The 57671-nt window shown below is 71.7% G+C and carries 52 protein-coding genes and 1 pseudogene (2 of these 53 only partly in view); 26 read left to right on the forward strand and 27 right to left on the reverse strand.

Annotated features, from left to right (window positions below):
• Together ABIE38_RS16165 and ABIE38_RS16170 are read left to right on the forward strand one after the other, a co-directional pair.
• Nucleotides 1–518 carry the 3' portion of a class E sortase gene (locus ABIE38_RS16165; protein ID WP_354058013.1) on the forward strand. Its footprint begins 283 nt before the window's first position, so the window shows 518 of its 801 coding nt (coding positions 284–801); the start codon falls outside the window, past its left edge; its stop codon occupies nt 516–518.
• A complete protein-coding gene (locus ABIE38_RS16170; protein WP_354058014.1) occupies nt 518–700 on the forward strand; it encodes a hypothetical protein in 183 nt (60 codons plus the stop codon). The genes ABIE38_RS16165 and ABIE38_RS16170 overlap by 1 nt, the downstream gene beginning before the upstream one ends.
• 1 nt (nt 701) lies before the next feature.
• Here ABIE38_RS16170 and ABIE38_RS16175 read toward each other — a convergent pair whose 3' ends face one another.
• Nucleotides 702–1250: a DUF2020 domain-containing protein gene (locus ABIE38_RS16175; protein WP_354058016.1), complete on the reverse strand. Its 549-nt coding sequence runs from the start codon at nt 1248–1250 to the stop codon at nt 702–704.
• A gap of 93 nt (nt 1251–1343) precedes the next feature.
• Here ABIE38_RS16175 and ABIE38_RS16180 point away from each other — a divergent pair, with 93 nt between their 5' ends.
• The 4 genes from ABIE38_RS16180 to ABIE38_RS16195 all read left to right on the forward strand — a co-directional run bounded on the left by ABIE38_RS16180 (nt 1344) and on the right by ABIE38_RS16195 (nt 5519).
• A complete protein-coding gene (locus ABIE38_RS16180; RefSeq protein ID WP_354058018.1) occupies nt 1344–1967 on the forward strand; it encodes a TetR family transcriptional regulator in 624 nt (207 codons plus the stop codon).
• Between the two features lie 69 nt (nt 1968–2036).
• Complete coding sequence (locus tag ABIE38_RS16185) at nt 2037–2984, forward strand: hypothetical protein (protein ID WP_354058020.1); 948 nt, start codon at nt 2037–2039, stop codon at nt 2982–2984.
• A gap of 561 nt (nt 2985–3545) precedes the next feature.
• Nucleotides 3546–4433 carry a L,D-transpeptidase gene (locus ABIE38_RS16190; RefSeq protein WP_354058022.1) on the forward strand — a complete coding sequence of 296 codons (888 nt, stop codon included), beginning with the start codon at nt 3546–3548 and terminating at the stop codon, nt 4431–4433.
• A 162-nt stretch (nt 4434–4595) separates the two neighbouring features.
• Nucleotides 4596–5519, forward strand: coding sequence for a L,D-transpeptidase (locus ABIE38_RS16195; RefSeq protein ID WP_354058023.1), 924 nt, complete (start codon nt 4596–4598; stop codon nt 5517–5519).
• A gap of 27 nt (nt 5520–5546) precedes the next feature.
• Here the strand turns inward: ABIE38_RS16195 and ABIE38_RS16200 are convergent, their stop codons facing one another.
• From ABIE38_RS16200 to ctaD, 4 genes are all read right to left on the reverse strand, one after another.
• On the reverse strand, nt 5547–6497 hold the full coding sequence (locus tag ABIE38_RS16200) for an esterase/lipase family protein (RefSeq protein WP_354058025.1): 951 nt from the start codon (nt 6495–6497) through the stop codon (nt 5547–5549).
• On the reverse strand, nt 6494–7465 hold the full coding sequence (locus ABIE38_RS16205; protein WP_354058027.1) for an esterase/lipase family protein: 972 nt from the start codon (nt 7463–7465) through the stop codon (nt 6494–6496). The genes ABIE38_RS16200 and ABIE38_RS16205 overlap by 4 nt, the downstream gene beginning before the upstream one ends.
• Entirely contained in the window at nt 7462–8568 is a 1107-nt protein-coding gene (locus ABIE38_RS16210; protein WP_354058029.1) for an NAD(P)H-dependent amine dehydrogenase family protein, read from the reverse strand. Before ABIE38_RS16210 ends, ABIE38_RS16205 begins: the two co-directional genes overlap by 4 nt.
• A gap of 88 nt (nt 8569–8656) precedes the next feature.
• Entirely contained in the window at nt 8657–10402 is a 1746-nt protein-coding gene (gene ctaD / locus ABIE38_RS16215; RefSeq protein WP_354058179.1) for an aa3-type cytochrome oxidase subunit I, read from the reverse strand.
• A gap of 142 nt (nt 10403–10544) precedes the next feature.
• Between ctaD and ABIE38_RS16220 the strand changes: the two genes are divergently transcribed.
• Entirely contained in the window at nt 10545–11222 is a 678-nt protein-coding gene (locus ABIE38_RS16220; RefSeq protein WP_354058031.1) for a Crp/Fnr family transcriptional regulator, read from the forward strand.
• Here ABIE38_RS16220 and ABIE38_RS16225 read toward each other — a convergent pair.
• Genes ABIE38_RS16225 through ABIE38_RS16235 form a run of 3 tightly spaced genes read right to left on the reverse strand, consistent with a single transcriptional unit; the run spans nt 11209 to nt 14412 of the window.
• Nucleotides 11209–13230: a M13 family metallopeptidase gene (locus ABIE38_RS16225; RefSeq protein ID WP_354058033.1), complete on the reverse strand. Its 2022-nt coding sequence runs from the start codon at nt 13228–13230 to the stop codon at nt 11209–11211. The two genes, ABIE38_RS16220 and ABIE38_RS16225, sit on opposite strands and share 14 nt — an antisense overlap.
• A gap of 36 nt (nt 13231–13266) precedes the next feature.
• Nucleotides 13267–13851: a hypothetical protein gene (locus tag ABIE38_RS16230; protein WP_354058035.1), complete on the reverse strand. Its 585-nt coding sequence runs from the start codon at nt 13849–13851 to the stop codon at nt 13267–13269.
• Between the two features lie 48 nt (nt 13852–13899).
• On the reverse strand, nt 13900–14412 hold the full coding sequence (locus ABIE38_RS16235; protein ID WP_354058037.1) for a DUF4395 domain-containing protein: 513 nt from the start codon (nt 14410–14412) through the stop codon (nt 13900–13902).
• Between the two features lie 123 nt (nt 14413–14535).
• Here ABIE38_RS16235 and ABIE38_RS16240 point away from each other — a divergent pair, with 123 nt between their 5' ends.
• Nucleotides 14536–14961, forward strand: coding sequence for a hypothetical protein (locus ABIE38_RS16240; protein ID WP_354058039.1), 426 nt, complete (start codon nt 14536–14538; stop codon nt 14959–14961).
• Between the two features lie 26 nt (nt 14962–14987).
• Nucleotides 14988–15677 (forward strand): pentapeptide repeat-containing protein, encoded by a 690-nt coding sequence (locus ABIE38_RS16245; protein WP_354058041.1) that lies wholly within the window; start codon nt 14988–14990, stop codon nt 15675–15677.
• Nucleotides 15678–15695: 18 nt separating this feature from the next.
• Here ABIE38_RS16245 and ABIE38_RS16250 read toward each other — a convergent pair whose 3' ends face one another.
• Nucleotides 15696–15968: a hypothetical protein gene (locus ABIE38_RS16250; protein ID WP_354058042.1), complete on the reverse strand. Its 273-nt coding sequence runs from the start codon at nt 15966–15968 to the stop codon at nt 15696–15698.
• A 205-nt stretch (nt 15969–16173) separates the two neighbouring features.
• Between ABIE38_RS16250 and ABIE38_RS16255 the strand changes: the two genes are divergently transcribed.
• Complete coding sequence (locus ABIE38_RS16255) at nt 16174–17208, forward strand: glycoside hydrolase family 25 protein (RefSeq protein WP_354058044.1); 1035 nt, start codon at nt 16174–16176, stop codon at nt 17206–17208.
• A 13-nt stretch (nt 17209–17221) separates the two neighbouring features.
• Here the strand turns inward: ABIE38_RS16255 and ABIE38_RS16260 are convergent, their stop codons facing one another.
• The 5 genes from ABIE38_RS16260 to trmB all read right to left on the reverse strand — a co-directional run bounded on the left by ABIE38_RS16260 (nt 17222) and on the right by trmB (nt 23009).
• Nucleotides 17222–17584 carry a DUF3054 domain-containing protein gene (locus ABIE38_RS16260; RefSeq protein ID WP_502914798.1) on the reverse strand — a complete coding sequence of 121 codons (363 nt, stop codon included), beginning with the start codon at nt 17582–17584 and terminating at the stop codon, nt 17222–17224.
• A 5-nt stretch (nt 17585–17589) separates the two neighbouring features.
• A complete protein-coding gene (locus ABIE38_RS16265; protein ID WP_354058048.1) occupies nt 17590–18894 on the reverse strand; it encodes a lysylphosphatidylglycerol synthase transmembrane domain-containing protein in 1305 nt (434 codons plus the stop codon).
• Between the two features lie 64 nt (nt 18895–18958).
• Nucleotides 18959–21484, reverse strand: coding sequence for an MMPL family transporter (locus tag ABIE38_RS16270; protein ID WP_354058050.1), 2526 nt, complete (start codon nt 21482–21484; stop codon nt 18959–18961).
• 12 nt (nt 21485–21496) lie between these two features.
• Nucleotides 21497–22171: an NYN domain-containing protein gene (locus ABIE38_RS16275; RefSeq protein ID WP_354058052.1), complete on the reverse strand. Its 675-nt coding sequence runs from the start codon at nt 22169–22171 to the stop codon at nt 21497–21499.
• A gap of 37 nt (nt 22172–22208) precedes the next feature.
• A complete protein-coding gene (gene trmB / locus ABIE38_RS16280) occupies nt 22209–23009 on the reverse strand; it encodes a tRNA (guanosine(46)-N7)-methyltransferase TrmB (RefSeq protein ID WP_354058053.1) in 801 nt (266 codons plus the stop codon).
• 146 nt (nt 23010–23155) lie between these two features.
• On the opposite strand from trmB, the gene ABIE38_RS16285 reads away from it, so the two are divergent.
• The 7 genes from ABIE38_RS16285 to ABIE38_RS16315 all read left to right on the forward strand — a co-directional run bounded on the left by ABIE38_RS16285 (nt 23156) and on the right by ABIE38_RS16315 (nt 30759).
• Nucleotides 23156–23806, forward strand: a complete 651-nt coding sequence (locus ABIE38_RS16285) for a hypothetical protein (protein ID WP_354058054.1) — start codon at nt 23156–23158, stop codon at nt 23804–23806.
• On the forward strand, nt 23803–25146 hold the full coding sequence (locus ABIE38_RS16290) for a hypothetical protein (protein ID WP_354058056.1): 1344 nt from the start codon (nt 23803–23805) through the stop codon (nt 25144–25146). Before ABIE38_RS16285 ends, ABIE38_RS16290 begins: the two co-directional genes overlap by 4 nt.
• Entirely contained in the window at nt 25143–25556 is a 414-nt protein-coding gene (locus tag ABIE38_RS16295) for a DUF6802 family protein (RefSeq protein ID WP_354058058.1), read from the forward strand. The genes ABIE38_RS16290 and ABIE38_RS16295 overlap by 4 nt, the downstream gene beginning before the upstream one ends.
• Before the next feature lie 113 nt (nt 25557–25669).
• Nucleotides 25670–27496 (forward strand): phosphoenolpyruvate carboxykinase (GTP), encoded by a 1827-nt coding sequence (locus ABIE38_RS16300; RefSeq protein WP_354058060.1) that lies wholly within the window; start codon nt 25670–25672, stop codon nt 27494–27496.
• Nucleotides 27497–27667: 171 nt separating this feature from the next.
• Nucleotides 27668–28384, forward strand: coding sequence for a hypothetical protein (locus ABIE38_RS16305; RefSeq protein ID WP_354058062.1), 717 nt, complete (start codon nt 27668–27670; stop codon nt 28382–28384).
• Nucleotides 28381–30036, forward strand: coding sequence for a sensor histidine kinase (locus ABIE38_RS16310; RefSeq protein ID WP_354058064.1), 1656 nt, complete (start codon nt 28381–28383; stop codon nt 30034–30036). The genes ABIE38_RS16305 and ABIE38_RS16310 overlap by 4 nt, the downstream gene beginning before the upstream one ends.
• 60 nt (nt 30037–30096) lie before the next feature.
• Entirely contained in the window at nt 30097–30759 is a 663-nt protein-coding gene (locus ABIE38_RS16315) for a response regulator transcription factor (RefSeq protein WP_179523602.1), read from the forward strand.
• A 119-nt stretch (nt 30760–30878) separates the two neighbouring features.
• Here ABIE38_RS16315 and ABIE38_RS16320 read toward each other — a convergent pair whose 3' ends face one another.
• Both ABIE38_RS16320 and ABIE38_RS16325 read right to left on the reverse strand, forming a co-directional pair.
• Nucleotides 30879–32393, reverse strand: coding sequence for an aldehyde dehydrogenase (locus ABIE38_RS16320; RefSeq protein ID WP_354058066.1), 1515 nt, complete (start codon nt 32391–32393; stop codon nt 30879–30881).
• A 48-nt stretch (nt 32394–32441) separates the two neighbouring features.
• Nucleotides 32442–33248 (reverse strand): class I SAM-dependent methyltransferase, encoded by an 807-nt coding sequence (locus ABIE38_RS16325; protein WP_354058068.1) that lies wholly within the window; start codon nt 33246–33248, stop codon nt 32442–32444.
• A 56-nt stretch (nt 33249–33304) separates the two neighbouring features.
• On the opposite strand from ABIE38_RS16325, the gene ABIE38_RS16330 reads away from it, so the two are divergent.
• Nucleotides 33305–34585, forward strand: coding sequence for a glycosyltransferase family 4 protein (locus tag ABIE38_RS16330; RefSeq protein ID WP_354058070.1), 1281 nt, complete (start codon nt 33305–33307; stop codon nt 34583–34585).
• Here the strand turns inward: ABIE38_RS16330 and ABIE38_RS16335 are convergent.
• Nucleotides 34530–36368, reverse strand: coding sequence for an MmpA family trehalose lipid delivery protein (locus ABIE38_RS16335; RefSeq protein WP_354058071.1), 1839 nt, complete (start codon nt 36366–36368; stop codon nt 34530–34532). The genes ABIE38_RS16330 and ABIE38_RS16335 overlap by 56 nt on opposite strands.
• Before the next feature lie 63 nt (nt 36369–36431).
• Between ABIE38_RS16335 and ABIE38_RS16340 the strand changes: the two genes are divergently transcribed.
• A complete protein-coding gene (locus tag ABIE38_RS16340; protein WP_354058073.1) occupies nt 36432–37658 on the forward strand; it encodes an oligosaccharide flippase family protein in 1227 nt (408 codons plus the stop codon).
• Nucleotides 37659–37815: 157 nt separating this feature from the next.
• Here the strand turns inward: ABIE38_RS16340 and pgfA are convergent, their stop codons facing one another.
• Nucleotides 37816–39189: a cell envelope lipid trafficking protein PgfA gene (gene pgfA, locus ABIE38_RS16345; protein ID WP_354058075.1), complete on the reverse strand. Its 1374-nt coding sequence runs from the start codon at nt 39187–39189 to the stop codon at nt 37816–37818.
• A gap of 103 nt (nt 39190–39292) precedes the next feature.
• Between pgfA and ABIE38_RS16350 the strand changes: the two genes are divergently transcribed.
• Entirely contained in the window at nt 39293–40534 is a 1242-nt protein-coding gene (locus ABIE38_RS16350; RefSeq protein ID WP_354058077.1) for an acyltransferase family protein, read from the forward strand.
• A 1019-nt stretch (nt 40535–41553) separates the two neighbouring features.
• Here the strand turns inward: ABIE38_RS16350 and ABIE38_RS16355 are convergent.
• Both ABIE38_RS16355 and ABIE38_RS16360 read right to left on the reverse strand, forming a co-directional pair.
• Nucleotides 41554–45015 (reverse strand): annotated as a pseudogene (locus ABIE38_RS16355) (alpha-(1->3)-arabinofuranosyltransferase domain-containing protein); the annotation flags it as partial.
• Nucleotides 45016–45037: 22 nt separating this feature from the next.
• Nucleotides 45038–45226 (reverse strand): DUF2613 domain-containing protein, encoded by a 189-nt coding sequence (locus tag ABIE38_RS16360; RefSeq protein WP_346034821.1) that lies wholly within the window; start codon nt 45224–45226, stop codon nt 45038–45040.
• A gap of 154 nt (nt 45227–45380) precedes the next feature.
• On the opposite strand from ABIE38_RS16360, the gene ABIE38_RS16365 reads away from it, so the two are divergent.
• From ABIE38_RS16365 to ABIE38_RS16375, 3 genes are read left to right on the forward strand one after another with little or no spacing between them, the layout of a single operon-like run.
• A complete protein-coding gene (locus ABIE38_RS16365; protein ID WP_259848067.1) occupies nt 45381–46007 on the forward strand; it encodes a TetR/AcrR family transcriptional regulator in 627 nt (208 codons plus the stop codon).
• Complete coding sequence (locus ABIE38_RS16370; RefSeq protein ID WP_354058079.1) at nt 46004–47884, forward strand: long-chain-acyl-CoA synthetase; 1881 nt, start codon at nt 46004–46006, stop codon at nt 47882–47884. Before ABIE38_RS16365 ends, ABIE38_RS16370 begins: the two co-directional genes overlap by 4 nt.
• Before the next feature lie 36 nt (nt 47885–47920).
• Nucleotides 47921–48973 carry an alpha/beta hydrolase family protein gene (locus ABIE38_RS16375; RefSeq protein WP_354058081.1) on the forward strand — a complete coding sequence of 351 codons (1053 nt, stop codon included), beginning with the start codon at nt 47921–47923 and terminating at the stop codon, nt 48971–48973.
• Between the two features lie 14 nt (nt 48974–48987).
• On the opposite strand, the gene ABIE38_RS16380 is transcribed toward ABIE38_RS16375, so the two are convergent.
• Nucleotides 48988–49485, reverse strand: coding sequence for a nuclear transport factor 2 family protein (locus ABIE38_RS16380; RefSeq protein ID WP_354058082.1), 498 nt, complete (start codon nt 49483–49485; stop codon nt 48988–48990).
• Entirely contained in the window at nt 49482–50699 is a 1218-nt protein-coding gene (gene argJ / locus ABIE38_RS16385) for a bifunctional glutamate N-acetyltransferase/amino-acid acetyltransferase ArgJ (RefSeq protein ID WP_354058084.1), read from the reverse strand. Before argJ ends, ABIE38_RS16380 begins: the two co-directional genes overlap by 4 nt.
• A 297-nt stretch (nt 50700–50996) precedes the next feature.
• Here argJ and ABIE38_RS16390 point away from each other — a divergent pair, with 297 nt between their 5' ends.
• Together ABIE38_RS16390 and ABIE38_RS16395 are read left to right on the forward strand one after the other, a co-directional pair.
• Entirely contained in the window at nt 50997–51137 is a 141-nt protein-coding gene (locus ABIE38_RS16390) for a hypothetical protein (protein WP_182637356.1), read from the forward strand.
• Between the two features lie 200 nt (nt 51138–51337).
• Entirely contained in the window at nt 51338–51802 is a 465-nt protein-coding gene (locus tag ABIE38_RS16395) for an SRPBCC family protein (RefSeq protein WP_354058086.1), read from the forward strand.
• 90 nt (nt 51803–51892) lie between these two features.
• Here ABIE38_RS16395 and ABIE38_RS16400 read toward each other — a convergent pair whose 3' ends face one another.
• Complete coding sequence (locus tag ABIE38_RS16400) at nt 51893–53008, reverse strand: NAD(P)H-dependent flavin oxidoreductase (protein WP_354058088.1); 1116 nt, start codon at nt 53006–53008, stop codon at nt 51893–51895.
• Nucleotides 53005–54294 carry an APC family permease gene (locus ABIE38_RS16405; RefSeq protein ID WP_354058090.1) on the reverse strand — a complete coding sequence of 430 codons (1290 nt, stop codon included), beginning with the start codon at nt 54292–54294 and terminating at the stop codon, nt 53005–53007. Before ABIE38_RS16405 ends, ABIE38_RS16400 begins: the two co-directional genes overlap by 4 nt.
• An 89-nt stretch (nt 54295–54383) precedes the next feature.
• On the opposite strand from ABIE38_RS16405, the gene ABIE38_RS16410 reads away from it, so the two are divergent.
• Entirely contained in the window at nt 54384–55679 is a 1296-nt protein-coding gene (locus ABIE38_RS16410) for a glycoside hydrolase family 3 N-terminal domain-containing protein (protein WP_354058091.1), read from the forward strand.
• 19 nt (nt 55680–55698) lie between these two features.
• Here the strand turns inward: ABIE38_RS16410 and ABIE38_RS16415 are convergent, their stop codons facing one another.
• The 3 genes from ABIE38_RS16415 to ABIE38_RS16425 form a co-directional block, all read right to left on the reverse strand.
• Nucleotides 55699–56328, reverse strand: coding sequence for a DNA-3-methyladenine glycosylase I (locus ABIE38_RS16415; protein ID WP_354058093.1), 630 nt, complete (start codon nt 56326–56328; stop codon nt 55699–55701).
• Nucleotides 56329–56420: 92 nt separating this feature from the next.
• Complete coding sequence (locus tag ABIE38_RS16420) at nt 56421–57116, reverse strand: hypothetical protein (protein ID WP_354058095.1); 696 nt, start codon at nt 57114–57116, stop codon at nt 56421–56423.
• 11 nt (nt 57117–57127) lie between these two features.
• Nucleotides 57128–57671: the 3' portion of a trimeric intracellular cation channel family protein gene (locus ABIE38_RS16425; protein ID WP_354058097.1), read on the reverse strand. 218 nt of this gene lie beyond the right edge of the window; the window shows 544 of its 762 coding nt (coding positions 219–762); its start codon lies beyond the right edge, outside the window — the gene reads right to left on this strand; its stop codon occupies nt 57128–57130.

Below are 57671 nucleotides of genomic sequence, written 5' to 3' on the forward strand. Positions count from 1 at the left end.
TGTCCGGGACCAGCGACGCGGCCCTGGAGACCGGGCCCGGGCACTACACGGAGACCCAGGGGCCGGGTGAACCCGGCAACTTCGCCGTCGCCGGACACCGTGTGGGCCGGGGCTCGCCGTTCAACGACCTGGACACCCTGCGCTCCTGCGACGCCCTGGTGTACGCCACCGCGGATCGGTGGCTGGTCTACCGCGTGTTGCCCGTGGACGCCCCCGACCCCGCCTCGGCCCGCGCACAGGCCTCCGAATGCCTTCCGGAGGACCTCGCCGACCGCGCGACGTCCGGCATGTACGAGGGATTGTCCGGGGTCTCGGTGGTCCGCCCGGAGGACGTGTGGGTGATCGACCCGGTACCCGGAGGTACCGAGCCCGCCTCCCCCGACCTGCTGCCCCTGGCCACGCTCACCACGTGCCACCCGCAGTATTCGGCGGCGGAACGGCTCGTGGTGCACGCGGTACTCGAACGCAGCGAACCGCGGGTACCCGGCGAGCTCCCCGCGGAGCTGGGGGGTCGGTGATGTACGCCTGGCTCTACCGGAGGCTCCCCGGAACCACCCCTGTGCGGATCATGCTGGTCGTCGTCCTGGTCGCGGCTGTGTTCCTGCTGCTCATGGAGGTGGTGTTCCCCGCGGTCGAGGCGCTCATGCCGTACTCCCACGTGGCGGTCGACCCGGCCGCGGCTCGACCACCTGCGCCCTGACTCAGTCGGCCACCCGGGGAGCGACGAGCTCGGCCACCCGCTGGACCTTGACCGACTGTTCCTGCGTGGACTGCACCGCCAGGACCTGTGTCCCGCGGGCCAGGACCACCAGGGCGCCCCCCGGGCCGCCGGTGCGGCCACCGGTCCACCCGCCCTCGACATCCGACCGCTCGGACTCGCCGACGGGCGCCGAGTCGTCCACCAACTCGGCAGCCCGCTCCTCGGACGAGACCGAGTACACGGTGGTCGTGAGCTGGACGGCCCCGTCGGCGCTGTAGAAGAAGCAGGCGGCGGGGTCGACGCGGTCATCGATCCGCACATCGGTGGCCAACTCGCCGTTCAGCCTCGACGCCTCGTCGACCGAGAGGTACGGGCACTCCGCACGGGTCACCGGTTCGACCTGCGGGATCTCCGGCTCGCTGGTCTCCGGCGGCGCGGTCCGGATCGTCCCCATCTCAGGCGCCGGTTCGGTCTCCCCACCGCACCCGGCCATCACACCGAGCAGTACGACGGACAGGGGTGCGAGAAGGGTCGTGGCGGCGATACGCATGATGCCCAGGATAGGACCCGACCCGCTGGGTAAGGTCATCACCACTGAACTGAGAGACCGATACTCATCGACGACCGACGGGGAGGCGCCCACATGACCGGCCCACCCACGCAGGCGCAGGGCGCCGACCGCACCGAGGGGCGCCGTCGCGAGCTGCGCGAGACCATCTCCTCCGTCGCGTTGGACCTGGCCCTCGAGCGGGGGCTCGACGCGGTGACGGTGGACCAGATCGCCAAGGCCGCCAACGTGTCCCGTCGGACGTTCTTCAACTACTTCCCGTCCAAGGCCGCCGCGTGCATCCCGGACGCCTTTCCCCCGGACCGCGACGCGGTGCACCTGTTCCTCACCGACCGGTCCGTGTCGACGCTGACCGCGCTCACCCGCCTGCTGTGGCTGCAGGTCGCGATGGCCCGGCAGGAGACCCCTCTGTTCAACCGGTTCCACGACATGTGGCGGCGGGAGCCGGGGATCCGCACCGAGGTGTACGCGATCCTGTCCCGGACCGAGGAGGAACTGGCCGCCCTGGTGGCCCGCCGGGAGGGCAGGGATCCCGGGTCCGTGGAGGCCGCGACGGTGGCGGCGGCGTCCATCGCGATCGTGCGGGTGGCGGTCGAGCAGTGGCGCACCGACGAGTCGCCGACCCTCCTGGAGGACCGGATCCGCGAGTCGTTCGACGCGGTCATCCGAGCGACCGAGATCCTCCCCGGCGACGCCTGAACCGTCCGGGCCGCTGTCCGCGGAGCGGTCGGGATCAGGGATCGAACGCCGACGTCGTAGGATCGGCCCATGCGATCGCAGCGACCCCGTCCCGGAACGGGGGGACGAATCGCCCGGGGGTTCGTGGCGTCGGCGGCGGTGGTGGCCGTGTCGGGGTGCTCCGCGCTCGGCTTCTCCGACGCCGGCGAGACGGGTCCGCCTCGGATCTCACCGGAACCCCGGCCCGACATCGCCGCGGCGATGGTGGAGGGTCGCCCCGATCCCGACGTGCGGTTGAACGCGTGTGAGCTCCTCGACCTGACGCCCGCCGAACTGATCGAGCTCACCGATGCCGATATGCCCGAGATCGAGCCCATAGGCTCCGGCGACCTGGGGCTGATGTGCACCTACGGCGGCCCGGGGTCACCGGAGTTGTACGAGATGCAGCAGGCGGAGGCGGACGCAGAGGCAGAAGCCGAAACCGAGGCCGAGAACGGGGCCGACGACGAGTCGGAGACGGGCACGGCGACCGGGACGGCGGACCCCGGGGACGGGACGGGCGAGGAGCCGGAGACCGTGGCGGGGGCCGACACCACCACGGAGGTCAAGCCCATGCCCACGACCTCGCCGACGACCACCCGGACCACCACCGGTGAGCGCGACGAGATACCCGACACCTTCGCGGCCGGGGTGGTCAAGCCGCGTGGGGGCCCCCAGGCCGCACTCCGCGGCCAGCCCGCGATGTTGGGGGTGCGGTACGCGTGTTCGGAGATCCGCGGAGGTGACGCGGCGACAATCGAGGATGCACCCCCGGCCGCGCCCGAGGCCCCCGCTCCGGTCGAGCCCGAACTCGACACCGCGTACATCGACTGCGTGGCCGCCCCGACCGGCGGGGGCGTCGAGGTCCACACGATCCTCATCGCGGACAACGACCTGTGGCACATCACGCTGATCAGCCCGGAGACGCCGCGTTCCCCCGATGCCGAGGCACGGGCGCTGGAGGGTCTGCGCAGGGTCGCCGAGCACATCCTCGACTGAACCCGGGCCCGCCCGGCACAGAAATGGGAAACGGCGCCGGAGCCCCTCAGCATCCGACGCCGTTCCCTCTTGCGGACTGCGCATCGCGCCTTCCGGAATCCACGCTCGCCTCGGAAGGCGGCGGGCCGGCACCCCCCCAGGTGCCCCGGTATACATACCGGCCCCTCCTCGTGAAGTGACAGCCCCTCGTCCGCACTTCACCTCGCCACCGCACCCCCCGGCCGGTGACTGGAAAGACTCTATGTTGCACCCGCGACGCAGGCAAGGCCATGATCTGCGGTTCTTCTGTTGACTTTAGGTCAATAAGTGGAGCCGGGGGATCTACCAGCGGTTCTGCGAGCGCCGATACCAATGAACATTGGAACGGTGGCCCGTCGGCCCGGGGACGGTGCGTATCGGACCCACGAAGCCCGGTCGGCGCAACGGGTACCCGGCCGCCGGGGTCCGAGGTATTGTTGCCGCTGTTGCCTGTGTGACGCATGTGATTCTTGTGAGTCGCGTCCCGAATCAACCCGCCCGCACCATCACCGCCGCCCGCCTGCCCGCGGCCGAAGGAGAACGATGTCCCGCCGATCCCGCTTCCTCGCGACCCTCCTGGTCACGACCGGCCTCGTCGTCGGCCTGGCCCCCGCCGCGTCAGCGCAGTCCGTCGCCTTTCCCGGCCTGGAGTCGGCACCACTCCCCCAGCTGCCCGGGCTGGCCTCGCAGCCCGTCCTCACGATCCCCGTGCCGGCTCCGCCGCGCCCCGCCGTGGAGCCGGTGTCGTCGGTGTACCCCACCCGCGACGAGACAGTGGGCGTGGCGCAACCCGTCATGATCCGCTTCGACCGCCCCGTCGCCGACCGCGCCCGGGCGGAGGCCTCCGTGGGGATCCGCACGGCACCGGCCGTCCAGGGCAGGTTCTACTGGGTCGGCGACACGGAGCTCCGCTGGCGGCCACACGAGTTCTGGCCCGCGGGCACCTCGGTCACCGTGTGGGCCGGCGGGCGGGAGAACACCTTCCGCACCGGCGACGCCGTCGTCTCGACCTACGACGACGCCACCCACCTGGTCACCGTCACGCGCAACGGTCAGGTCGTCCGGACGATGAGGGCCTCCGCGGGACGGGACTCCTACCCCACCCACAACGGTGTCTACTACAACGGCTGGCGCGCCCGGGAGGTCCGGATGGATTCCTCCACCTGGGGGCTGTCCAGGACGGCGGGCGGCTACGACACGACCGTCGAGAACGGGGTGCGGTTGAGCTATGACGGCATCTTCATCCACTCCGCCCCGTGGTCGATCGCCGACCAGGGTGTCCGCAACGTCTCCCACGGCTGCATCAACCTCAGCCCGGAGGACGCGGCCTGGTACTACGACAACACCCGCAACGGCGACCCGTTCATCGTGGTGGGCGGCCCGGGACGGCAGTTCGGCGAGTTCGACGGTCAGGGCGACTGGAACTACTGATCCGGCTACCGGGCCGACCACCGAGCCGACCACCGGGCCGGCCACCGGGCCTTCCCCCGCGGGTCGGGGTGAAACACAATCGATATGGCGCACGACACCCTAAGAGAGTCCTCCGCCTAGGCTGAGAGGTACCCCTCGTCTCCGTCGTCCCCAGGAGTAGCAATGACCCGTTCGCCCCGGATCCCGGTCCTCGCCTCGATCCTCGCCGCGGCTGCCCTCGTCCTGGGGCTCGCCCCGGCGGCGAACGCGCAGTCCGTGATGCCCCCGAGCCCGCCCGGTATCCCCCAGTTGGAGAACGCGCCCCTGCCCACCCCGCTCATCCCGGGTGTCGGGGCGATGCCGGTCCTCACCTACCCGGTGATCGGTCCCGACCGGCCCGCGCCCGAGTACGGCGACGTCAACGTCTTCCCCACGCAGAACGAGATCGTCGGCGTGGCCCAGCCGGTCATGTTCTTCTTCGACCGACCCATCGCGGACCGGGCCCGCGCAGAGGCCACGCTCGGCATCCGCACCGAGCCCCCGGTGGCCGGGAAGTTCTACTGGGTCAACAACTCCGAGGTGCGGTGGCGTCCGCACTCCTTCTGGCCGGTCAACACCTCGGTCACCGTCTGGGCCGGCGGCAAGCGGCAGCAGGCCTTCCGCACGGGTGACGCGCTGATCGCGGAATACGACGACCGCACCAAGCACATCACCGTGACGCGAAACGGCCAGCACGTGCGCACCATGCGGGCGTCGGCGGGCATGCGCGGCTGGGAGACCTACAACGGCGTGTACTACACGGGCCAGCGTGGCCGGAGCGTCCGGATGAACTCGGAGGCGTTCGGGCTGCGCATCGAGAACGGCGGGTACGACTCGATCGTCAACGACGCGGTCCGGATGAGCTACGACGGCATCTACATCCACTCCGCGCCGTGGTCGATCGCCGACCAGGGTGTCCGCAACGTCTCGCACGGCTGCATCAACATCAGCCCCGAGGACGCCCGCTGGTACTACGAGAACTCACGCAACGGCGACCCGATCATCGTCAAGAACGGACCCGGTCGGCAGTTCGGCGCCTTCGACGGCCAGGGCGACTGGAACTACTGACGCGGGACGCCCGGCCCGCAACGCTCGCTAGCGCAGTGGCACGGGCGCGAGCACCCCGACGACGCCGTCGGCGGGAACGCAACGCGGTGGAGCGGACGCGACACCGCCCGCGGCGGCGTGCGTGCCGCCCAGAGCGTCGGTGACGAGGTCCACGGCCCGCGGCGAGGCCAGGACGGTCAGGTGCCCCGAGCGGTCGACCTCGCAGCCGTCCTGGAGCAGGACGACCCGCAGGTCGACGAAGTCCGGCACCACGGGCGCGGTGACGGGGCCGGTGAGCTCGTCGTAGTCCGAGACCACGGCGACGTACCAGACCCCACGCGCGAACGGCACGCCCTCGTCGCCGAGCCACGCGAGGGTGGCCTCGGCGTCACGCTGCGCGGTCTCGGCAGACAGCACCCCGAACGCCTCGGTGACGAACTCCGGCGGTCCCTCTCCCGATCTCGCCGGGTCCACGCCCAGCGTGACGACGGTGCGTACCGCGTCCCTCCGCGTGGTGGCGGTGACATAGGACGCGATGATCGCGCCCTGCGAGTGCCCCACGAGGTCGACCTCCGGGGCTCCGGTGAGTGCGCGGACCCGGTCGATCTCGGCGGCGAGCTGGGGAGCCGACGCGCCCGTGAGCGAGTCGAACCCCCCGGTGGAGCCGAGCCCGGGCGGGGCCCCGACCGTCGGCGCCCACACGCAGTAACCCTCGGCGGCCAGGGCGGCCCCGAAGGTGGCCCACGAGTTGCCGCCGTTGAGCCCGGTGCCGTGGACGAGGATCACCGGAACGGGATGTCGGGCGCTCGGACGGCAGTCGTCACGATTGACCCCGGGCGGGTCCGCGAGCCCGTGGGTGAGCTGGTGGGCCGCTCCGTCCCACCAGCGCCACGGGACCTGGGCCGTGGTGGGAGACGCCGAGACAGATCCGGGCGCGACTACGAGGAGCGCGGCCGCGACGAGTCCCGCGATCCCCGGAGCCGCTCGTCGTGCGGTCATGAGCCCGGTAGGGCCGGGATCGGACCCAGGTACGGGGCCACCGCCTCGCAGCGCGGAGCACGAGGATTGGCCGGATCGAGCGCGTTCAGCACGAAGTCTGCGGTGCGCGGGTCGGAGGCGATCGCGAGGTGCTCGGCCTGGTTCTGCTCACAGCCGTCCTGGATCACGACATTCGTGGTGAGCGGCCCCGGCACGAGACCCGAGGTGTACGGCGTGACCAACTGGTCGTAGCGGGTCACCGCGTTGAGGTACCGCACCCCGGGGGCGTAGGGCGACCCTCCGCTCCACAACAGCTGGAGCACCTCGGAGCCCGGGGACATCTGGGACAGGGCGGGGATCTGACCCAGTTGGTCCGAGACTCCTGGAAGGTCGTCCAGAGACCGGCGCATGCCACCACCGGAACCCTCCCACAGCGGGGCGATCGAGGCGACGGTGTTCACCTTGCCCGGGCGTCCGACTTTCGCCACCAGACCCGAGACGATGGTGCCCTGCGAGTGGCCGACCAGGTCGACCTGCTGGGCCCCGGTGGCCGCGAGCACGCGGTCGACGAACTCCCCGACCTGCGGCACCGAGACCTCGGCGATGTCGGACAACCCGCCCAGCTCGTTGACCGGCCACGGGACGTCCGGCAACGCGCCGTAGGTCAGCGTGAACACGCAATACCCCTCGTTGTGCAGCAGCGGGCCGAAGGTCGCCCAGTTGGTCACGGCGCCGCCTGAGGTGCCGTGCACCAGGACCACCGGACGGGGCTTGGCGGGCGAGGGACGACAGTTCCAGTCGTTCGCGCCCGGCAACGTGGCCCCCGGCTGCGTGATCGCCATTGCGGCGCCGGTGAGAAAGCTGTAGGGCACGGGGAGCGGGGCCCGGGCGGTCGGGTCCGTGGCGTGGGCGGCGCCCGCGCCCGTCAGTACGAGGGCTGCCGCAGCCAGCGAGGCCGCTGCGGCGCGGGCGGCACCGATTATGTTCATTGGCTTATTAAGCCACGTCCGGTGATCATCGGCAGGTCCTTTGCGTAGACCAGCCCGGGCTCCGCCGCGACCACGGCCTCCACCGAGTTGACCAACCTCATCGCGGTGACGAGCATCCCCGACTGGTTGTGGTCACCGTGCTCGGCGTGGTGGGTGAACTCCACGCGCATGGCCGGCTCGCCGAGGATCTCAACGCGGTAGCAGCCGTCACCGTGGTCGGGCCGCGGCCAGTCCGGGGCCTGGTCGGTGGCCGTGCGGGTGACGTGCTCCAGCACGATGCGGTCCTCGCCGTCGACCTGTCCCACCACCTCGAACCGCATCGCCGCCTGGGTCCCGGCCGGGACCTCGCACGCCAACAGCGACAGGTCCCGATCCGCGGGCAGCCGCTCGTGGCGCTCGATCAGCGGCTCGTCGAGCGTCACCTCCAGCGCGGCGGCGAGCTGACGGACCACCGAGCCCCAGCCGGCGGCGAGCATCCCCGGCCGCAGCAGCGGCGGGAGCGTGTCCATCGACCGACCGAAGCCGAACAGCCGCCGCATGGTCTCCCCCTGGTGGTACACCGAGTAGTCGGCGATCTCCCCCACCCGGATCAGGTCGATGCGCCGGGACAGGCTGGTCATGACCAGCGGCAGGACGTCGTTGGCGAAACCCGGGTCGATTCCGTTGACGTGCAACGTGGCGCCACCCTCGCGCGCGGCGTCCACGAGCGGGTCGATCATCTCCTCCGGGAGGGTCCCGTGCGGGTACTGCAGCAGTACCGGGCCGGAGGCCACGACGTCGATACCTGCGCGCAGGAAGCCGCGGAAGTCCTCGATCGCCGGCATGAAGCGGGCCTCGGTCTCGGCGGTGTACACGATCGCGTCCGGTTCGAGCGCGAGCAGCGCCGCCCGGTCGTCGGTCGCGATCACCCCCAGATCCCGGTCCAGACCGGCGAGCCGGCCCGCGTCGATGCCGACCTTCGCGGGATCGGAGACGAAAACGCCCACCAGCTCCAACTCGGGCCGGGAGTCGACGGCCTCGACCGCCATCCTGCCCAGATATCCCGTCGACCACTCCACGACCTTGATCGACACTTCTCCGCCCGACACATCCCGGATCGTCATGTCCGGACAGTAGCCGCTCGCATGACCTGCCAAGACCGGGTTTCACCCATCAGTCAGATCAGCGCTCCGCAGCAGCCCTTCTACGACATCAACCCCTCTGCGGGGACGTTCCGCGCTCGGCGACGTCCTTGGCCGCGTCGGGATCCTGGGAGCCCGGCCGACCGCCGACGTGGGCCTCCGCACGCATGCGCTCGCTCATGTGCGGGTAGTGCAGTTCGAACGCCGGGCGCTCGGAGCGAATCCGGGGCAGGGTCACGAAGTTGTGACGCGGCGGCGGGCAGGAAGTCGCCCACTCGAGCGAGTTGCCCGCACCCCACGGGTCGTCGACCGTGACGATCTCACCGTAACGCCAGCTCTTGATGACGTTCCAGATGAACGGCAGCATCGCGATGCCGAGGATGAACGAACCGATGGTGGAGATCTGGTTGAGGACCGTGAAGTTGTCCGTCGCCAGGTAGTCGGCGTACCGGCGGGCCATGCCCTGGTTACCGAGCCAGTGCTGCACGAGGAACGTGGTGTGGAAGCCGATGAACAGCAGCCAGAAGTGCCACTTGCCCAGCCTGTCGTCGAGCATCCGGCCCGTCATCTTGGGGAACCAGAAGTACACGCCGGCGAAGGTGGCGAACACGATCGTGCCGAACAGCACGTAGTGGAAATGGGCCACGACGAAGTACGAGTCGTGCACATGGAAGTCGATCGGCGCCGCGGCCAGCATGATGCCCGTCAGGCCACCGAAGAGGAAGGACACCAGGAACCCGAGCGCGAAGACCATCGGCGTCTCGAACGTCATCTTCCCGCGCCACATCGTGCCGATCCAGTTGAAGAACTTCACGCCCGTGGGAACGGCGATGAGGAACGTCATGAAGGAGAAGAACGGCAGGAGCACGGCGCCGGTGACGAACATGTGGTGCGCCCAGACCGCCATGGACAGCGCGGCGATCGCGAGGGTCGCGAAGACCAGACCGGCGTAGCCGAAGAGCGGCTTGCGCGAGAACACCGGCAGGATCTCTGTGATGATCCCGAAGAACGGCAGCGCCAGGACGTACACCTCGGGGTGACCGAAGAACCAGAACAGGTGCTGCCACAGGATCGAACCACCGTTGCCGGCGGAGAAGATGCGGCCACCGAACTGCCGGTCGTAGAAGACGCCGAGGGCCGCGGCGGTGAGCAGCGGGAAGATCAGCAGGATCAGGACTGACGTCACGAGGATGTTCCACGTGAAGATCGGCATCCGGAACATGGTCATACCCGGTGCGCGGAGGCAGATGATCGTGGTGACGAAGTTGACGGCGCCGAGGATGGTTCCGATACCGCCGATGCCGACGCCGAGGATCCACAGGTCCGCGCTGACCTGCGGCGAGTACTCCTGGCTGGCCAGCGGCATGTACATCGTCCAGCCGAAGGAGGCCGCACCGCCCGGGGTGAGGAAACCGGACATCACGACGATGCCGCCGGCGGTGAACAGCCAGTAGCCCAGAGCGTTCAGTCGCGGGAAGGCGACGTCGGGGGCGCCGATCTGCAGCGGCATGATGTAGTTCGCGAACCCGACCACTATCGGCGTTCCGTAGAACAGCAGCATGATCGTGCCGTGCATGGTGAACAGCTGGTTGAACTGCTCGTTGGACAGGAACTGCATGCCCGGGATGAACAGTTCGGCCCGGATGAGCAGGGCCATGAGCCCGCCGATGAAGAAGAAGACGAAACAGGTGACGATGTACATCAGGCCGAGCAGCTTGTGATCGGTCGTCGTCATCATCTTCCACACGAACGACCCCGGTCGGCCTGTGCCGGTCGGGGCGCCCGGTGGATGGTCGAGATCATCGGCCGGACTCATGGGCGGGACGAGTACCTCTGACATGTTCTCCCCGATCGTCGGTGGATCCGAATCTAGGGAGCCGCACCGGCGAGCGCATTGATCTACGTCAACATCGGGTGAGGTAGGACACACGGGGCGGTTCCGGGCCACACTGGGAGACATGACCGCTCACGGGGACGGCTCCGGACTCGCCGGTTCCGCACTGTTCGCGTCGCTGCCACCGCGCTGCTGGGCCTACCTGGCCGACTCCTCCCGGACGATGGAGGCGCGTCCCCGTTCCACGGTGCAGCTGGCCGGGGAGCCGGTGAGCCGACTGGTGGTGATCGTCGCCGGCGCCCTCCACGTCATCCGGGAGGACCGGTCCGGCCGCCAGCGGCATGTGAGGATTCTCGGGCCCGGCCGTCATCTCGGCCTCGTGGAGTTCGCACTGGGCTGCCCCGCTCGTCACAGCGTCGTCGCCGCCGAGTCGACGACACTGGCCACCGTCTCGCATGACGCCCTGCGCGCGGCGGCCGCGGCGTGCCCGGTCCTCCACGACTCGATCAGACGAGCCCTGGCCGAGAAGGTGGTCGAATGCGAACAACACCTCGATTCGCTCACCTCGGAGGACGTGTCGACGCGGCTGGTGTCCTACCTGCTCTCACTGCCTGCCACGCCCGGCCAGGACGGGCGCCCCCGGGTGCGACTACCTGTCTCCCAGTCCGATCTCGCTTCGCATCTGGGGACCACGCCGGAGACACTGAGCCGCCGCCTCCACGAACTCATCGACTCCGGAGCGGTCGAGCGGGTCGCCCGCCGCGAGTTCGTCCTCGAGCACGGTCGACTCACCAGATGCTGACGCGCTCCTCGGGGGCGAGCCACAGTCCGTCACCCTCGGTCACCCCGAACGCGGCGTGGAAGTCGTCGAGGTTCCGCACCACCTGGTTGCAGCGGAACTCCGGCGGGGAGTGCGGGTCCACGGCGAGTCGACGGGCGGCCTCCTCGGCGCGGGTCTTGGTGCGCCACACGATCGCCCAGGAGGTGATCAGGCGCTGGATGCCGGTCATACCGTCGATCTCCGGACCCACCTTTGTCCCCTGGGCCGGCTGCGCGTCGGAGCCCTCCCCGGTCGACCCCTGCGCCAGCCGGTAGGCCAGCAGCGCGATGGTCAGTCCGCCGAGGTCGCCGATGTTCTCCCCCACCGTGAAGGCCCCGTTGACGTGGTCCTTCGCGGGGTCCAGACCGTCCGGGGTCAGGCCCTGGTACTGCTCGATCAGCGCGTCCACGCGGGTGGAGAACGCTGAGCGGTCGTCGTCGGTCCACCAGTCCACCAGGTTGCCGTCGCCGTCGTACTTCGACCCCTGGTCGTCGAAACCATGGCCGATCTCGTGGCCGATCACCGCGCCGATCGCCCCGTAGTTGGCGGCGTCGTCGGCGTCGGCGTCGAAGAACGGGGGCTGGAGGATGGCGGCCGGGAACACGATCTCGTTCATCACCGGGTTGTAGTAGGCGTTGACCGTCTGCGGGGTCATGTGCCATTCACCGCGGTCGACCGGGCCGCCGAGCTTGCCCAGTTCGTAGCGGTGCTCGAACTCGGCGGACCGCCTCACGTTCCCGAGCAGGTCGTCCGGTCGCACCTCGAGCGCCGAGTAGTCGCGCCACTCGTCCGGATAACCGATCTTGGGCACGAACGCCTCGAGCTTCTCCTGCGCCCGCTCGCGGGTCTGGGGAGTCATCCACGGCAACCGCGCGATGGAGTAGCGGTAGGCGGCGGTGAGGTTCTCAACCAGTTCCACCATCCGGGCCTTGTGGCCGGGCGGGAAGTGCCGGGCCACGTACTCCTTTCCCACCTCCTCGCCGAGGGCCCCCTCGACCGCGGCGACGCCACGCTTCCACCGCGCCTTGATCTCCTCCGTGCCGGACATCGCGGTGCCGTAGAAGCGGAAGTCCTCCTCCACCAGGTCGCTGGTCAGGTAGGGCGCGCGCGAGCCGAGGACCCGCCACCGCAGCCATTCCTTCCACGTCTCCAGTGGTTCGGTCGACCAGAGTTCGGCGACCGCGGTGAGGAAGTCGGGCTGCATGGCCACGAGGCGGCCGAAGGTCTCCTCCGAGCCGCCCACCTCACGGGCCCAGTCATGCCAGGGGAATCCGGGCGCCAGGCCGGGGAGCTCGTCCCAGGTGACGGGGTTGTAGGTCTTGTCGGCGTCGCGGCGGGCCACCACATCCCAGTGCGCGGAGGCGATGCGGGTCTCCAACGCGACGATCCGCTCGGCGCGGGTGCGGGCGTCGTCGTTCCCCGACAGTTCCGCGAGCACGAGCATCCGCGCGATGTGGTCCGTGTACTGGTCGCGCAGCTCCGCGTACTGCTCCTCGCGGTAGAAGGACTCGTCGGGCAGTCCGATGCCGTACTGCACCAGGTAGAGGATGTACTCGGTGGAGTTCTTGGCGTCGTTGTTGACGTAGGCGCCGACCAGTCCGCCGACCCCCACCTTCTCCAGTCGCGCCATGGCCAGGGCGAGCGAGTCGGCGTCGGTCGCGCCGTCGATCTCGGCCAGGTCGGGTGCGAGCGCGGCGACGCCCGCGGCCTCGACCGCGTCGGTGTCCATGAAGGAGGCGTAGAACGCACCGATCCGCGAGTCCACCGGGGCGTCGGTGATGATGTCCCGCACCCGCTCCTCGGACAGGTCGCGCAGGGCGAGGAACGCCCCGTCGATAGGCCGGTCCGCGGGGATCACGTGATCGCGGATCCAGGTGCCGTTGACGTGTTGGTAGAGGTCGTCCTGGGGACGGACATCCCGGTCGACGTACTGGAGGTCGAGGCCCGAGGGGCGCGAGTCGTCGGTCGTGGTGATCTCGGTCGCTGTCATGCGACCAGGTTACGGAAAGGTCCGTCGACCGGTCCCTCAGTAGAAGCCGTTCCGGGCGTTGTGCTCCTTGGCGCCCGAATAGGCGTCGACCATCCCCCAGACCCAGAACCCGAGCATGATCGGGATCCCTATCAGGACCACTGACAGCAGGATGCCGAGGAAGTAACCGGCCATGATGCCGATCCCCTTGCCTGCCTGGCCGTTGATCAGCGTGCCCAGCCCGGGCAGGAAGAAGGACAACACCAGCGAGAGCGCCGGTTCCTTGCGCGACGCCCCGTGATTCGGCGCGTAGGGGTGCATCGCGCCGTAGCCCGGTGAGCCGTAGGGCTGCACGCCGTAGGGCTCCATGCCGTAAGGCTGGTTCCCGAACTGCTGGGCCCCGTAGAAATGGGCGCCATAAGGCTGCTGGTCGAACGGCTGGTGCCCGAACGAGGTGGTCTCGTAGTTCTGCTCACCGAAGGGCGCGGACCCGTAGGGCTGCGTCCCGTAAGGCTGTGTCCCGTAAGGCTGTGTCCCGTAGGGCGAGAACTGGTCGCCGGAGTTCGACGGGGTGCCGTACTCCGAGCCGTAGCCCCGGGGGTCGTCGCCGTAGGACTCGTGGTTCTCGGACGGGGAAGTCATGTCCTCCACAGTAACGCGGTCGAACGGTGCCCCGGTTGCGAGCAGGTCTCAGTTGCGCGCGGTCATCCCGGGCCGGGCCCAGATGTCGGCGCAGTCGACACAGGCGTCCTCCGACACGACACCGACCCGCTGCAGTTGGCCGTACATCCAGCACCCCAGGCAGAACCCCAGGGCGGCCTCGGCGAGAGCGGCGGCCACCAGCACGCCCAGGACCACGACCCCTGCCGACGTCAACCCGCCCAGGAACAAGCCGAGCGCGACCGAGGACATGACCAGGCCGATCGTCTGGGCGAACCGCTTGGGCGCGCCCGCGACCAGCTTGGGCTCGGAGCTGACCCTGGGCGCCAGCACGTGCACCGAGAGCCTGCCGAACGGTGAGTATCGCGGCCCTCCGGCCACCCGGAGGGCGAAGCCGACGACCAGTGCCGCAGCGAGCCAGGTCTGCGCCGGCGGCGGTGCGAGCATCGTCACCACCGCGAGCGTCACGACGAGCCCGGCTGTGCACCGGGCGGCATAGTCGTTGACGACCTCCGGGAACGCGAACACCTCTCGCAGGCTCACAACCGACCTCCTCGACCTCTCGGTACCGTGCGTACCGCCACTCTGCATAGACAGATCTGTCTACCCATGCCTCGAGGGTACGCCTGACACCGCGAAAGTCCCAGCCCGGATATCCTGCGGGGCATGGCGCACCGGAGAGCAGCGGCCCAGCAGCTCGGGCGCGCGGTCGTCGCGGGTGTCGGACTCGCCCTGGCCGTCGGCGCCTGCGGGCAGGCGGACCCGGGCGGGTCACCCGCGACCACCGCCGGACCGGGCACGCCCACCACCACACCGAGCGTCGCCGCCGGGACGCCCGCCCCCTCGCCCGGGCCGGACGCCACACCCGGGTGCGAGGTCCTGGTCGGACCGGTCCACAGGCTGGTCACCGGTCAGGTCGACTCCGGAGTCGGCTCCGAGGAGGTGCGGCGGCTGGCCGACGGCGTCGAGGACAACGCACTGTCCACCGTGGCGAGCCGGATCTCGGGCCTGGTCGTCCAGCAGCCCGCCGTCGACCCCTCGACCGTCGACGCCCAGTGGGAGCAGTTCGCCCGCCTCTGCGATCTCGACTGACGTACCCCGCACCTAGGCTGGCGGCCGTGCCCCCACCGCTCAGACGCCGATCCGGCTCACCCCGACCGCCCGCCGCCCCGTCACTGCCGCGGCGGGAGCAACTCCGGTCGCCGCGGTCCGAACTCGAACCGGACGGGTTATGGGACGGCGTGTGGGCCACCGCCGAGGACGCCCCTCCGCCCGACGAGGGGGCGGCGCTGATCGGCGGCGCGGAGATCCGAGAGTCGACACTGGAGGGCATCAGACTCAGCAGCGCCAGGGCCGACTCGCTCCGTCTCACCGACGTCGTGGTCAGCGGCTGCGACCTGTCCGGGATGGTCGCCGACGGGGCCACGTTCACCCGGGTCAGGTTCACGGGGTGCCGGCTCACCGGCCTGGTCCTGTCCGACGCCAGACTGACCGACGTGTCCTTCGAGGACTGCCACGCCGACATGATCAACCTGCGGATGGCCCGGCTCCAGAGGGTGCGCCTGTCCGCCACCCGCTGCAGGCAGGCGGACCTGCTGGAGGCGCGGGTGGCTGATCTGTCGACCGACGGCGCCGATCTGCGGGGCGCGAGCCTCGATCGGGCCACGTTCACCGCGGCGGACCTCAGGGGTGCCGAGCTGGAGGACGTGCGGGGAGCGTCCGCGCTCCGGGGGGCGATCATCTCGCCGGAGCAGGTCCTGGGGGTCGGACTGGCACTGATCGGCGAAGCGGGGATCAGGGTCGAGTAGGCGCGATCGGGCGACCGGTCAGGGCAGGTGGGAAGCGGCGTCGCGCCACTGGTTGACGGCCCGGTTGATCACTGCCTGGAGACGGAGGACCTGGTCTCGATCCGTGAGCGCGATGCCGTCGACCCCCGTCCGCAGGACGAGCTCGGGCACTCCGCGCCCGGCACCGTTCTCGTCGAGCACCGCCTTCTCGACCACGGTCACCTCGAGAACCGCGTCGTCGGCCGGCCCGTCGACTTCGGCGACGAGGTCATGACGGTATCGAGGGGTCGAACAATCTACTGCATCGGACACGAGGGGACTCCCGACTGGAACGGTGGGGCGACTCCAACAATAGAGGCGGGAAAAGAACCGATCGCACCAGTGGGGCAGCGTGTTACCGGTTGTGACGGATCCGTGACCCACACCACCCCCGGGCGCGGCGGCACCGGAAGAAGAAATCGTCGCAAAGTTGCGCGAGTTGCTTGTGTGACAGGTGTTACTACTCGATACTCACCCCATGACACCAGCCGGTCAGCCAGCCCGCCGTGCCCTTCTCCCCCGCCTTCTCGTGGCCCTCGCCTCCGCGGCGGCTCTGGCTCTCGGACTCCTCGTCGTCGTCATATCCCCCCGGGCCGACGCCGTCATCCCCCTCTCCCCCGTCTTCGACGGGCTGGCCCGCGGCGTCGACTCCTCGAGCTGGCAGCACCCGCACGGCGCGCCGGTCGACTGGCACGCGGCCGCCGCGTCCGGCCAGTCCTTCGCCTTTATCAAGGCCACCGAGGGCACCGGCCCCGCGAACCGCTACTACGAGGCCGACGTCGAGCAGGCCCGGGCATCCGGCATGGCCGTGGGCAGCTACCACAAGGCCCGCCCCGCGATGGATCCCTCCGTCCAGGCCCGCGCCTTCGCCACCCGCCTGCAGTCCGTGGGTGGCGCCCAGCTGCCGCCGGTGCTCGACATCGAGACCGACGAGGGCAAGAACCCGGAGGAGCTGATCGAGTGGACGCAGGTCTTCCTCACCGAACTCCAGCACCTCACCGGCCGGACCCCGATCATCTACACGTACCGCTTCTTCTGGATCGACCGGATGGCCAACACCACCCGGTTCTCCGAGTACCCGTTGTGGCTGGCCGAGTACGGGGTGCCGGAGCCCACGCTCCCCGTGATCGGCGGGTGGAGCGAATGGCTGTTCTGGCAGAACTCGGAGACCGGCGAGGTGCCGGGCTTCGTCGGCCCCGTGGACCTCAACGTCTTCGCCGGGACGCGCGAGGAGCTCGGGGCGTGGATGGGCCCGGTCACGCCGGGTGAGCCGCCGGCACCCGAGCCGGCCCCCGCCCCGGAGGCCGCTCCCGCGCCGGCTCCCGAGGCCGCCCCCGCGCCGGATCCCGCACCCGTCCTCGATCCCGCCCCCGCCCCCGTCCCCGGAGGACGCGCGGAACCGGTCACCATCGTGGTCCCCGAGGGACTGCCCGCCCCGGACGGCGTCCGGCTGCCCGAGACCGTCACCGTCCCGGCCCTCATGCTCGACCAGATCCCGCCCGAGTTCCGCTAGGGGTTCTGAGGAGCTAGGCCGCCCGGCGGCGGGACACCGCCGCGCGCAGCGCCCGCCAGCCCAGGAGGAACACACCGGTGGCGATCGCGGCCACCACCATGAAGCTCCAGTGCGGCACCCGCCCGTCACCGATCCCCCGGATCAGCATCCCGCCGACGAGGGTGGAGATCCACACCAGGACGCCCGACCGGACGGTCGCGGGATCGCGGCGCGTGGCGAGCACCACGATCCACCCCACCACCAGGCCCACCAGGAACGGCCACGCCGTTCCCCACACCTGCCCGATCCCGAGGCCCTCGGAATGGGCGCCGCGCCCGAAGGTCGCGAACACCCCCACGAGCACGGCGTCCAGCAGGAACATCAGCGGCAGGGCCACTCGGATCACAGGTCCCTCTCGTCACGGTGCTCGCCGCCGCCCAGCGAGCAGGAGGCCTCACCATCCGCGGCGTCCCGGGTCCCGTCCTCCCGGACGCGCAGGAGTGGGATCGGCCCGGAGTCGTGGGGCACGGTGGCACGCCACGGCGTGCCCCTCATCGGCCACATCGCGGCGAGTCCGGCGGGCGGGGCGGCGACGGCCGGACGGTCGGGGTCGAGACGGGGCGACGACGAGGCGTCCTCGCGTGAGGAGTCGTCCTCCCCGGGTGTGGCATCAGGATCGACGTCCACCGCACCGCGGTAGAAGAGGAAGAACACAACCCACCCGGCCAGAGCGATCAGGACGAAGCTCACGATGCGGTAGAGGAACACCGTCGCGAACGCCTGGTGCGCACCGAGCCCGCCCGCGGTGAGGGCGGTGATGAGCGCGAGCTCGACGGTCCCGAGTCCGCCGGGGGTGATCGGCGCGGACGCCACGATCTTGCCGGTGACGTAGGCGATGCACAGGCCGCCGATGCTGGGCTGGGCGCCGACCGCGTGGGCCGCCGCCCACAGGCAGCCGATATCCGCGACCCAGTTGAGCAAGGAGAACGCGAAGGCTTTGGAGAGCTGCGACTTGGACAACTCCACTGCGTCGGCCTGCGACACGACTTTGCGCACCGCGGCGGCACCGTGGTCGGCGGGCCTGCGCCGCCGGGCGTTGACCCACGCCAACAACGTCAGCAGGGCCTCCTCGATCCTGTCGGGATTCCGGGCGGCCCACTGCACCACCACCACGATCGCCACGAGGCCGACCGCGGACAGCATCAGCAGGAACGGGTTGGACACGCGGCCCACCAGGAAGAAGCCCATCAACGCGAGGAGCACGATCCCCACCGTGGACAGCACTCCGGAGATCACCAGTTGCCACGACGCCACCACCCGGGTCGCGCCCCACTGACGGGTCTTCCGGTAGGTCAGGGTGGTTCCGAAGACCTGACCGCCGGGGATGCAGGTCGAGAACGCGTTGGCGGAGAAGACCAGGCCCACGCTCTCCCAGTACCCCACCTTCACGCCCGCCGACCGCAGCAGTACCTTCTGCACCGAGCCGTAGCTGGACATGGAGAGGTAGGAGAACACCAGCGCCACCGCGACCCAACCCCAGTGCGGGCTGGTGACCGCCGAGAACCCCTCCGCGAAGAACGGCATCTGACCGCGGAGCCAGTAGAGGACGAACCCCAGGACGGCCAGGGTCGCCAACGCCTTGAACCAGGGGTTGACCAGGACCACCCGGACACGACGGCGCAGAACGGCGCCCCGGGTCCCCTTCATCCCGCCACCATAACCCGCAGAACGGCCGCGGCCCAGGTTCACACTCCGGAGGTCGGGCCGGGCCTCACGCGTCGCGATCCCGTTCCCTCTCCCTCTCCCTCTCCTGCCGGAGCCGGGCGATCAGCTCCGCCGCGGGGATCTTCTCCCCGCCGCCCCCGTCCCGACGACGGTGTTCGGGCCGGGGCGCGGGCCGGAGTTCGGGCTCGGGCTCGGGCTCGGGCTCGGGCTCGGGCTCGGGCTCGGGCTCGGGAACATGGTCCGGCTCGCGCTCGAGGACCCCCACCGCCGATCCCGGCGCCTGCGTCCCCTCCGCCACGGAGGGTCCGACAGCGCTGCTCCCCGCGACAGGCCCGGCGGGTGCGGTGACAGGAACGCCCGTCTCCGTGCTCCGGCCCGCTCCCGCCGACCCGACCTCGGCCGGGCCGCCCTGCAGGTGCTCGGGCTCATCGCCGATCTCGGCCTCGCCCAGGCCGATCCGCTCCTGGACCCGCTTCATCCACCGCGGGGCCCACCAGTTGTCGGTGCCCAGCATCTGCATGACAGCGGGCACAAGCAGCATGCGGATCACCGTGGCGTCGATGATCAGGGCGGCGATCATGCCGAACGCGATGTACTTCATCATCACGATGTCCGAGAACGCGAACGCCCCGGTCACCACGATGAGGATCAGCGCGGCCGAGGTGATGATCCGACCGGTGTTGGCCACGCCGCTGCGGATGGCCTCGGCGGTCCTGGCGCCCCGGGAACGCGCCTCGACCATCCGGGAGACCAGGAACACCTCGTAGTCGGTGGACAACCCGTAGATGATCGCCATGAGCAGCACCACCACGGGCGAGGTGAGCGGCCCCGGTGTGAAGCCGAGCAGGTCGGCGAGGTGCCCGTCGACGAAGATCCACGTGAGGATCCCGAGCGTGGCACCCAGGCCCAGCAGGTTCATGATCGCCGCCTTGATCGGCAACACCAGCGAGCCGAACGCCAGGAACATCAGGATCGTGGTGGCGACCAGCACGTACAGCACGAACCACGGGAGCCCGTCGACCAGCGCGTCGACAGAGTCGGACTCCATGGCGGGATTGCCGCCCACGTGGACCTCGGTGCCGGCGGGGATCGGGAACTGCTGCAGGTACTCGACGGTCTCGGTGGGCGAGTTGCGATCGACCAGACCGGACTGCAGGACCACCACGTCGCGGCCCTGGTCGTCCTGTTGTCCGGACCGGGCGAACTGGAACGGGCCGGTCAGCCCGGGTGCGTTGTTGGCCTCGGCGCGGATCTGCGAGAGCGTGGTGCCGTCCGAACCGATCACGACGAGCTTGACCGGGTCGGTGCGGGTGCCGGGGAAGTTCTGGTCGTACTGCTCCTGCGCCACGCGGGTGGTGTTGTCCGGCGGGAGGTAGGTCTCGTTGATGCCGCCGAACTTGACCCCGGAGAACGGGATGATGAGCGCCACGAGGACCACCACGACGGGCACCGCCACCGCCACCGGGTGCTTCATCGAGAAGTCGGCGACCCGGCCGAACAGCCCGTTCTCGACCTGCTCGCGGGTGCGGTGCCGCTGCAGGCGCTTGATGCCGAGCATGTCCACGCGGTGCCCCAACATCACCAGCACCGCCGGGAGCAGCGTCACCGACAGCAGCGCGGCCAGGATGACGGCGGCGATCGCCCCGTAGGCCACCGACTTGAGGAAGTCCTGCGGGAAGATCAGCAGCCCGGACAGGGTCACGCCCACCATGACGGCCGAAAACACCACGGTGCGGCCGGCCGTGGCCACGGCTCTGCGTACGGCGACGACCGGTGGGTACCCCTCGGCCATCTCCTCCCGGAACCGGCTCACCACGAACAGCCCGTAGTCGATCGCCAGCCCCAGGCCGATCAGCGTGACCACGTTCTGGGCGAACGAGTTGACCGGAACCACCAACGACAGCAGGTGCAGCGCACCGATCGACCCGAGGATCGTCAGGATGCCCACGGCCACCGGCAGGAACGCGGCCACCACGCCGCCGAACACCACGATGAGCAGGACGAACACCAGGGGCAGCGCGATGAGCTCCGCACGCACGAGGTCGGCGTCCATGCCGTCCTGCAGCGCTCCTGCGACCGCCTGGACACCGGCGACGTCGGTCTGGATACCGTCGACGTCGATCCGGTTCTCGATCACCCGGAAGTTCTGGAGGATCTCCTCCTCCTCGCCCGCCAGCTGGATCGAGGCCACCGCGATGCCCTCGTCACGGTTGACCAGGGCGGGCGACTGGTTGTAGACGAAGCTGGTCACACCGGTGACCTCGTCGGGGAACTCGTCGCGGATCGTGTCGAGGGAGGCCCGGACGGGGTCCTGGAACGCGGGATCGTCGACCGTGGTGCCCTCGGGGGCGTGATAGGTGACGACGACGTCGCCGAGCGCATCGCGCCCGTACGCCTCCTGCTCGAGCCGCTCAGCGGTCGCCCACCCGCTCTTCGGGTCCTCGAAGCCCCCCTGACCGAAGGCGTTGCCGAACATGCTGCCCGCGACGCTGAGGACGGCCATGACCAGGACCATGAAGACCAGGACGAGGACGCGGCGGCGGGCGACGAACCCGCCGAGTGAGTTGAACACGGCTACGCGCTCCTAACGCGAGTTGAGCAGGGCGGTGAGCGGCCGGAGCGGCTGCAGCCAGGCACCCTCGTCGGGCAGGTTCTCCAGGCTGACCCTGGGCAGGGGCTCCCGGAACACGCCGGGGATGTCCTCGAGGTCGAGGAATCTGATCGTGTCGTGCTGGACGGCCCAGGTGGCATGCTCCCGGAACCCGATGACGGTGACGGGGACCTCGTCGGCGAGCTCCTCCAGCGGCTCGCGGAACGCCTGGCCGTCGGCGGAGGCCACCACGACGCCGGCGAGCCTGCCGGACTCGGCACGACGGTCGATGTGCTCGAGCATGTCGTCGTCGACATCGGAGTCTTCGCTGGTCTTGGGTTTGGCGAAGACGGCGAAGCCGACGTTGCGCAAGGCCTCGACCCACGGGCGGACGTTGTCCGAGGTGCCCGGGACGATATTGGTGAAGACGGTCGCCTCGGCCTCGAGGGTGTCGTTGGTGGTCACCGACAACTCGGCCGCGTACCCGAGCAGCCACCGCCCGAGCGCGTCGAAGCGGGGGCGGTACACGGCCGTGGGACGGCCGCCGAGGATCGAGCCCAGGCCCATGTCCACGTTGGGGGCGTCCCAGACGAGCAGCACCAGGCCCGGCGCGTCGGGCGGCACCACGTCGGAGATGTCGTGGTCGTCCGGTCCGTCAGGTGGGGTCATCGTCTGCTGCCTCGGTCTTCTTGTAGATACGGGGTTGTCAGTCTCTACGACGCCAGAGGAACTCGTTGATCACTCGCTCCTCCTGCAGACCCTTGCCCTCGAACTTCGTCACGGGTCTTTTCAGACTGAACGGTACGTGTACGGCCCCGGTCGTGGCGTCGAGCCGCTCGAGTGAGGGCTCCGCGTCGCCGGTCTCGGCGATCCAGTCGGCGTAGTCCGCGTGGTCGGTGGCCACGTGGAGCACACCGCCGGGACGGAGGCGCGAGGAGATCAGTTCGAACGTGCCCGACTGCAGGAGCCGCCGCTTGTGGTGGCGGGCCTTGGGCCACGGATCCGGGAAGAACACGCGCACCCCGGTCAGGCTCGCCGGCGCGATCATGTTGGTCAGCACGTCCACCCCGTCGCCGCGGATCATCCGGACGTTCTCGAGACCCTCGCGCAGGATCATCCCCAGGAGCTGGGCCAGACCCGGCTGGTAGACCTCCACCGCGATCACGTCCACGTCGGGTTCGTCGGCCGCCATCGCCGCAGTAGACGTCCCGGTCCCGGAGCCGATCTCGACGATCAGGGGCGCGACGCGACCGAACAGGGCCTGCGGGTCGACGAGGTCGTCCGCCACGTTGCGGCCGTAGGTCGGCCAGTGCTCCTCCCAGTTCCGCTGTTGCCCCGGACGCAGGGTGCCGCGCCGGAACCGGTAGGCCGTGACCCTGGGGAACAGACGCGGGTCGTGGTCAGGGGTCGCACCGCCCCGGGTGGCGCCGTCCTGGGCACCGCCGTCCTGGGCGTCGCCGTCCGGGGTGTCGCCGTCCGCCGGTCGGGGGCTCTCGCTCTGGTTCACCCGGTCATCATCCCGTAGTCGGCGGCCCGGGTCCGAATCCGGTGGCCGGGCGGGGCGCGCCCCGGGACGACGGGCACTGCCCGGGATACCCGCCGGAGCCAGGGGAAGGTCTTGCCGCCGCAGCCCGGCCGGGACACCATGACCCCGTGCCGATCGTGACCCACGACACCGCTCCCCGTCCCACGGCGCGGCCGCCGATCGCCGACCCCGTCTCCCGGGTCCGGCGGATCGTCGGCTCCGCGCGGGAGCACGGGGCCGACCTCGTCGTGGGCGACGGCCTCGGCGAGCTGGAACTCGCGCTCGCCCGCGTCGACGCGCCGGCGGACATCCGTGTGCGCGGCGGTCTCGGGTCGGGCCGACGCACCCTCGCCACGGCACTGCGCACGCGCAGAGGGTGGCGTCCAGCGATCGACGACCTGGACGTGCTGGCCACACACGGTGGCGCGGTGGGCACGCCACCCGACGTCGAGATCGTCTGCCTGCGCACGGCGCCGTGTCGGCACGAGGAGGCCTGGGTGCGGCGTGCTCGGGCACACCCGCTCCTCGTGGTGGCCACCGGCGTCGACGAGGCCGATCCGCCCCGGTGGGCCCGTGGGCTCCCCGCGGTGGACGCGCGACGGGCGTCCGACGGGTCTCTCGACGTCGTGGTGTCCTTCCTCGACCGGGCCCTCGAGGGACTCACCGCGGTCCGTGTCGCCCGACTCGAGGCGGAGCTGGAGAAGCTCTCGGTCCACGACCGGGTCGGCGACCTCGCCGAGGCCGCGTTGTGCGCGCTCGACCCACAGGGCCGCGCATGAGCGCGATCCCGCCGGCCGCGGGCGGGCGGGCCGTGCGGACCGTGGCCGTCCTCGGTGCGCGGGACTCCGCCGTGCCGGTCGTGGCCGAGGCGCTCACCGCGGCCGCCGGTCCGACCGACCCCGACAGCGGCCGCGACATCCGGGTCGTCGTTGACGCCGGACCCGACGACCGGCCGGATGCCGCGGTGCTCGTCGTCGACGCCGTCTGCCCCATCCGGCCCGACGACCTCGAGGTCGCCCGCGGCGTGGCCTCCCGCGTCCCGCTGGCGGTGGCCCTCGCCGGGGGCGTCGACACGTGCGACCCCGAGGCGTTGTCGGAGACCCTCGACGTCACCACCCGACGACTCGCCGAGGCGGGGGTGACGGCGCCGCTGCGGGTGGTGGACTCCGATCCCGCCGGCGCGGCCGCCCTGCTCGCGGCAGTGCTCGACACCCCGGCCGGTCGAGCGACGGACCGCCGCCCGGGCGGGGCCGCGCACGGAGGCGGGACCACCCGGACCACCGCACCGGACCCCGCCACGGACACCGTCGACTGGCTCCTCGCGCGCCGCACCGAGGCGATCACCTCGCGCTCCCAGTCGCTCCGACAGGACGTGCAGGCACTGCGCATGGAGGTGGTGCAGGACCTCCACCGTTCGATGCGTGACCTCGGCTCCCGCGCGCGGGAGGAGCTCGCGGCCGCACCGCGATCCCGGGTCGACGGGATCGTCCGGGCCCTGGCCTCCGAGGCGGACACCGCGGTCGCGGGGACCATCGCGCGCGCGGACCGTCGCGCGGATGCGCTCGTGGCCCGCCACCTCGGGGCCGCCGCACCCACGACACCGCGGATCCCCGCACCGTCCGGCGGGATCGCCCCGGGTCGTCCGCCCCGCAATCACGGCGAGGAGGCGCTCGTGATGATCATGGGTGCGGCCGGCGGGACCGGAGTGGGGCGCATGCTCCTGTCCCCGCTCGCCGAGATCCCCGGACTGGCGGCGGTGGTGATCCCCCTTGCGTTGCTCTGCGGTGTGGCGCTCGGGTGGACCACGGTCACGGTCAGGCGGACTCAGACGGTGCGGACGCACACGGCCGCCGTCGTGACCGAACGACTGGCCGCCCTGCGCGCGGAGGTCGAACAGTCCCTCGGCGCCAGGATCCTGGCCGCGGAGGCCACCATCACGGACGGCTTCGCCCATGACCCGGGCCCACGGGTCGGCGACCTCGAACGCCGTATCCGCCGGTCACGGCTCACGAAGAGGGCACCCGCACCCACCCCGACCACCGCTTCCGCGGCTACTGTTGCGGGGCCCGCAGGCACTCCCCCGCCCGCCCTCGCCACCCCAGGGAGCCCCTCGACATGACCGATCCCTTCCCCGGTTCCGATCCGACCGACTTCAGCGCCAGACCCGACGTGTGCGGTCTCGACGGCGCCCCGCTCGCCGAGGCCTCGTCCCTGGGCCTGCACGTCCCGGTCGGTGACGGCGTCCTCGATCTCGGTTCTCCGGAGGCGGATCTCGACGGCGACGGTTTCATGGAGGCCGTCACCCGGGGGGACGGCCGGGGGCTCACCGTCTACACGGACGTCGACGGCGACGGGACGGTCGACCACGTCTCGACGGTCCGGTTCGACGGCAGCTATGACTCCTGGCGACTGGCCAATCCCGCGGAGGGGGTCCCGTTCGGGGGCTTCACCAACGAGGCCCGTGCCGGGTCTCCCGACTCGTCACCGACCCCGGCCCGGTGGGAGCGCATCGACCACGGCCACATCTGAAAAGTTGAGGCATTGCTCACGTCGGGGCCACGATCGGGGCCCGGAAAGCGGCGGGACCATCGGGTTGACGATAGTGTGTGATCGATACCATGCACCGTGTACGAGGAGCTGTGATGACCACCACCACCATTCCCGGCCTCGAGGGTCAGGCGCCAACCGATCACGCGGAGATGCTCGCGTGGATCGCCGAGGTCGCCGAACTGACCCAGCCGGACCGGGTCGTCTTCGCCGACGGCTCCGACGAGGAGTGGAACCGCCTCACGACGGAGCTGGTGGAGCACGGCACCTTCGTCAGACTCGACGAGTCCAAAAAGCCCAATTCCTTCCTCGCCCAGTCCGACCCCAAGGACGTCGCGCGCGTCGAGTCGCGGACGTTCATCTGCTCTGAGACCCAGGAGGGCGCCGGTCCCACCAACAACTGGCGGGACCCGGTCGAGATGCGCGAGCACATGACGGGACTGTTCCGCGGCAGCATGCGCGGTCGCACTATGTACGTCGTGCCCCACTGCATGGGCCCCCTCGACGCCGAGGACCCCAAGCTCGGGATCGAACTCACCGACTCGGCCTACGTCGTGGTGTCCATGAAGATCATGACCCGGATGGGCACGGCGGCGCTCGAGAAGATCGGCACCGACGGCGCCTACGTCAAGGGACTGCACACCGTCGGCGCCCCGCTCGAGCCCGGCCAGGCGGACGTCCCGTGGCCGTGCAACGAGGAGAAGTACATCACCCACTTCCCCGAGACCCGGGAGATCTGGTCCTTCGGATCCGGGTACGGCGGCAACGCGCTGCTGGGCAAGAAGTGCTTCGCCCTGCGGATCGCCTCCGCCATGGCCCGTGACGAGGGCTGGATGGCCGAGCACATGCTCATCCTCAAGCTCATCTCCCCGGAGGACAAGGTCTACTTCATCGCCGCGGCCTTCCCGTCCGCGTGCGGGAAGACCAACCTCGCGATGCTGCAGCCCACCATCGAGGGCTGGCGCGCGGAGGTAGTGGGAGACGACATCGCCTGGATGCGTTTCGGCGAGGACGGCCGGCTCTACGCCGTCAATCCGGAGTACGGCTTCTTCGGAGTCGCGCCCGGCACCAACTACTCGTCCAACCCCAACGCCATGAAGACGCTGGAGGCCGGCAACTCCATCTACACCAACGTCGCCCTCACGGACGACGGCGACGTGTGGTGGGAGGACCTGGAGGGGACCCCGGACCACCTGATCGACTGGCTGGGCAACGACTGGACGCCCGTCGGCGACGGCGGGGCGGGCAACGCCGCCCACCCCAACTCCCGCTACTGCGTGCCGATCGACCAGTGCCCGGTCACGGCCCCGGAGTTCAATTCACCCGAGGGCGTGCCGATCTCGGCCATCCTGTTCGGCGGACGCCGCGCGGACACCGTGCCGCTGGTGAGCGAGGCCCACTCGTGGAACCACGGCGTCTACATCGGCGCCACCCTCTCCTCCGGCCAGACCGCGGCCGCCGAGGGCCAGGTCGGCGCGGTCCGCCGCGACCCCATGGCCATGCTGCCGTTCATCGGTTACAACGTCGGCGACTACTTCCAGCACTGGGTGGACATGGGCGCCCGGGGCGGAGACAAGATGCCCAAGGTCTTCCTGGTCAACTGGTTCCGCAAGGGCGCGGACGGTCGCTTCCTCTGGCCCGGGTTCGGCGAGAACAGCCGGGTCCTCAAGTGGGTCGTGGACCGCATCGAGGGCCGGGTCGAGGCGGACGAGACCGTCGCGGGCTTCACCGCCCGCGCCTCGGACATCGACCTCACCGGCCTCGACACCCCCCTCAAGGACGTCGAGGAGGCACTGGCCATCGACCCCGAGGAGTGGCGCCGCGAGCTCCCGCTCATCACCGAATGGCTGGAGTTCTGCGGACCCAAGGTCCCGGCCGAGGTGCACGAGCAGTTCGCCGCCCTCAAGGAGCGTCTGGGCTGAGACCGGCGGGACGAGAACTAATGTCCCGGAGACAGATCCGCGAGCGGGCCGCACCCACACCGGGTGCGGCCCGTTCGCGGTCCGTGTGACCGAACCCTCTTTCCAAGATCCTCATTCGGTGGGACAGTAGCTGCGTCATCAATACACTGAGCGCATGTGTGGAGGAGTGGCATGAGGGTCGCCGCTGCCGGACTCATCGCCCTCCCTGTTCTCGTGGGAGGGCTCGGGCTCGCGGCGGCGGTCGTCGTCCTCGGCTCCCCGGAGGCCACCGCACCCAGCGCCGACGAGGTGGCCGAGGAGGTCGCCGCTCCGGGGTCGGGGGGACCGGTCACCCGAGACGGCACCGTCATCGAGGGGTCGAGGCCGCACCTGACGGTGCGCTCCGGGATGCCCTCGCTCATGCTCGCCGGGACGATCCCGGGATTCCTCGCCCTCCTCCCGGCCTCGGCGAGCCCCCTGCCCACCCTGTCCCCTTTCTCGGACGCCACCGCAGATCCCGGCGGTCCGGTCTCCGGCCGGCCGGCGGGTCCGGCCACCGTGCCGTCGACTGTCGGCCGCCCGGTCCCGACCGTCAGGAACCCCTCCCCCGTACCCGACCCCCGCGTCGGATCCGCCCCGACGACGGACTCCGGGGCGTCGGCTCCCCGGCCGACCGTTCTCGGCGGTCCGGCGCTGCTCACGGTCGACCCCACGGCGGGGCCCGAGACAGACCCACCCGCCGTCGGCAGGCCCCCGACCGACCGCACACCTCCGCGACACGCCTCGGAGACGGGACGCCCCGATCACGCGGGGACCACGGGGCCGCCCCCGCACGCCTCGGCAGACCCGCGCGGTGACGGGGCGCTGCGGGACTCCTCGCGGTCCTACACCCGTTCCTCTCCGGAGTGACCCCGCGACTGGGAGGGGCGCACTCGGTCCGGTGGTGGTATTCGGCGCGCCTACGCATCACGCTGGGCATCACCCTCACCTCTGCCGCCGTGTTCGCCGCGATGGTGCTGTTCACGCTGCAGGTTCTCCACCTCACCGCTGAACGGACGACAGACGCCCGTCTCAACCGCGAGGCCGCGGACTTCTCGACGTTCATGGACGCGGGCATCCTGCCGTCGTTCGAGTCGGAGAACCCCACCACCGAGCAGTTGATCCGGGCGTACCTGGCCCAGCAGTACCCGTCTCCCGAGATCATCCTCGTGGGGACCGCCACCACCTCGGGGACGCAGTTCACGCTCTCGAGGTTCAGCTCGGAGGACGACGCCCTGTTCCCTCCGGCGATGCGGTCCCAGATCCAACGGATCGGATTGGTGTCGGATGAGGGGTCCGGTGTCATCGACGGCACCGTGCGGTGGCGGAAGGCCGAGGTCGACAGCCCGGCCGGGCCCGCCAACATCGTGGTCGCGATCAGTGACGCCCCGACCCGCGAGGACACCGGTCGCGTCGCCGACCTCCTGCTGAGCACCGGCGCCGGCGGCATCGTCCTCAGCGCGCTCGTCGCCTGGCTCCTGGCCGGCCGGATGATCGTCCCCGTCCGGAGGATCCGTGAGGCCGCGGAGACGATCTCCGCCGCGGACCTGTCACGACGGGTTCCCGTCGACGGTCCGGACGAGATCGTCTCCCTGGCCGACACGGTCAACGCGATGCTCGAGCGCGTGGAGGAGGCCTATCGGACGCAGAGAGAGTTCCTCGACGACGCCGGCCACGAGCTCCGCACGCCCCTGACCGTGGTCCAGGGGAACCTGGACCTCATGCCCGAGGATCCGGAGGAGAGGGCCGAGACCACCCGGATCATGCAGGACGAGCTGTCCCGGATGACCCGCATCGTCGAGGACCTGCTCACCCTGGCGCGCTCCGACCGCCCCGACTTCCTCCAGACGGCCCCCACCGACGTCGCGGAGCTGGTTCTGGACGTCGAGGCGAAGATCGACGTGATCGCCGACCGCGAATGGACGGTGCTCCCGTACGCCGAGGACGTCGCCCTTCTGGACCAGCACCGGATCACGCAGGCGCTCATCCAGTTCTGCTCGAATGCCGTGCGGTTCACCGGCCCGGGGGACCTGATCGAGATCGGCTGCCGGGTCATCGCCCCGGGGGACCCGACGGTCACCGACGATATGGCGGCCGGCCCGCTGCCCGACCCACCGCATCGCGAGAACTACCGACGCCGGTTGTTGTGGTGGGTGCGCGACAGCGGCCCGGGGATCCCGCCCGGCGAGGAGGAGACCATCTTCGAGCGGTTCCACACCGCCCGCGGTCAGCTCCGGGACGGTCGCGGGGGGACCGGCCTCGGCCTGGCGATCGTCGCGACGATCGCCCGAGCCCACGGGGGCCGCGCGTTCGCGTTCAACGCTGCAGGCGGGGGGGCCGCGTTCTGCATCGTCGTGCCCTACGTCCCCGCGAGCTTCGAGTCCGACGCCGGGGACGACGCGGACACCGACGTCGACGAGGCCACCCCCACTGTCGGCCGGGGGTACGAACGTCGCCGCCGATCCGGCCGGGGACGGTCCGAGCGGAGCCGGCGATCCGGCGCACCCGGGGACACGACCTGATGACACGCTCGGATCACGTGCTCCGCGTGGGATACTCCATTGTCTTAGAAGGAGGGTTGCATGACGAATGTGCTCGTCGTGGAGGATGACGACCTCATCCGCTCGGTACTGGTCAAGGCACTCGGTGGCGCCGAGTACACCGCACTCGAGGCGGTGGACGGGGACAGCGCGCGGTCCATCCTGTCGACCATCTCCGACATCGATCTGATGTTGCTGGACATCGGCCTGCCGGACATCGACGGCCTGACGCTGCTCCGCGAGGCGCGGGACCGTGGCTTCGCGGCTCCCGTCATCATCCTCACGGCCCGCGACAGCGTCGCGAACACGGTCGAGGGACTGGACTCCGGGGCCAACGACTACATGGTCAAGCCCTTCCGTGTCCCGGAGCTGCTGGCCCGCATCCGGCTCCGTCTGCGCGAGCACGAGGCCTCGGAGGACCCCGGCATCCTCGAGCACGCCGGCATGCGCCTGGACATCCGCACCCGCCGGGTCGAGGTCGACGGCCGGATCCAGGAACTCACGAACCGCGAGTACTCGCTGCTGGAGATGTTGCTGCGCAACAAGGGCGAGACCATCAGCCGTGAGCAGCTGCTCGAGAGCGTGTGGGGGATGGACTTCGACCCCGGTTCGAACATCGTCAACGTCTACATCCGGTCGCTGCGCCGCAAGATCGGCGAGAACAAGGTCCACACCGTCCGGGGCGTCGGCTACCGCGTGGAGTGACGGCTCCACCCCCACCCGGACCACAGCAGCGCCGGACCCGTGATCGGGTCCGGCGCTGCTGTGGTGCCGGGTGGTGTGGGCCGTCTGGCCGGGCGACCCACACCACGCTCAGACGGGGCTCACTCCGCGGGCGCTTCCCACCCGAACGGCATGAGCACGCTCTGCAGCTCGCAATAGGCGTCCAGCCCCTCGGGTCCGTTCTCGCGGCCCAGGCCGGAGTTCTTGAAGCCGCCGAACGGCGCGCTCGGGTCGAAGGCGTACCAGTTGATGCCCATGGTGCCGGTGCGCACCCGCTGCGCCACGGCGAGCGCGGCGTCCGGGTCGGCCGAGTACACGGCGCCGGCCAGACCGAACTCGGAGTCGTTGGCGATCTGCACGGCCTCGTCGACCGTGTCGTACGCGATGACCTGCAGCACCGGCCCGAAGATCTCCTCCTGGGCGATGGTCATGGAGTTGTCGACGTCGCTGAACACGGTCGGCTGGACGAAGGCACCCTCGGCGACGCCGGCGGGCAGGCCCTCGACCTTCCCACCGCCGTAGGCGATGGTCGCGCCCTCCTCGACGCCCTTGCGGATGTACCCCTCGACGCTGTCCTTCTGCTTGTGGTTGGCCAGCGGGCCGAAGGCGGTGCCCTCGGCGGACGGGTCGCCGACCGGCATGGCCTTGACGTTCTCGACCAGGGCGTTGACCACCTCGTCGTAGCGCGACCGCGGGGCGAGGATGCGGTTCTGGGACACGCACGCCTGGCCGGAGTTCATCAGTGCGGAGAACACCATGGTCCCGGCGTTGGCGGCGATGTCGGCGTCCTCGAGGATGATCGCGGCGCTCTTGCCGCCGAGCTCGAGCGAGCAGCGGGTGAGGTTCTGGGCGGCGATGCCGGCGATGTGCTTGCCGACTCCCGTGGAGCCGGTGAACGAGATCTTGTCGACCTCCGGGTGCGAGACCAGGTGGTCGCCCACAGAGCTCGGGCCGGTCACCACGGACAGCACCCCCTCGGGTAGTCCGGCCTCGCGGAACAGGTCCGCCAGCCACAGCGCGGACAGCGGGGTCGCGGACGACGGCTTGAGGACCACCGAGCTGCCCGACAGCAGGGCCGGGCCGAGCTTGGCGGAGTTGAGGTACAGCGGGACGTTCCACGCGGTGACGGCGGCCACCACCCCGACGGGTTGGCGGGTGACCACCGAGGCGCCGTAGTCACCGTGCCGGACCTCGGACCACGGGAAGTCCGCGGCCAGCCTCGCGTAGTACCGCAGCACGCCGAGCGTGGGTGTCACCTGGATCATCGCGGCGGTCCCGGGAGGGGTGCCCATCTCGTCCGAGAGGATCTGGCAGACCTCGCCCTGGCGTTCCTCGAGCATGTCGGCGACCCGGCCGATCAGCGCGCCGCGCTCGGCGGGCGGGGTGAGCCGCCACACGCCCGACTCGAAGGAGTCCCGGGCCTGGCTGACCATCTCGTCGACGTCCTCCGTGGTGGTCTCCGCCACCCGCCCGACGACGGCGTTCGTGGCCGGGGAGGTCACCTCGAGAACCCCGGTGGACAGGGGGGCTGTCCAGCGCGTGCCGGAGAAGAGCTTGTCATGGACGACGACCACGGGGACCTCCGAGAGGTAGAAAACAAGAACGTGTTCCACCATGGTAGACGAGTGTCCGAGTCCCCGGGCGGACCTCGCCGCCCGCGGCACCTACCGGGCCCGCAGCACGAGCACGAGGTTCGAGACGAGGACCTCGCGGATCAGCGGCACGCGCACCAGCCACCACGCCCACCTCGGGTGGTACCGCGGGAAGGCGGCCAGCAGTTCGCCCGATGCCGTCCCCCGCGCCCACTCGAGGCCCTCCGCGCACCCCACCTCGAACAGCGAGTCGCCGTAGACGTTCTTCGGCGGGTGCCCGTGCCGGCGTTCGTACATCCGCCGCGCCCGCTCTCCGCCCAGGTAGTGGGTCATCCCCATCTCGTGACCGCCGAAAGGGCCGTACCAGAGGGTGTAGGAGACCACGACGAGGCCGCCGGGTCGCGTCACCCGGAGCATCTCCTCGGCCATCGTCCACGGCTCGGGCACGTGCTCGGCCACGTTCGAGGAGATGCACACGTCCACCGAGTCCGACCGGATCGGCAGCGACATCCCGCTGCCCCGGACCGAGCCCGACTGGTCCAGACCGGCAGCGGACATCTCCCCCACGTCGGGCTCCACGGAGACGTACCGCGCGCCCTCGGCGGCGTAGGCCTCCGAGAAGTACCCGGGCCCACCCCCCACGTCGAGCACCGTGAGCCCCGGGAGCCGGGCGCCATGAGGGTCCCCCGGCCGGTCCCCGGACTCCGCCCACAGGTCCGCCACCAGCTCGACCGTGTCCCGCGCCAACCCGGAGTAGAAGGCGTCCGGATCGGACTGCTCCAGGGGGAACGAGCGCAGGAGCCCGAGCGAGCGCCCGAAGGTGGCGCGGCGGGCCACCGAACGCAGTGCGCTCGACCGGTGATCTGCAGGTGGGGTCACAGCGCAGACGATACCGGCGGGCCTCCGGCCGACCCGCGCTGCGTACAGTGTGCGCCGTGGCTCGAATCCTGCTGCTGTGCTGGCGTGACAGCACCCATCCGCAGGGCGGCGGCAGCGAGCGGTATCTGGAGCACGTCGCGGACGGACTGGCGGCCGCGGGACACACCGTCGTCTACCGGACCTCCCGTTCCAGCGGCGCGCCCCGCTGGGAGGTGAGACCGGCGGGTGTCAGCGCAGCCGGTGTCAGCGCAGCCGGAGCCACCGGGCCCGGGGTCACGGTCAGTCGGGGCGGCGGCCGCTTCACCGTCTACCCGCGTGCACTGGGCGCGATGCTCCTCGGGCGCCTCGGGGTGGGACCACTCGGCGCGCTGCGGAAGCCCGACGTCGTCGTCGACACCCAGAACGGCGTCCCCTTCTTCGCCCGGCTCGCCACCACCGCGCCCGTCGTGGTGCTGGTCCACCACATCCACCGCGAACAGTGGCCCGTCGCCGGGTGGCTGGTCGCGAGGATCGGGTGGTGGATCGAGTCGTGGCTCTCGCCGCGCGTGCACTCGGGCAGCCAGTACGTCACCGTGTCGCTGCCGTCGGCGGACGAGCTCGCCGACCTGGGTGTGGATCCGGCCCGCATCGCGGTGGTCCGCAACGGCCTGGACCCGCTGCCCGCCGGGGTCCGACCGGGCGCGCCCGGGGCCCGCGCCGAGGGCCCGCACCTGGTGGTGCTGTCCCGGCTGGTGCCGCACAAGCACGTCGAGGACGCCCTGGACGTGCTGGCGGCGCTCCGCCGGACCCACCCCGGGCTGGTCCTGGACGTGATCGGCAGTGGGTGGTGGTCCGACCGCCTCCGCGAGTACGCGGTCGACCTGGGCCTGGACAGGGGACCGGACGGCACCGGGCCCCGCCACCCCGCGGGTGCGGTCGTGTTCCACGGGCACGTCGACGAGGCCACCAAGCACCGGATCCTCGCCGCGGCGTCGCTCCACCTCATGCCCTCGCGCAAGGAGGGCTGGGGGCTCGCCGTCTCCGAGGCGGCGCAGCACGGCGTCCCCACCATCGGCTACCACCACGCGGCCGGATTGAGGGACTCGATCGACGACGGCGAGACCGGCCTTCTCGTGACCGACGTCGCGGCCATGAGGTCGGCGGCCGAGCGCCTGCTGGCCGATGCCGGCCTGCGCGACCGGATGGGCGAGGCCGCCCGTCGCAAGGCCGCCGGGCTCTCGTGGCCCGCGACCGGGGCGGCGATGGCCGAGGTCCTCACCGCCGTCACCGAGGGGCGCCGGGTCAGCGGCGTGATCGGCGACCCGCCCAGGCGAGCACCGTCGCCACCAGTCCGGTGAGCAGCCACCCCGCGTGCGCGGCCAGGACCGCCGCCCGGGAGACCCCGGGGGCCGGGGGCGGGGAGACGGGCCCGGCGGCGAGCTCCGGCCCGTCCGGCCCGCCCAACTCGTAGAGGACCAGTTCGGCGTCGGCGAACCTCGTCGTCGTCGCCGCCAGGGTCCGGTCGGACGCTCCGCGGGGACCGGCAGAGGTGCGCTCGTCGAGCACCCACCGCACGCCCAGGTCGGTCAGCTCCCGGGGGTCCTGTCCGCGCAGCAGCGCCTCGGTGGCCTCGCGGGCGCGGTCGCCCTCCCCTGCCACCGTGCCGGCGCGGCCCACCACCAGATCGCCGGGGACCAGCACCCGGGTGTCGAGCATGCGGGGAGCGGGATCGAGGACGGCGGAGCCACCGACCCACAGCGGGGTCGAGCGGAAGGACCCGGCCGGCAGGACCAGCAGGTCGCCGGGATGGCCGTCGACGATCCCCGCCACCGTCGCCCACCCGTCGCCGTACGTGACCGGGCGCAGCGAGTCCCACAGGACGCGCGGCGCGTCCGGGACGGCGGACACGGCCACGGCCGTCAGCACCAGCGCCGCACCGGCGGGTCGCAGCCGCGAGACCAGAGCCCGGGAGGCGACACCCCAGGCGAGCACGGTGGCCGGCAGGGCGAGCGCGACGAATTTCTGGGTGTCACGCAGCAGGCCGGCCGCCGGCACCGCCCTCACCAGCGCGTCCAGCGCCGCCACGCCGGGCCCCGTCGCGGCCAGGGCCACGAGCAGCCACGTCACCAGCGCGAGCGGGACGGTGGCGCGGACCGCCGGGTCGCGGCGGGCCCGCCACAGCCCGCGGGCCGCCAGCACCCACACCGCCAGGAGCAGCGCCAGCGCGGCGGCCGCCCACCAGCTCGCGCGCGAGGGCGGGACGGCCGCCGAGTTCCAGATCCCGCCCAGCGCCACCACCGAGCCGAGGGTCCCGATGCCGGTCTCGGCGCGGGCGGCGAACGCGGCCACCCCGGTGTCCCCGCCGGACGTGGCCCCGCCGGTCGTGGCTCCGCCGGCGAGCAGGGTGGCCACAAGCCAGGGCAGTGCGGTCACCACGGCGACCGCCGCGAGCGCGGACGCCGCCCTGAGGCGGCGTCCGGCGTCCGACCCCGACCCCGCGCAGCCCAGCGACACCGCCGCGGCCACCACCGCCAGCACCCAGCCCGTCGGGGTGAGCCCCGCCGCGACCAGCGCCGCGCACGCCGCCGCGACGCGGGGGCCGGGACGGGCCAGCAACACCGGCATCGTCACCACCGCCGCCACCCCGGCCAGCAGCGACCAGTGACCCTGTAGGAGCCGCTCCACCACCAGCGGGTTCCACACCGCCACCACGACGGCGGGCGCCCTCAGCAGATGGCCCGCCCACCCGGGCGCGTCGGCGCCCGGCCCGGTCGCACGCCGCACCACCTGCCGGACCAGGGCGCCCGCCGCCACCGCGAGCCACACGCAGAACACCGCCGTGAGCAGCCCCGTCAGCGGCCACACCGGTAGCCCGACCGCCTCCAGGGCGCGGGTCGCCCAGACCACCGCCACGTCCTGCGGCACCGCGCGGGCGGCCGACTCGCCGAGCCCCAGCGCGGCGTCCGACAGCGGGGGTGTGGGCGTGGCCACCCAGTCCCGGAGCAACGGGAACCCCGGGCGGGCCAGTCCGGCCAGCAGCAGAACCGTCACCACCGCCCCGACCGCGGCGTCCACCGCCACCGCCACACCCTGGCCCGGGACCGCGAACCCGCGACGCGGACCGATCGGGGTGGCTGACATGCGCACATTCCACCACGACGACCGACGCGCCGAGGCCGCGGGCGACGCCCTACGATCACCGGTGTGGACCCTCAGGCGCACGCGGCGGCACCCGGCTCCGCCACCAGGCGATTCCTGACCGGCGCCGGGGCGGTGACGCTCGGGTCGCTGCTGGCCAACATCGCCGCCTACCTGCTGCACCTGCCGGCGTCCCGGTGGCTCGGGCCCGAGGGGTACGGCGCGTTCGCCGCCCTGCTGTCCGCGCAGTTGTTGGTCGCGGTGCCGTCGCTGGCGCTCCAGGCCGTGGTGGCCCGGGAACACGTCCGCGGGGCCCCGCACGAGTCGCTGCGTTCCCTCGGCGCACGGGTCGCGCTGCTCGTGGCGCTGATCGCCGCGCTCGCCGTGGCCCCGGTGTCACTGCTGCTCGACACCCCGGTGCTCGCCACCGCCGCCGCCCTGTCCCCGGGCCCGGTGCTGTGCCTGTTGGCCACCGAGCAGGGGCTGCTGCAGGGGGCCGAGCGATTCCGCGCGCTCGGGATGGTGCTCGCCCTGGCGGGTGCGGGCAAGGTCGTTCCGGCGGTCGCGGTGCTGGCCGCCGGCGGCGGGGTCGGGACGGCGCTCGCGGCGGGTGCGGTCGGCGTGGCCGCGGCCTGGGTGGTGGCCGCGTGGGTGTGCCGGGCGACGACGACGAGGAGTCCCCGTCACCCTGCCGGCGGGAACACCCTGGCGTCGCCCGGTGTGGCAGCCGTGCTGGCAGCCGGTCAGGTCCAGCTGGTGATGATGGCCCTGACCTCGGTCGACCTGCTGCTGGCTCGCGCACTGCTGTCCCCCGAGGACGCGGGCCGCTACGCGCTCGGCGCCGTGGCCGCCAAGGCCGCGTTCTGGCTGCCCCAGGCCGTCGGCACCGTGCTCTACCCGAGGATGGCCGACCCCGCCGGGCACCGCGGCGCCGTCCGCTCGGCCGTGGGCGTGCTGCTGGGGATCGGCGCGGTGGTGGTGCTGGCCGCCGCGCTGGCGGCCCCGCTCGTGCCGGCCGTGGTGGGCGAGGCCTACCGGCCGGTCACCGGGGTGCTGTGGGCCTTCGCCGGCCTCGGCGTGACCCTCAGTGTCCTGCAGGCGTTCCTCCTGGCCACCATCGCCACCAACCGGACCGTGGAGGCGGGGATCGCGTGGTGCGGTCTGGTGCTCACCGCGGTGGCCGTGTGGGCGGCGCCCCGCGAGCTGGGGTCGGTTCTGGGGGCGACGCTCGTCGTCGTCGTCCTCACCACGATCGTCGCCGGCTGGAGGGCGTTCCGGGTCCGCCCGGCCTGAGGGCAGGCCACCAGGCCAGCCAACGAGAAGAGCGTCCCGCACACCCGCCTCTCGGGCGATGTGTGCGGAACGCTCTTGTCGATGCGGGTGATGCGGGTGATGCGGGTGGTGCGCCCGCCCGAGGTGCGAGCCCGCCGGCCCCGGGATCAGCGGCGCGTCAGGCGCGCGTCGCCGGCCCGGCGCCCCCGTCCCCGCGGGCACCGCGGGTGCCACGCGTGCCCCGGGTCGTGCGCCCCCCGGCACCGCTGCGGACACCCAGGAGGATGCCGCCGAGCACTGCCAGCACGCCCAGCACGCCGAGCACGGCCGGCAGGATGCGACCGAACGTGTTGAGCGTGTCGGCGGTCTCCTGGGCGGCGGACTGGGTGATCTCCTTGGTCTCCTCGTTCCAGCCGGACTCGAACCGGACGGCCGTCCGGGTGGGCTCGGCCTTCTCGGCCTCCATGCCCGCCGCGTCGGTGAAGAAGGCCTCGGCCTCGTCCTGGTCCTCGGCGAAGAACTGGTAGATGTTCTCGTTGCCGTTGATCACCTGACCGGTCTCCGGGTTGACGTACACCGTGCGGGTGTTGGTGTAGTAGCGACGCATGTCGACCTCGCGCTCCGGGTCGCCCTCCAGGCCCCACTGGCTTGCGGTCATGCCCTCGCGCCGGTAGCTGGCCAGTACGGCCTCCACGGCGGGGTCGTAGCCGTCGGTGATCGAGGCGAAGTGGTCGCGGATCGAGGCCCACATGTCGATCGGGCCGAGTTCCTGTCGGAACTCGTACGCGTCGATGCCGCCGACGGTGGTCTCTCCGACGAAGGAGATCGGGTTGGTGGTGAAGGTGCTGGCGTCGAAGTAGTCGTAGTCCCGCTGCTCGGTGTCGAACGGGAACTTGTACTGCAGGCCGTTGCGGACGAACCCGGTGGGCGCGGTGTCGTCGGGGCTGCCGGTCGCGACCAACTGCAGGGTGCTCACGGCCTCGTCGATCGGCTCGGCGGACACGCGGTCCACGGTGACGCGGTCGATGGAGGCGTTGACCAGGCCCTCGACCCCGTCCGATCCGGTCTTGTCTTCGCGGAGCAGCGACTGCGCGGCCTGGAACGTGATCACCTCGGCGTCCGACGGCTCGACCGCCTGGACACGGCGCTGCGAGTAGAGGGGGATGTCGTTGTCGATGAAGCAGGTGACCGGGAACTGGACCTCGGAGTCGTCGGCCTCCGCACCGTCCTGGGTCTCGACGACCTCGTCGTCGCCCGCCGCGCCGTCCCCGGGGGCGTCCTCGTCGTCGGCCGCGTCGTCGGCGCTGCACTCTGGCCGGGTGGAGTTGAGCTCGGTCGGCGAGTTACCGGCCAGGGCCGCGCCCACCAGGACCGCGCCCTGCGTGGTGTCGGTGACGGTGGTGGTGTTGATGTCCAGCGGGGTCTTCTTCTGTGCCGGCACGACGAAGAAGACGAGCGCCAGTGCGATAGTGATGAGGAACGCGCCGAGCCCGACGAGGACCAGCGCGGGCACCGGCGACCTCCGTCCCGCGGAACTGCTCTGTCGTGCCATCGGTTGTCCTCCTGGAGTCGCACCCTGGATCCGCCGGTTACCGCCGGGTAGCTTCCCGCGTCGGTCACCGGACCGGACCATCATCAGGAGAAGATTAACAGTGATGAAGAACGCATTCGCCACCCCCGACCGACAAGTCGGAACTCTCCCGTCCGCCACCGGCTTCGTGCCGGCGCTGGAGGGCTTCCGCGCGGTCGCCGCACTCGCGGTCCTCACCACTCACGTCGCCTTCCAGACCGGTTCCTCCACGGGGTCGGCGATCAACCGGGTCTGGGGCCGGTTCGACCTGTCCGTGGCGGTCTTCTTCGCCCTGTCCGGGTTCCTGCTGTGGCGGGCCCACGCCCTCCACGCCCGTCGGGGCGGGCCCGGAACCGCGCGGTCCGCGGGGGCCTACCTGCGTTCCCGCCTCGTCCGGATCATGCCGGCCTACCTCGTTGTGGTGGCCGCGGTGTTCCTGCTCATCCCCCAGAACGCGCACAGTTCGGCCTCGACCTGGACGGCCAACCTGACACTGATGCAGGTGTACGTGCCCGACTCCCTGGTCGAGGGTCTGACCCACGCGTGGTCACTGTCCGTGGAGATGTCCTTCTACCTCGTCCTGCCGCTGCTGTGGTGGGCTCTCGCCGGTCTCCGTGGCCGCGCCGCGCGGTGGCGCATCCCCGTGATCACGGCTGTGGGGGTGCTGAGCCTGGCATGGGCCCTGCTCCCCTGGTACCAGCTCGGACTGCCCGAGCGGATCAACGACCAGATCCTGCCCCCGGCGTTCGCCTCATGGTTCGCGGCGGGGATGATCCTCGCCGAACTCGCCGCCGCCCCACCCGGGCGCCTGGCCGCGTTGGCCCGGCACCGCCACGCGCGGTGGGGCTGGTGGGCCGTGGTCGCGCTGGCGTTCGGCGTCAGCACCCTCCCGCAGTGGTTCACCGAGGGGTTCGTGCACCCCTCCGGGCCGGAGTTCGCGGCCCGGACCGCGCTGGGCGCCGTGGTGGCGTTCTGCCTCCTGGCCCCGGTCACACTGGCTCCGCGGGGGCAGCGGTTCGCGGTGCTGGACTCCGGCGTGATGGGAATGCTGGGACGGTGGTCCTACGGCGTGTTCCTGTGGCACGTGCTGGTCCTGCACTTCGCGTTCCAGATCGCGTTCGTGCCCATGTTCTCCGGCCACATGCTCGAGATCTGGCTGATCACCGTGGTGGTCTCGGTCGTGCTCGCGGCGGCCAGCTACGCGCTCGTGGAGGAGCCGTCGGGGCGATGGTTCGCCCCCCGGCGCGCCCCCCGCGGCACGCCCAGTACCGACGGCCAGGCCGCGGCCAGCCCGGCGCAGACGAGCCCGGCCACCGTCGCGACCTGAGGGCCCCACCCGTCACCGGCGTACCCCAGCGGGTCCGGCCAGGGCGCGCGGGCGAGCAGCGCGGCGCCCGCGACGATCCCCACCCCCGACCCGGCGACCAACAGCTGCCGGGCCCGCCCCGCGCCCAGGTGGCGACTGGCCATCAGCGCACCACCGCCCAGCGCCGCCGCCAGACCCAGCCCGACCGGGCCCGCCAGGGCGTAGGCGACCGCCGCCGTCGCCGTCGCGATGACGACTCCGCCCGCACGGCGCACCTCGGCGCGGGCGCCCGCGCGGTCCCGGCCCCTGAGCAGGAAGAGGACCAGCACGAGCGCCAGCACGAACGGTCCGGTCAGCAGCGCCGCCCGGTACGGCCCGTCGAGCGGGACGGTCAGCACGAGGGTCGCGCCGGTGCCGGCCGCGGGCAGGACCCAGCCCTGCTTCCAGCCGTCCACCGTCACCGGTCGGGCGTCGGGCAGGTCGCTGCCGTCATCGGCGACCAGCCGCGCCTGCCACGCGGGGGTCACCGACTCGGGCACCACCAGGACGCGCTCGCGCGGCGCGGCGGGCACGTGCAACTCACGGCGCGAGGCGTCCCACCGCACCGTCGTGACCGCGCGGGTCGCCTGCGACGCCCCGCCCAGGACCGGCGTCCGGGTGGTGGCCTCGGCGCGACCCGTGCCGGAGCGGCCGGCACCGTCACCGTCGGCACCACCGCCCTCACCACCACCGTCGACGACGACGAGGCCCACCGTGTCCACCGAGAACGCCTCACCGGGGTCCACCGAGACCTCCACCGGTCCGGCGGCCATCGCGACCGGGTCGTCGTCGCACGGTTCGACGGGGATCGCGCGGCCGTCGAGCAGATCCCGCCGTGTCGTGGTCAGGCGGGTTCGGACCGATCGCTCTCCGATGAACAGGCGGGGGCCGTCCTGGCAGGACAGGGTCACCGGCTCACCGCCCGCCGCGGGCAGGGCGCCGATCCGGGCGCCGGTGCCGTCGCGCACCCAGACCTCGGCGATCCCGCCCGGCACCTGTGTCCCGCCCGGGGTCCGCACGTCGTGCGCGGCGTCGATCCGGATCGTCACCCGGTCGGTGTGGTCGGCGGGCAGGGGGACGACGACGGACCCGTCCTCCTCCGGCGCGATCGCGTCGAGGTCGACGCGCGTGGTCTGGAGGCCGGTGTCCACGGTGATGACCCCGGGGGCGGCCGGGGCGGCCGACCGCGGTGCCCACACCCTGATCGAGCCGACCAGGTGGCGGCCGGGCAGTCGAAGTTCGAGCGTCGGCGAGGGGGCGTCGGGGGCGTACCAGCTGGTCGACCGGTCCCCGTCGACGGCCGCGGACGGACCGCCGGCGGGGTCGGTCACCAGGGACTCCCCCAGGGCCCGGACCTGGCGCGCGCGCGTGGCGGGGTCGCCTCGCAGCACGTCGTCCAACGCCTCGCCGGCCCGCGGGCGCACGAGGAGCTGCGGCAGCACCTCGGTCCCGGTCGGCACGTCGAGCAGCCGGGCGAAGCGCGACGGTTCCTCGGCCTCGATGGCGAGCTCCGGGGCGCACCGCACCGCGCCGGTCTCCTCCTCGGCCCCCGCCAGACCCTCGACCGGGCTCCCGCCGTGGACGCAGTCCGAGCGGCCGCCCAGTTCCTGCCGCAGCAGCCAGCCGGACGGCGCCCCGGAACCCGGTGGCCGGTCCGGTAGCGCCACCACCCGCAGGAGCGGGATGTCCTGGCCGGCCGAGCTCAGAGCGAGGTCCGACACCTCGAAGTAGGTGCCACGGCCCCCGTCGGCGAAGCCCGTCGCCGTGACCCTCACCGTCTCGGTGGGTCCCGGGGGCAGCGCCACGACCAGCTCTCCGCCTCCGGTCGGATTCGCGGTGGTGGTGCCGGAGTCCGTACGGATCTGCAGGCTGCTGACCTCCGGCCCCGCGTCCGGGACGGGAACCGTGATCCGGAGCAGACCGCGGTCGACGGGCTCGGGGAGGTCGACCTCGATCCACTGGCCGAAGGCCGAACCGTAGCCCCCGGAACGCCAGGCGGTGTCCGGGTCGCCGTCGACCGCCGCCGCCACCGATCGGGCGGGCCGGACCGGGCCGGTCTGGGCGGAGTCCGATGCCGAGGACGAGGCCCGCACCCGCGCGTCCCACCACCGGGCCTGCGCCAGTGGGGGCTCCGTATCCGACACGGTGGCCGCGTAGTCCGGGACCGCGCCACGGCTGCGCCGGGGGTCGCCCTCGGCCCGGACCGCCGACGAGTGGTGGTCGAGGCGGCCGAAGTCGGTCTCCCGGTCCGTCGGGGAGTCCGTGAGGACCGGGGCGGTGGAATTGACCGGTCGCGGCCGGGGGAAGGGATCGGAGGCCGGGTCCACGCCCGCCGCGTCCGCGTCGGCCTCGAGCAGTCTGGTCACCCTGGCCGGGGACCCGACCGTGTCCCGCACGGCGAGCAGGTCGTCGAGCCGGGACAGCGACTCCGGCCCGCCGGCCACCACCGGCAGGTCGCGGACCTCCACCGTGTACGGGGCCGTGGCCGACCGGGGCGGGCCCGGGGACACGGCGTCCGAACCCAGCCGGGAATCGACCCGGTAGATCTCGATCGCCGGATAGGCGGGGCGGAGGCCGGAGTCGGGGACCACGACCGACTCGTCGTCGACCTCCGTTCCCCCGACCGGTTCCCCGAACTCCGCGACCTTGACCAGGCCCGGGGAGCCGTCGATCGCCTGGTGGACCAAGACCGGCCGGGGTGCACCGGAGTCGGCTGTGAGGTCGTTGCGCACCACCAGGAAGCCGATGCCCAGCGAGGCGAGCGTGGCCGCCGTACCCGGGGCGGGGTTGCCGTCGGCGAGGCGGCGCTGGACGGCGTCGAGTGCACGGATCGCCGGTGCGGGTTGCAGCGGCACCGAGTCCCGGACCGCCCACGGGGTGGTGGCCAGTGGTTGCAGGGGCTCGTCGCGGGTGACGCCCCAGACCTGACGGCCGAAGGACGACCCCGGCACCACCAGAGCGCGCGTGGTCGCGGCGGGGTCGAGGTCCCCGCCCCCGACATCCCCGCCCCCGACATCCCCGCCCCCGACATCCCCGGCCCCCGGCCGGGCGACCGGCGCGTTCTCCGAGAGCCAGTCGGCGGCGTCGGTCCAGTGGTCGGGGATCGCGGCGTGGGCACCCACCGGCGCGAGCCGGCCCAGCAACGCCGGGGCCACCGCCACCGTTCCCGCGAGGATCACGACCATGGCCACGGCGACCGGACGGTTGCGCTCGGGATGGGCGACGGCGGTCCAGCCGACGGCGACCGGTGCGCCCCCTACGCCGTGATCCTGACCCCGGGCCGGTGAACCCCCGCGGCGCGGACCCCCGTGCAGACCGGAGAGCAGCAGCGCCAGCAGATGAGCGGTACCCAGGACCAACGGCAGGCGCACCAGCGGCTCGAACTTGTGGACGTTGCGCAGCGGCGCGCCGGCGCCGTCGAGGAACGCGCGCAGCGTCTCAGCCAGTCCACCGCCGGCCGGGCCGACCCACGGCGCCGCCATCGCCACCAGCCCGACGGCGGCGATCACCAGGAGCCGGCCCCGGGCGGGCATCGCCCGGTGGAGCAGCCCCAGCACACCGACCGCCGCCATCACGCCGGTGGCCAGGACGAACACCGGCTCGCTGGTGAGCGCCGCTCCGGCCAGCCGGTCCGTCGACACGAACGGCACCCATGTCGCTGCCCCGCGCAGTACTTCGGTCGCCGACGACCACCGTGTGGTGACCTCGGCGGACTCGATGTAGTCCAGGAACGGCGGCGAGACCCGGCCCAGGAGCACCAGCGGAACAGCCCACCACAGGCACACCGCTACCGAGAGGGGCAGCCACCACGCGGTCAACCGCGCCCACGTGCGACCGGGGCGGTACATGAGCCACCACAGGATCGCGGGCAGGCACGCGACCGCGGTGGCGACCGCGTTGACCGCACCCATCAACGCCAGGGCCAGCGCGGCACCGGCCCCACCCCGGCGAGGGGACATCCTCCCCTGTAACACCCGCACCACCGGGAGCAGCACCCACGGTGCCAGCGCGACTGGCCAGATCTCGGAGGAGATCGACCCGAGGTCGCCGAGCATCCGCGGGGCGAGCGCGTAGAGGATCCCGGCCACCGCCCTGGTCTGAGGGGTGCCGATCCGCAAGGCGGCCGCGACCAGGACCACGCCGACGTAGGCGACCGTCAGCAGGACGGCCCACCACAGACGTTGGGTCAGCCAGGCGGGCATCCCCACCAGGTCGAACAGCGCGAAGAACGGACCCTGGGGGAAGAGGTACCCGTACGCCTGGTTCTGGACCTGTCCGCCGAACGACAGTCCGGTCCACAGGTGGGTGGCCTGGGCGAGAAACCGTCCGGGGTCGACGACGAGGTCGTACTTGGTGTCCGGGACGACCAGACCCGGGGACTGCAGGCAGGCGAGGAGGAGGAAACCGAAAAACGCGACGACCGCGTCGCGCGCGCCTGCACCGAGACGGATCCCGCGGGTCACCTCGGCCGGCGCGGAGGGGGGACTAGCGGGCGCCGTACTCGACCTGGCCGAGGAGGGCCTGGTCGGCGGGCGGCTGAGCGACCTCCGGGATGGAGTTCTCGGCCATCGCGGAGTTGGCTCCGAAGGCGACGATGCCGCCGAGGACGATTCCGCCGACTGCGCTGGCGAGCGCTCCGGTACCGAAGCTCATCGAGTTCTCCCTGCGGGTCACGAGAATGGGGTGTCCTGGCGGTGCCCCGGGGCACGCCGACGCCGAAAGAGTATCACCCGGCACCCCGTGGATCGTGCGTAGTGTCGCCCACAACTACTTACTGGCCGGTAAGTTGGTGTGGGACACGACACCACGTCCCGCCGGAAGGAGTCCTGTGACGACGGGGACCAAACGGATCCCACGCGCGATCCGCGAACAGCAGATGCTCGACTCGGCCATCCGCGTGTTCTCCGACCTCGGCTACCGATCGGCGTCGATGGACACCATCGCCAAAGACGCCAGGATCTCCAAGCCGATGCTGTATCTCTACTACGGCTCGAAGGAGGAACTGTTCTCCGCGTGCGTGACCCGTGAATCCGGTCGACTCATCGACCATCTCACCTCCGCGGCGACCAGTGGGACCGGTGCGCGTCACAGTCTGGAGAGCGTCGTGGAGGCGTTCCTCGACTACGTGGACGACCACGCCGACTCGTGGAACGTCGTGTACCGCCAGGCCGTCGCCGAACCCGCGTTCGGCGACGAGGTCGAGAAGACCCGCTCCGTCCTGGTGGACCTGACCACCGACCTGCTGGCGCAGAACTCGGTGGACGGGCGCAGCCGCGAGGTGCTCGAGGTGGTCGCCACCGCGCTCGTCGGGGCCGGGGAGGCGGTCGCCGACCGCGTCGCACACCGGTCCATACCCAAATCGGTGGCCGCAGGAGTGGTCGTCGAACTCGCGTGGCGCGGCCTCGCCGGAGATCCCGCCAAGTCACTCACCACCCCGAAAGAGGAGAAGCCGTGACCGACACGACCGAAGACACCACCCGCCGCACGTCCCAGGGAGCCAGGACCCTCACTCCGTTCGACCTGGCGGGAGGCCTGCCCTCTCTCGTCTCCGACCTGCCGACCGTCCTGCGTGGTCTCCGGATCGTCCGCAAGTCCCGCGGGACCGACAAGATCTCCATCGGCAGGAGGTTCCAGGAACTGGCGGCCGGCCAGCCGGACGCCCCGTTCCTGCGATTCCTGGGCTCGGAGATCACCTACGGGGAGGCGAACCGGCGTGCCAACCTCTTCGCCCAGGTGCTCAAGGCCCGTGGGGTCGAGCGCGGCGACACGGTCGGGATCTGCATGGTCAACCGGCCCGAGGTCATGCTCGCCATCCTGGGCGCCGTCAAGGTGGGCGCCTCGGTGGGACTGCTCAACCACCACCAGCGCGGGGAGGTCCTCGAGCATTCGCAGAAGATCATCGATTCGAAGGTCGTCCTCATCGGGGCGGAGTGCGCCGAGGCCGCCGGGTCCATCCCCCGCGAGAAGTGGCTCGGTGAGCTGATCGCCGTGGGGACCGAGGTCGACCTCCCGTTCCGCGACTTCACGGCGGGCCACCGCCCGGACGAGCTCTCCGATCTCACCTGGCTGGAGGACGAGGTGGAGAAGCTGGGCGCGGACGCCGGCGCCACCAACCCGCCCGAGGCGGACGAGACGCTGGGCAACGAGACCGCGTACTACGTGTTCACCTCGGGCACCACCGGCCTGCCCAAGGCCTCGACCATGTCCCACTATCGCTGGAACCGCGCGCTCGCCGGTTTCGGCCTGTCGGGTGTGCGGCTCAAGAAGGACGACGTCCTGCTCTGTCCGCTGCCGATGTACCACAACAACGCGCTCACGGTCGGCCTGGGCTGCGTGCTCGCGGCCGGCGCGTGCCTGGCCGTCGAGGAGCACTTCTCCGCGTCGAAGTTCTGGGACCAGGCCCGTGCGGCCGGTGCCACCGCCGCCATCTACATCGGCGAGATCTGCCGCTACCTGCTCAACCAGGAACCCGGTCCGGGCGACCGTGACCATTCCATCCGGGTGATGACGGGCAACGGGTTGCGCCCCGAGATCTGGGACGAGTTCCAACAGCGGTTCGGCGTCGACCGGATCTGTGAGTTCTACGCGGCCAGCGAGTGCAACATCGCGTTCGTCAACGCCTTCAACATCCCCAAGACCACCGGCTACTGCCCGATGGACTTCGCGATCGTGGACTACGACCCGGACACCGGGGAGCCCCGCCGCGGCGCGGACGGCCGGCTCACCAAGGTGGGCAAGGGCGGGATCGGTCTGCTGATCAGCGGCATCTCCGACACCCAGCCCTTCGACGGCTACACCGACAAGGAGGCCACGGAGAAGAAGGTCATCCGCGACGCCTTCAGTGACGGTGACGCCTGGTTCGTCTCGGGCGACCTGATGCTGGACCAGGGCATCAAGCACGCCTCGTTCGTCGACCGCCTGGGCGACACCTTCCGGTGGAAGGGCGAGAACGTGGCGACCACCGAGGTGGAGGCGGCCGTCAGCGCTCGCCACGAGGTCGACCAGGCCGTGGTCTACGGCGTGCCGGTGCCGGGTGCCGACGGGAAGGCGGGCATGGCCGCAGTGCGGCTGCACGACAAGTCCGACTTCGACGGCGCCGCGCTCGCGGAGCACCTGCGCAGGTCGTTGCCGTCGTACGCGGTTCCGCTGTTCATCCGGCTCTCCAAGGAGCTCGAGGTGACGTCCACCTACAAGAGCCGCAAGACCGAGCTGCGCGAGCAGGCGTTCGACACCTCCCGGTTCGACGACCCGCTCTACGTCCTGTCGTCCGACAAGGGATACATCCCCTTCTACGATGGGGCGGAGAACGACGTCGTCGCCGGCAAGGCCTGAGGCCGGGGACACCACTCGAGGAGGTCCCGCCGCCGCATGCCCAGTCCCCGCATGCCCAGTCGCCGTGCGCACAGCCGCCGTGCGTCCGACCGACGGGCGCGCCGCGGCGGGACCGACCTCTCCCGCCGTTCCCTGTTGATCGGCCTGTCGCTGGGCGCGGGCGGCGCGGCGGGATGGGCGCTGACCTCGGCCCTCGGGGCGGGTGTCGAGGACGTGGCGACGTCCGGCCCGAGCCCCGACTCCGCGGCTCCCCGTCCCTACGTCGCGCCCGAGGGTGCGGTCCCGGTCACCGAACCGCGCCGGGTGCACTACGGCGAGCCCGGCGACACGGACGGTCAGACCTTCGGTGACCTCTACCTGCCCGAGTCGGCCAACCCGGCCCTGCCGGTGGTGGTGTTGATCCACGGCGGCGGGTGGAAGGACTCGATGGGCCTGGCCTACATGGAGAACCAGGCACGCGACCTGGCCTCCTTCGACGTGGCGGTGTGGAACATCGAGTACCGCCGGGTCGGTTCCGGAGGCGGCTGGCCCACCACGGTCGCGGACGTGTGCCGGGCCGTGGACCACCTCGTAGAGGTCTCGGCGCAGGTGGGCGGCAGGTTGGACCTGCAACGGGTGGTGGTCGCCGGGCACTCCGCCGGCGGGCACCTGGCGCTGTGGGTCGCCGGGCGGGCACGACTACCGTCCTCTCTGCCCGGGTCCCGCCCCGCCGTCCCCGTCTCGGGCTGTGTGTCCCTCGCCGGGGTCGCGGACCTTCTCCGTGCCGAGGAGTCCGGGGACAAGTACGTCGCCGGACTGCTCGGGGGCCGCCCCGACTCGCGCCGTCAGCGCTACCGGGACGCCTCGCCCGTGACCCACCTGCCCACCGGGGTCCCGGTGGTGTGCGTCCACGGTCGCGACGACGAGGTGGTGCCGCCCGAGCAGTCCGAGGCCTACGTACGGGCAGCCCGCCGGGTGGGCGACCCCGCCCGCGTCTCGCTGGTGCCCGGTGGCCACGACCCGTGGGGCGACATCACCGGTCGGGTGTGGCACGACACCCGCGACACCATCCTCTCGATGGCTCGCCGACCGCCGGGCCCCGCCGGCTGAACCACGGGAGGGGGTCAGGCGTCGGTGTGGCCGGTGTCCACCCGGGTCCGCTCGAGCCGCCGATAGGCGATCAACCACCGGCCGTCCACCCTGCGGTACCGCTCGTGGTAGTGCCCCCAGCCGTGGAGCCAGTGCTCACGGCCGTCGACCGACCACCACAGCCGGTCCTCCATCGCCCAGATGCCGGTGGCCGTGGGGTCGCCGGTCTCCGGGTCCGGGCCGGTCAGCTCCAGCAGCGGGGTGTGCCCGTGGTGCACGCTCGTCACCGGGACGCGGCCGTCGAGAGTCGAGCGGATCGCGGCGGTGAGCGCCTCGCGACCGCGTACCTCGGGCGCCCCGCCGCCGGCCGCCCAGGACTCGCTGACCACGTCCTCGGTGTGGCACGGCCCGTAGGCGTCCCACCGCTTGGTGTCCATGACGTACAGCCGGCGGGCGAAGACCGCGCGGATCGCCTCGAGGTCCTCGGCCGCGCTCGCGTCCTCAGCCGTGCTCGCGCCCTCAGGCGGGCTCACGTCGTGTAGTCGGCGTTGATCGAGATGTACTCGCGCGAGAGGTCGCACCCGTAGACCGTGCAGGCGCCGTCGGCGGCTCCCCCCTCGACACCCAGGTCGACAGAGATCGTGACCTCCTCGGCCCGCATGATCTCGGTGAGCCGCTCGAGTTCGGCCTGACCGGGGAAGGCGGGGTAGGTCTCGAGGTCACCGAAGACGATGCGAACCCGCTCCGGGTCGATGTCCGTGTCCTCGTGGCACTTGCCGATCGCCATGGCCACCCGGCCCCAGTTGGGGTCCGCCCCGTGGACGGCGGTCTTGACCAGCGGGGAGTTGAGTATCGCCTTGGCCACCCGCTTGGCCTGGTCGCGGTCGCGGGCCCCGGTGACCTCGACGGTGAGCAACTTGGTGGCCCCCTCTCCGTCGCGGGCCAGTTGATGGGTCAGGTCCAGACACACGGCCTCGAGGGCCCGCCGCAGCTCGGCCTGGTCCACCGGCCCGGCCGCGCCGCTGGCCAGCGCGATCGCGGTATCGGAGGTGGAGGTGTCGGTGTCGACGGACAGGCAGTTGAACGTGCCGTCCACCGCGCCCCGGAACGCGGTGTCCAGCACGCCGGGCTCCACGGCGGCGTCGGTGAAGATCACGGCGATCATCGTGGCCATGTCCGGTTCGACCATCCCGACCCCCTTGGCGATGCCCACGACCTGGGCGGTGCCGCCCGTCGTCGTCGTCACCTCCACCCGCGCCGTCTTGGGGTGGGTGTCCGTCGTCATCATGGCGCTGGCGAGGGCCACCGCGTCGGCGTCGAAGTCGGCATCGGCCAACCCGTCGAGATGGGAACGCAGGATCGGCATGGGGTAACGCCGGCCGATCACGCCGGTGGAGGCGATGAGCAACTCCTCCGGCGCCACCCCCACGGCTCCGGCCGCCCGCTCCAGGACCTCGCGCGCGTCGGCCATCCCCTGCTCGCCGGTGGCGACGTTGGCGTTCTTCGCCACCACCACGACGCCACGCGCCCGGCCGCCGGCGGCGTTCTCCCGGCTGAGCACCACGGAGGGCCCGGCGAAGAGCGAGCGGGTGAACACCGCCGAGGAGGTCACGGCGGGACCGTCGGCGACGACGACGAAGACGTCGTCACCGTCCTCGCGCAGACCCGCGGCCCCGGCGTGCGCGCGGAAGCCGGCGGGCAGAGGGATCGGTCCGGAGGGGCGGGTCTCGGGGCGAGTGGCGTTCACGCGTCCGAGTCTAGGCCCGCCGACAGGGCCCGGCCCGGCCGGACGGGAGCTCCCGTTCCGCTCCCCGGAAGAAAATGTGAGATAGCTCGCACCTGAGCAATCCCAGTCCCGTCCTTCCACTCCCTATGAACGCGGGCTTACCGCCACCGGGGCCGTAAAACCCCTCGTCAGGTGGGGTTCGACGTCACGGCTGGGTAACGTCGGCCCCAGTCGTCCGGATGTACCCAACGAGCGTCCGAACGACGCAGACCTCGGCGGTGGAGAGTCCACCGCCGTTACGACGAAAGGATCTACACCATGATCTCTGACTTCATCAACGGCATCGCCACCGGTTCCGCCAACGTCAACACCGGCTCCGAGGCCGCCGACTTCGGCACCGACCTCATCGCCCAGGTCCTCGGCTTCTTCGGTGGCTTCGTCGAGAACTTCGGCTCCTGAGCCGACGCGCCTGACGGCGCACCGCCCGGGCCGGGTCAAGCCCGGAACGGGCACCGCGTGTGACCGGCCCCGCTTCGGCGGGGCCGGTTTCCGCATTTCCGGCGCTGCAGAGGCTTCCCCGTCGCAGCAGTGGCGATTCCTGCGCGCCCGTCACGATTCGTGCGCGCCCGTGGCCGGGACGCCCCGGTAGCCTGGATCCCATGCAGCTCGATCTCTCCCGTGACGTCGCCGCCGACCCCGACGCGGTCTGGGCCGTGCTGACCGACATCCCGTCAGCGCACCGCATTCTCAGCGGTGTCCTGGCGGTCGAGATCCTCACACCCGGCCCCTATCAGCCGGGACTGCGGTGGCGGGAGACGCGTCGGATGTTCGGCATGAAGGCCACCGAGGAGATGATGGTAGTCGCGGCCGAGCCTCCCCACTCCACCGCGATCGTCGCCGAGAACGGCGGCACAGAGTACAAGACGGTGTTCACCGTGACCCCGCGTCCCGACGGTGCCGGATCGACCCTGCGGATGCGGTTCGCAGCCCACACCGCTCACGCCCCGGCGATCTCCCGGGTCGCGATGGCCGTCATGGGCGGGCTCGCCGAGAGGTCGACACGCAAGGCCATGGAGCAGGACCTGGCGGACATCGCGGCGGAGGCCGAGCGCCGCGCCGTCTGACCCGCCGCGCCGTCTGCGATTCAGCCCGGCCCCCTGCGATTCCGCTACCGTCTTGCGCAGGCCGCTACCCGCAGACGGGTAGCGGACCGTTCAGCTCGATGGCGAACCTGTGGCGCGGTCCCAGAGTTCGACGACGACCTCCGCAGCCGGTCGATCGGCGTAGGCGTCGGCGGCGCGCCATCGCGAGCCGGCCCACAGCGGCGGGACCTCGGCGTCCCCGGCGTCGGTGGCGGCCCTGCGCATGGGTCCGGTCAGGACGTGCAGGTGCGGGTAGGCCGGTGGTGCGAGCGCGTCGAACTCGTCCACGAACCCGTTGACCAGTGCGCGTGCGTAGCGTCCGGTGTAGCAGCGTGTCGGCCGCGACTCAGTGAGCCGTGGATCGGCCAGGGCCGCGCGGTACAGGGCGCTCGTGCCCGCCTCCGGGGTGCGCAGAAGGACGGTCCCGAGTTGCACACCGTCCGCTCCCGCCCGGAGAGCCTCGGCGACATCCTCCGGGGTGCTGAGCCCGCCGGCCGCGACGAACGGCACATCCGGCAGCGCCGCACGGACGGCGCGGACGAGGTCAACGGTGGTCACGGAGTCGGGTTCCTCGCCCACGCTGGTGGTCGACCGGTGCCCGCCCGCCTCGGCGGACTGCACCGACAGCCAGTCGGCGCCCGCCTCGACCGCGCGCCGGGCGTCCTGCACGCCGGCGACGGTGACGACGACCGCCGTGCCCACCTCCTGCAGCGCCTCCACCACGTCCCGACCCGGGATGCCGAAGGTGAAGGAGACCACGTCGACCGGTTCGGCGACGAGCGAGGCGAGGGTGGCGGCCTGGTCGAAGTCGGTGAAGTCCGGTCTCCCGGCGATCGTGATGCCGAGCCGCTCGGCGACCGGGGCGATCGCTGCCGAGTAGCGCTCGACGGCCTCCGGCCCTCCGGCGGCGGCCAGGGCTGCCCCGGAGTCGTCCCGGTCCACCAGGAAGACGTTGACGCCGAACGGGGCGTCGGTGAGCGCCCGTACCCGGTCGATCTCCTCGCGCGTGGCCGCGGCGTCGAGGTATCCCGACCCGATCAACCCCAGGCCGCCCGCCTCACCGACCGCGGCGATCAACTCCGGCGTCGTGGGACCGCCGGCCATCGGGGCGCCGACGACGGGCCTGCGGAGGTGGCCCGGCAGGAGGCGGTCACGTCGGTCGCGGACCCGGGGCAGGCGCTCGATCATGTCTGAGACGGTACGCCCGGAGGGATCGCGCGACGTCGGGTGACCGCGTAGACCACCCCACCGACGGCGAACACGGCGAACCCGGCCGTCACGGACTGCCACGGCAGGCTCCCGGCCACCACCACGCAGCCGACCGCGCCCAGCACCGGCACCCATGCGGGCAGACGGCGGTGCTCACGGGTGAGCCGCAGGGCCGCCGCGTTGGCGACGAGGTAGTAGACCAGTACCGCGAACGACGAGAACCCGATCGCCTGGCGCACGTCCGCCACCAGGACGATCCCGGCCACGAGCGCGCCCACGCAGATCTCGGCCACATACGGCGTCCGGGTGGTCGGGTGGACCGAGGCCAACCCCCGGGGCAGATGCCGGTCGCGGGCCATGGCCATGGTCGTGCGGGACACCCCCAGGATCCCGCCCAGCAATGCGCCCAACGCCGCGATCCCGGCGGCCACCCGCACGATCGGCGCGAGTTCGCCGCCGCCGATCCGCTGCGCCGCGTCCAGGACCGGGGCCGGGCCCGCCGCCACGCCCCCCACCCCGAGGACGTGGACCGTGGAGGCCAGGACCACCGCGTATACGACGATCACCACGGAGATCGCGATCACCACCGCTTTCGGTATGGTCCGGGCGGGCTCGCGGACCTCCTCACCGAGAGTGGCGATGCGGGCGTACCCGGCAAAGGCGAAGAAGCAGAACCCGGCGCCGCCGAGGACGCCGAGCACGCGCGCCGGCCACGGCTCGCCGTCCACGGCCGGTGCCGCGCCGAGAGACACCGCGCCGAGAGACACCGGCCCGGAGGTCCAGGCCGCCACCACGAACACCGCCAGCACAGTCAGCACGACCCCCACGAGCACCTTCGACGCGGTGGCCGTGCGCTGCACTCCGCACACCGACAACAGCGTCAGCGCGAGAACCGCGGCGGCGGCCACGACGTGGGCGCGCTCCGGCCACACATACAGACCCGCGGTGAGTGCCATCGCAGCGCAGGACGCGGTCTTACCCACCACGAAACCCCAGCCCGCGAGAAACCCCGGCAGCGGTCCGAGCAGCTCGCGCCCGTAGACATAGGTGCCACCGGCAGCGGGGAACCGCGCGGCCAACCGGGCCGACGACAGCGCGTTGCACACCGCCACCACCGCCGCGACGGCGAGCGCCGCCCACACCAGCGACCCCGCGCGGGCCGCCGCGGGGGCGAACGCCACGAACACCCCGGCACCGATCATCGCGCCGAGGCCCACCACCACGGCATCGGTCAGGCCGAGGCGACGGGCGAGCGTTGACGACATCCGCATACCCTCGCATCCACAGTTGGCCGGTGGGTGAACCGGACCCGGGGCCCACGGGCCGCCGACGGTCCAGCGGCTACATTCGAGGTGTGTGCTCCCCCAGCCGGCTCCGACTGACGGTCGCCGCCCTGGCCGCCGGACTCGCGCTGGTCGGCTGCGGCGCGGACGGCGCCGTCGACACCGGGCCCCGGGAGGACCGCGCGGCCGTCCGGTCTTCGGAGCAGGCCCTGCCCCCCGCCCCTGCCTGCGAGTCGCCCCTGGACTCGCTGAGCCAGCGGGAGCGGATCGCGCAGCTGTTCACCGTGGGTGTGAGCTCGATGGCCGACGCGCGTCGGGCGGTCGACGAGCACAACATCGGCGGGATCTTCCTCGGCGGCGACGTCGTGGGCGAGGTCGTCTCCGGCGACGGCCTCGCGCGACTCCAGCAGGACTCGCCGCTGCCGCTGCTGGTGTCGATCGACGAGGAGGGCGGTCGCGTGTCCCGCATCGCCCCCTACGCCGGACCGATGCCGTCGGCCCGTGTCATGGCCGCCACGATGAGCCCCGAGCAGGTCCGGTCGGCGGCGCGGTCCCGCGGTGAGTTCCTCCGCGGGATGGGCGTCACCGTGGACTTCGCCCCCTCCGTCGACGTGTCCGACCAGCCGGACGGGGCCGTGATCGGCGACCGGTCGTTCTCCCCGGACCCGGCCCGGGTGGTCAGCTACGCGCGCGCGTTCTCCGCCGGCCTCCTCGACGCCGGCGTGACTCCGGTGTTCAAGCACTTCCCGGGCCACGGCCGCTCATCGGGGGACAGTCACCACGAATCGGTGACCGTGCCGCCGCTGGACCAGCTCCTCCCACACGATCTCCGGCCCTTCTCCGAGCTCGCCCAGACCCCCGGTGCCGGGATGATGCTGGGGCACCAGCAGGTGCCCGGCCTCACGGGCGTCGACCGGCCGGCGTCACTCTCCCCGGCGGCCTACCGCCTGCTCCGCGAGGGTCACGGGTACGCCGCCCCGCCCTTCGACGGTGCGATCTTCACCGATGACCTGTCCGGGATGCGCGCCGTGACCAACGACTTCCCCCTTCCCCGGGCGGTCGCCGAGTCGCTCATCGCCGGGGCCGACTCTCCGCTCTGGATCACCACCGCCGGGATCTCCGAGGCGCTCGACGCCGTCGAACTCGCCCTCGCCGACGGCGCCCTGAGCAGGGTGGACCTGGACCTCTCCCTGGCCCGGATGGCGGCGCTGCGGGGGATCCCCGGTTGTCTGAGCTGGCCGGCCACCGGGCACCTGGCGGAACCCGGGGCCCTCGCCGGCACCTCCCCCGAGCTCCCGCCCCGCGCCGACCTGCCCGCCCTTCCGGTCCGGGCCGACCCGACCGCTCAGGCCGGGCAGCCCGGCTGACGCCGGGGGGCGGGCGCGGTCAGGTCGTACCCTCGCGGGACCAGATGCCGGAGGTGCCGCGTCGATGCGAGTCCACCAGGTGCGTGTCGACCACCCCGATGGCCTCCATCAGGGCGAACACCGTCACCGGGCCCACGAAGCTGAAGCCCCGCCGCTTGAGGTCCACGGCCAGCGCCTCCGACTCCGGGGAGCGGCTGGGCACCTCGCTCATGGTCCGGGGCTCCGGGGTGCGCTCCGGCCGGTAGGACCAGATCAACTCCCCGAGTCCGCCCTGCGCCCGAAGCGCGATCACGGCGCGTGCGTTGCCGATGGCCGCGTCGATCTTGCGCCGATTGCGCACGATCCCGGCGTCCGCCATGAGCCGGGCGACGTCGGGCTCGCCGAAGTCCGCGACCGCGTCGGGAGAGAACCCGGCGAACGCCTCGCGGAACGCCGGACGCTTACGCAGGATCGTCAGCCAGCTCAGGCCGGACTGGAAGCCCTCCAGGACGAGCCGCTCGTAGAGTCCGGCCTCGTCATGGACCGGCATCCCCCATTCGGTGTCGTAATACTCCCGCAACAGGGGATCCCGCGCCGCCCAGGGCGGCCGCATCAGACCGTCCTCGCACAGCACCGCGCCGCCGGTCTGATCCATCTGGTCTTCCGCCATGTCTCCCCCTGCAGGTTCGTGGACCACCCTCCACGGTGATCGCCGCCACCCTAGGATCCGGCTCAGACACGATACGGCCCGACACGATACGGCTAGGACAGCATCCCGCTGAGCTGCACGATGCGCACCGCCGCCAGGAGCACGAGCGCCACACCCACGACGAGCGTCAGCAGCCGACCGGCCACGCGGCCGTAGACGAGGAACCTGTCGATCCTGCGGGTCGCCGCGGCGACACCGGACGAGTCGACCCTCGACAGCGCGATGATCAACCCCGTACTCGGCAGGATCGCGATGACCGCGAAGAACAGGATCTGCAGCAGCTTGGACCACCACGGGGTCTCGGCGAACGAGATGAGGACCATGCCCGCCGCGAACGGCGCCGAGGTCGCCGACTGGATGACACCCAGCGAGATGCCGGTGACCATGATGCCGAATCTCTGCAGCACGGTCTGGGTCAGCGGGGCCTCGACGCTGTCCTCCTTGGCCTCCGCGGGTCTGCGCAGTCCCAACACGGTGATCACCAGGCCGACCACGCCCAGGACCAGCATCGCCCAGAGGTTGTAGAAGAGGCTGCGCACGAACTCCTGGTTGTTGCCGATCACCCACACCGACACCAGCGAGAGCAGGACGATGCCGCAGAACGCGCCTCCGGTGAAACGGGCGGCGCGCGAGGCGAAGCCTCCCCCTCGGCCGGCGGCCGTGAGCCAGAGCCCGGCGATCACGGCGAAGGCCAGGAGGTTGACCGAGTCGACTGCCGCGAATCCCAGCAGGCTGAGGTAATACTGCACGACGGCACACACTACCGGCGGGGGCCAGGTGGGCGATCCCGGTAGTCGTCGACGTCGCGGTCACGGCGGGACTCGTCGTCGTCGCCCTTCATGCGGCCGGGACGGCCGAACACCGACCGGTCGCGCCGCAGGCGGGTGTCGATCCCCCGCATGCTCCACCCGCGCATCGGCGCCGGGACCCGCCACTGGAGACGCCACGCCACCATCCGGAACGTGAACGCGAACGCGGACAACACCGCCGCGGCGACCGGGCCCCACGTGCCCGTCGAGACGGCCAGGGCGGTGAGCGCCGCGCCGGTGGCGGCAGGGATGACGTACAGGTCGGAACCGTTGAAGACGGCGGGGATCTCGTTGGCCACCACGTCGCGCATGAGTCCGCCGCCGACCGCGGTGATCACGCCGAGCAGGAGCGCCGAGGCGACCGGCATGCCGTGGTCCAGCGCCCGCGCGGTGCCGAACGTGCAGAACAGCCCGAGGCCGGCCGCGTCGAAGACGATGATCAGCGTCCGGACGCGGTGCAGATGCGCGCCCAAGAGGTACACCACCGCGGCCGCG

The organism is Dietzia sp. 2505 (genome assembly GCF_040546785.1).
Taxonomy (GTDB): Bacteria; Actinomycetota; Actinomycetes; order Mycobacteriales; family Mycobacteriaceae; genus Dietzia.

Bases quoted from the DNA above. Each gene is read 5' to 3' on its own strand.
- ABIE38_RS16170 (WP_354058014.1), top strand. From the start codon at position 518: ATGTACGCCTGGCTCTACCGGAGGCTCCCCGGAACCACCCCTGTGCGG.
- ABIE38_RS16175 (WP_354058016.1), bottom strand. From the start codon at position 1,250: ATGCGTATCGCCGCCACGACCCTTCTCGCACCCCTGTCCGTCGTACTG.
- ABIE38_RS16180 (WP_354058018.1), top strand. From the start codon at position 1,344: ATGACCGGCCCACCCACGCAGGCGCAGGGCGCCGACCGCACCGAGGGG.
- ABIE38_RS16185 (WP_354058020.1), top strand. From the start codon at position 2,037: ATGCGATCGCAGCGACCCCGTCCCGGAACGGGGGGACGAATCGCCCGG.
- ABIE38_RS16190 (WP_354058022.1), top strand. From the start codon at position 3,546: ATGTCCCGCCGATCCCGCTTCCTCGCGACCCTCCTGGTCACGACCGGC.
- ABIE38_RS16195 (WP_354058023.1), top strand. From the start codon at position 4,596: ATGACCCGTTCGCCCCGGATCCCGGTCCTCGCCTCGATCCTCGCCGCG.
- ABIE38_RS16200 (WP_354058025.1), bottom strand. From the start codon at position 6,497: ATGACCGCACGACGAGCGGCTCCGGGGATCGCGGGACTCGTCGCGGCC.
- ABIE38_RS16205 (WP_354058027.1), bottom strand. From the start codon at position 7,465: ATGAACATAATCGGTGCCGCCCGCGCCGCAGCGGCCTCGCTGGCTGCG.
- ABIE38_RS16210 (WP_354058029.1), bottom strand. From the start codon at position 8,568: ATGACGATCCGGGATGTGTCGGGCGGAGAAGTGTCGATCAAGGTCGTG.
- ctaD (WP_354058179.1), bottom strand. From the start codon at position 10,402: ATGAGTCCGGCCGATGATCTCGACCATCCACCGGGCGCCCCGACCGGC.
- ABIE38_RS16220 (WP_354058031.1), top strand. From the start codon at position 10,545: ATGACCGCTCACGGGGACGGCTCCGGACTCGCCGGTTCCGCACTGTTC.
- ABIE38_RS16225 (WP_354058033.1), bottom strand. From the start codon at position 13,230: ATGACAGCGACCGAGATCACCACGACCGACGACTCGCGCCCCTCGGGC.
- ABIE38_RS16230 (WP_354058035.1), bottom strand. From the start codon at position 13,851: ATGACTTCCCCGTCCGAGAACCACGAGTCCTACGGCGACGACCCCCGG.
- ABIE38_RS16240 (WP_354058039.1), top strand. From the start codon at position 14,536: ATGGCGCACCGGAGAGCAGCGGCCCAGCAGCTCGGGCGCGCGGTCGTC.
- ABIE38_RS16255 (WP_354058044.1), top strand. From the start codon at position 16,174: ATGACACCAGCCGGTCAGCCAGCCCGCCGTGCCCTTCTCCCCCGCCTT.
- ABIE38_RS16265 (WP_354058048.1), bottom strand. From the start codon at position 18,894: ATGAAGGGGACCCGGGGCGCCGTTCTGCGCCGTCGTGTCCGGGTGGTC.
- ABIE38_RS16275 (WP_354058052.1), bottom strand. From the start codon at position 22,171: ATGACCCCACCTGACGGACCGGACGACCACGACATCTCCGACGTGGTG.
- ABIE38_RS16290 (WP_354058056.1), top strand. From the start codon at position 23,803: ATGAGCGCGATCCCGCCGGCCGCGGGCGGGCGGGCCGTGCGGACCGTG.
- ABIE38_RS16295 (WP_354058058.1), top strand. From the start codon at position 25,143: ATGACCGATCCCTTCCCCGGTTCCGATCCGACCGACTTCAGCGCCAGA.
- ABIE38_RS16300 (WP_354058060.1), top strand. From the start codon at position 25,670: ATGACCACCACCACCATTCCCGGCCTCGAGGGTCAGGCGCCAACCGAT.
- ABIE38_RS16305 (WP_354058062.1), top strand. From the start codon at position 27,668: ATGAGGGTCGCCGCTGCCGGACTCATCGCCCTCCCTGTTCTCGTGGGA.
- ABIE38_RS16315 (WP_179523602.1), top strand. From the start codon at position 30,097: ATGACGAATGTGCTCGTCGTGGAGGATGACGACCTCATCCGCTCGGTA.
- ABIE38_RS16320 (WP_354058066.1), bottom strand. From the start codon at position 32,393: ATGGTGGAACACGTTCTTGTTTTCTACCTCTCGGAGGTCCCCGTGGTC.
- ABIE38_RS16335 (WP_354058071.1), bottom strand. From the start codon at position 36,368: ATGTCAGCCACCCCGATCGGTCCGCGTCGCGGGTTCGCGGTCCCGGGC.
- pgfA (WP_354058075.1), bottom strand. From the start codon at position 39,189: ATGGCACGACAGAGCAGTTCCGCGGGACGGAGGTCGCCGGTGCCCGCG.
- ABIE38_RS16350 (WP_354058077.1), top strand. From the start codon at position 39,293: ATGAAGAACGCATTCGCCACCCCCGACCGACAAGTCGGAACTCTCCCG.
- ABIE38_RS16375 (WP_354058081.1), top strand. From the start codon at position 47,921: ATGCCCAGTCCCCGCATGCCCAGTCGCCGTGCGCACAGCCGCCGTGCG.
- ABIE38_RS16390 (WP_182637356.1), top strand. From the start codon at position 50,997: ATGATCTCTGACTTCATCAACGGCATCGCCACCGGTTCCGCCAACGTC.
- ABIE38_RS16395 (WP_354058086.1), top strand. From the start codon at position 51,338: ATGCAGCTCGATCTCTCCCGTGACGTCGCCGCCGACCCCGACGCGGTC.
- ABIE38_RS16400 (WP_354058088.1), bottom strand. From the start codon at position 53,008: ATGATCGAGCGCCTGCCCCGGGTCCGCGACCGACGTGACCGCCTCCTG.
- ABIE38_RS16405 (WP_354058090.1), bottom strand. From the start codon at position 54,294: ATGTCGTCAACGCTCGCCCGTCGCCTCGGCCTGACCGATGCCGTGGTG.
- ABIE38_RS16415 (WP_354058093.1), bottom strand. From the start codon at position 56,328: ATGGCGGAAGACCAGATGGATCAGACCGGCGGCGCGGTGCTGTGCGAG.